This is a genomic window from Mucilaginibacter rigui (assembly GCF_014773275.1).
GTDB lineage: Bacteria > Bacteroidota > Bacteroidia > Sphingobacteriales > Sphingobacteriaceae > Mucilaginibacter > Mucilaginibacter rigui_A.
Map to the genome: position 1 here is coordinate 1 of NZ_JACWMW010000008.1, position 57,671 is coordinate 57,671.

Sequence of the window (57,671 nt, forward strand, 5' to 3'; positions counted from 1 at the left end):
TTGGGAAAGGCCACATCAGGGAATCAACGGTAAAAAACCTATCGATATGGTCTCCCTTACAACAAATAAAAATACCTAATTCTGTTACCGAATTACTAAACCCTTACAGCAATGACGGTATGGCTTTATTTCCGTAGCTCCGCGACAAGCAAAACAGCTTCGGGCGAAAGCGGGCCAATGTTTATAGTGATACCTTAAACATTAGACATGCCTGTTATCCGTTGGCTAAAGCCAACGGCAATGAATTTGCCTATCCGCTTCATTGCCGCCCCATTTATGGGGCGGATAACCAGCAATGAATTTGCCTATCCGCTTCGTTGCCGTCCCATTTATGGGGCGGATAACCAGCAATGAATTTGCCTATCCGCTCATTGCCGTCCCGCTTATGGGGCGGATAACCAGCAATGAATTTGCCTATCCGCTTCATTGCCGTCCCATTTATGGGGCGGATAACCAGTAATGAATTTGCCTATCCGCCTCATTGCCGTCCCATTTATGGGGCGGATAACCAGCAATGAATTTGCCTATCCGCTCATTGCCGTCCCATTTATGGAGCGGATAACCAGCAATGAATTTGCCTATCCGCTCATTGCCGTCCCATTTATGGGGCGGATAACCAGCCTGGTGCTTTTTGGCTTTAGCCACAATCTTATTTGTCCGCCCCGTCCACAACATCCGTACTCCCGGACGGACGGACAAAACATCTCCCTCAAACCAACGTTTAATTTATATGACTACCAACAGCACCACCCGTTTCAGCAACCGTGTAAACGATTACGTAAAATATCGCCCGGGCTACCCTGCCCAGATCATCGGCTACCTGCAACAGCAATACAACCTCACCACTGATAAGCTGATAGGCGATATTGGCGCAGGCACAGGCATCTCTACCCAATTGTTTTTAGAAGCCGGCTACCGCATAATTGCTATTGAACCCAACCAGCCCATGCGCGATAAAGCCATTGAACTGCTGGGCAACTGGCCTGGTTTTAAAGCCCAAAACGGCACCGCCGAAGACACGGGCCTTGCCACCGAAAGCATAGACGCGGTTATTGCCGGGCAGGCCTTCCATTGGTTTGATGCCGGGAAAACAAGAACAGAATTTGATCGAATCCTGAAACCAAACGGGTTAATAGCCCTGATATGGAACGAACGACGTACAGGCTCGGCCTTTGAGCAAGAATACGACGAGCTGATCATCAAGCACGGTAAAGATTATGTACAGGTAGACCATCGCAACATCGATGCCGACCATATCGGCTCGTTTTTTAACCCGCAGCCCTGGCAGCTTAAAACCTTTTATAACGAGCAGATATTTAATTTTGATGGCCTTAAAGGGCGCTTAGCCTCCTCATCTTACATGCCAACAAAAGATGATGAAGGTTATGAAGCCATGATAACTGACTTGCAGGCGTTATTTGATAAATACCAGCAAAACGGCAGTATCACTATCCAGTACGATACCAATGTGTACACCGGCATCGTAAAGCCTGCCTAATTTCTGAATATCCGTATGGCTTTCGGCTTTAAGCATTGTGCTTTTAGCTTTTATATAAGCATATTTACCCCATGAAACGCCTTGTTGCTTTGGTTTTATCGGGGATAGTTGTGCTTACGCTTTGTTCGTCGTGGGGTTTCTTTGCGCATTATCGCATCAACAGGCTGGCGGTTTTTACACTTCCTAAGGGCATGGCAGGTTTTTACAGGGCCAATATCAATTTTATTACAGAACACGCCATAAGCGCCGATAAAAAGCGCTACGTAGATAGTACCGAAGCCCCTCACCATTTTTTCGACGCCGACCATTACGGCAAGCAACCCTTCAGGGATATGCCCCAGCATTGGGTTGATGCAGCAGCTAAATACAGCAGCGATACGCTAAATAAATATGGTACCGTTCCATGGGCCATTACATCAAACTATTACTGGCTGGTAAAGGCCTTTAAGGCGCACGATACCACAAGCATCCTGATAACATCGGCCAACCTTGCGCATTACCTGTCTGATGCCCACACGCCCCTTCACCTCACCCAAAACTACGACGGGCAGTTAACCAACCAGCAAGGCATCCATGCTCTTTGGGAAAGCCGCCTGCCCGAGCTTTTCAGCAACAGCTACAATTATAATGTGGGCAAGGCTAAATACATCAGTAACCCGCTGGCAGAGGCTTTTAAAATATGCCGAAGCTCATTTAAAAGTGTTGATACCGTAATAAGGGTTGAGCGCATGCTGAACAAAACCTTCCCTGCAGTAAACAAGTATGCTGTAGAGCAGCGGGGCAACCGCAAGGTAAAAGTATATTCGGTAGCATATAGCAGGGCCTACCATAAACTGCTGCGGGGTATGGTGCAAAGGCAAATGCGGGCATCTATCCTCAGCGTGGGTAGCTTCTGGTTTTCGGCATGGGTTGATGCCGGCCAACCCGATTTAGACAAACTCATCGCGAAGCCGCTATCTATAGAAGAAAAACAACAACTTAATAAAGAAGAAGCTTTGTATAAAGCAGGTAAAGTGTTAGTTTTAAAATAGCATTAATTGAATGAAAGCACTTCTCATTATACTGTTTTTTGCCTTTGCTGAATTGCTACAGGCAACCGCTCAGCAATCTCATAAAAAAGATGGTGGCCGGGTAGCCTTAGATAAGGTAAGTTCTTTGCCCGAGGTAAGAGATTTTTTGCGGGAATATCAAAACCGTAAAGCCATAGCTATACTTAACGGCTCGCCAGATAAGGATTCTAAATATTATTCGGTAAAGGTAGGCATAAGCGATATGGGCATGTTAAGCACTAACTTCAACTTTTACATTCACCCAAAAACCTATGAGATATTTTACGCTGATTACTTTACAGACCAGGGAGAACAAATTTTAACACTCACTCAGTGGCGCCGTTTCAGAAAACTACCCGTTTGGCAAAAATGGCATTGCTACAACTACAAGGGCAAAAATTTAATAATTTACCCTTGCGAACCTTAACAAGCCCTCCCCTTTATCGGGCAGGCTGACCTTTTTTGCTAACCTTATTTTTGATTATAGCGAATATGGGCGGTATAATAGATACCAATATAATGATGATAGCCACCAGCGAAAAGTTCTTTTCGATAAACGGCACCTTACCAAACCAAAACCCGCAAAACAGGAAGATAAAGATCCATGTTACCCCGCCAATAATATTGTACAGGCTGTAGCGCGCAAATGGCATATGCCCTACCCCTGCCACAAAGGGGGCAACAGTACGTATGATGGGTACATAACGGCTAAATATAACCGCTTTGCCACCGTGCTTATCAAAAAAGGCTTTGGTTTGCAGGTAGTAGCTAAGTTTCAGGATCTTGTTTTCTTCTTTAAATACCCTTGCCCCCAAAAACTTACCTAACAGGTAATTTACCGTATTGCCGCTAATGGCTGCAATGATGAGGATAACCGTAAGCAAATAAATATCCAGCCCCGATTTGCCGCCTGCAATTAGCGCACCCGCAGCAAACAGCAGTGAATCACCTGGCAGGAACGGGGTTACTACAAAACCGGTTTCGGCAAATATGATGATAAACAGTATGAGGTAGGTCCACCCCTGGTATTCGCTGGTTATTTGTACCAGGTGTTTATCAATATGTAAAATAAAATCGATGATGCTGTGTATGAATTCCAAGGCTTTAAAATTTTAGCAAAAATATAAAGATAAAACACATACCCAACCATTAATATGTTGTACCGGGCGGCAAAGAGTTTAAAATGATGTTTGCACCGTAGGCAGCGGTATCTGTTTTGCTGGCCAGGCCATAAAAATACATGGTATACAATTTGCCATCGAGCACAGTAAAGTTGCTTAAACCCGATAAAACTGTAGTGGGTGCGTTTGTAGCTGCAACATTAAGGTTATAACTACCTGCTGTTAGCTCAAGATAGTCGGTTACTTGCTTGTATTTTACATCCTTGAAGGCAACAGTTGCGTTAGCAGTTAAGTCAAGGCCAATTGTGCCGGGCGATGCATTTACAAATCTTATTTTCCCCCTGCCGTTAGCAGGCACGCTGCCGGTATCAACAGTTAATATGGAGGTTAAGGAGCTATCGTTGCGCAAACCGGTAACAAACCATGTATAAGGCACTTTTGGTTGTATTTTCGCCTGTAAGGTTAGCAGGTTTGTGGGGTTTACACCATTTGTTGTTTGCGCCGTCCTGATCTGATAAGGCGTATCAATGGCGTTTATGAGAAAATACCCCGAAGCCAGAGGGTAAGAGTACGCATTTGTACCTTGTTTTATATAAAATGCATACAAATTAAATGGCTGTATATCCGGGCTCAAATTTACTATTTGCATGCGGGCATTTGAATTACTGCCAACACTTACCCCACTTTTACCACATGAAACAAGCATGGGTATAACCATTATACCTATAATAAATACCCACAAATAAAGTAACAGGCGGCTTTTATTGTTATTAGTCATTTACTATTATCTATTAATTATTAAACCGGTACCTGATATGGCAGGTGCATCTGTAGCCATTAACGCACCTTTTGTAAAAAGTGTATAAGCACGGTTTAACTGCAGTACACGCGGTTCGTTTATAAGCACATTCCCGGTTGCTACATCAACAACTTTTATTTGTTTTAAACCCGGTGTTACATGAAGATAATCGGAAACCGATTTAAATTTCGCATTTGCAAATGCGACCGTATCATTCATTAAAATTTTCACTTCACCCATCCTGGGCGATGTATGCACAAAACGTATCATGGTAAGCGTATCAACGCTTTGTAAGGTATCAACTACGGTAAAGGTATTTGCAGACGTATTATCTGTTACGAAAAAAGAATATACTTTTCCGGTATCTACAGGTAGTACCAAATTAAATAAAATGTTTGGGTTACGGTCCTTCTTAACCTCGTAGTTTTGCTCGCCCAGCGGGGTTGTCAGATATCCTGTTGATGCTAATGGATATGAAGCAGCAGTTGTGTTTAGCCGGCTGCCGTTAACATAAAAGTTAATGGTATCTGCACTGGCATTTACAAAGTTAATACTGGTTTTTAAAGGCGTTGCAGGGGCGGCATCATTCCCTTTTTTGCAGGATGCAATAACTATAACACCAATAAAACCGATAAAAACGGACAACTTAAATTTCATCATATAAAAGCAGATGCTATATAACTCAATTATAACAGGTTTTGTTATAAGGCGAACAAAAAAGTCCGGCTTTTTTGCCGGACTTTTTTGGGGTTAGTAGTGAGTAATTTGTTGGTAATTAGTTATATACAAGCGATAACCACTCACCAATAACTATTCACCCCTCACTAATTTATGCGTAGCTGTTAAGCATTACCGGCATTACCAGCATCAGTACATCTTCGTTCTCGTCGCCGCCTTGTGGGAGCAATAAGCCCGCACGGTTAGGGGTCGACATCTCTAAAGATACTTCTTCGCAGCTTAAATTCTTTAACATTTCTATCAGGAAACGGGCGTTGAAGCCTATCTCCATATCCTCACCTTCGTACTGGCAGCTTAAACGCTCGTGCGCTTCATTGGCAAAATCAATATCTTCTGATGATATATTAAGTTCGCTGCCGTTTATTTTTAACCTAACCTGGTGAGTAGTTTTGTTGGCATAGATGGCTACACGGTTAAGTGAACCCAGGAATGCTAAACGATCAATAGATAATTTATTAGGGTTTTCTTTAGGGATAACCGCTTCGTAATCAGGGTAGCGTTCATCTATCAGGCGGCAAACCAAATTGATGTTGCCAAACTTAAAGAAAGCGCTTGTGCTGTTATATTCTACAGATACGTTAACATCATCTGCCGGCAAAGCACTTTTAAGCAATGTTAACGCCTTTTTAGGCAATATGAATGATGTAGTGCTGTCTGCCCTGGCATCCTTACGGCGGTAACGTACCAGTTTGTGGGCATCGGTAGCTACAAAGGTTAGGTGCTGGCTGCTTAACTGGCAAAATACGCCTGTCATGGCGGGGCGTAACTCATCGTTACTAACAGCAAATATGGTTTTATTGATAGCCTCGCCCAGTACAGATGCTGGCAGGTTTACTGACGATGCGTTCTCAACAACGGGTATCTTCGGGAAATCCTCACCGTTTTCGCCGCTAAGTTTGTATTTACCGTCGCCCGCGCTTATTTCAATAGCAAAGGTGCTGTCATCAACAGAGAAAGCCACCGGCTGCTCAGGTAACGATTTAAGGGTATCTAACAAGATACGCGATGGTATAGCAATACGGCCATTTTCTTTAGCCTCAACAGCCAGCGATGTGGTCATGCTGGTTTGCAGGTCGGTAGCAGAAATGGTTAAGTTCCCGTCTTTAATCTCGAACAAAAAGTTTTCCAGTATAGGCAATACGGTGCTGTTGCTTAACGCGCCACTTACCGCCTGTAATTGCTTGAGTAGTGTTGATGTGGAAACAATAAATCTCATGATGTTATTAACGTTTATCTACCAAAAGTATAAAATTTAATGAGCATACTTTCGCTTACGGTTATAATGTTGAAAAATAGCAAATATTAACACTATCCCTATGGGGGCAATATTATTTACCAATTGCCAAAACAGCTTCTCCTGGCGTATGCGGGCACGGTTAAGCAGGCGGATCTGGATCTCTTTACTCCGCAGCGATATCAGGCCCGAATCATCGGCCATGTAATCGGCAATGTTGAGCAGCAGGTTTTTGTTGCCGTAACTTTGCTGGGTATACCTGTCGTACCCCAGCGGGAACGGTGAACCATCTGAGCCTACCTGGTTGCGCAAAATATCGCCATCGCTCAGTACCACCATTTTTGTGGGTTTGCTTTGGGCCAATACGTTTATCTTCTCTGTTAAGCCTTCGGGCAGGGGCCTGTTCCTGAAATCGGATACGAAATCCCCTTCCAGCAACACCCCGGTAATTTTAGGGTTGCTTTGAAAATCCTTTGGCTTGGGCTCGTCCTGCAATGCCTGTAACGACAACATATGCGGGGCAGACAGCTTTTTGTTATACGGCGATGAGGTAAGCAGGATGGTTTTTTCTATGTTTTTTGTTTCCAGCAGGTCAATAGTGCTGGCAAACTGGCTGGTAATACCATCAAGATTTTTTACGATAGGGTGTTTGGACATAGGCAGGTAAACCGGGTAATATAGCCATTGCAGCAACTGGATCTGCGCCTGCCCGCCGACATTGCCCGTGGTAACGGGTATGGCAGAGCAGTTCATATCGGCAATCAGGTCATAGTTAATGCGCACACCGTAACGAAACAACTGGTCATCGAGGTTGAGTTGCTTGTTAAAGGCCAGTTGCTCGCCTCCGTGCCCACGCAGGCTATCCAGTTCGGCGCTTACCTGGTCAATAGCCCAAAGCACACGGCCACCACGCATAATGTACTGGTCGAGCTTAAACTTTTCCAGTTCGGTAAAAGCCTTATCGGGTTTTGGTATTACCAACAGGCTAACTTTGGCCAGGCTATCAAAAGGGATGCTTGTTAAATTAACACGGCCAACTAAATAGCCGTCGCTTAATGATCGCATAGCATCGGCTAATTGCAGGTCGGTTAGTTCATTATGCCCCTCGGTAAAGCCTATGCGCTGTTTGCCGCCGCTGGTCACTTTTTTTATGGCCGATGTAAAGGCGTATTCCAGGTTTTGGATGGAATTATTCAGCACCTCATCGGGCGAAAGGCTCATGCTGCTTTGCGATTGCAGCAGTTTAACGGGGATGCTTTTATTACCATAGGTTACCAGCGCAAACGGGAAGATCACTTTTTGCGAAACACCATCGTCAGTTTTAACACTCAGGTTTTGTGCTTCAATGCCTTTGGCTTCCAGGTCGTCATACACCTGCTTTTGCTGATCTTCGGCAACGCCTTTAAGCGGGTCGGTAAATTTAAATTGCAGTTCGCTATGACTATAGGCCTGTAAATCGGCCAGCATGTCTTTAACCGATGTTTGCAGCCTTTTCATCCCCCCGGGGAAGTTATCGCCCTGCAAATAAACGGTTACATTTACGGTATTTGGCAGGCCGCCCATCACCTTACGGCTAACGGGCGATATAGTGAAGCGTTTCTCTTTTGTAAAATCGAACCGGGTGAAGATCTTATCAGACAGTACGGTTACCGCCGTTAGCGAAAACAGGATCCCCATGGTGCTTAAAAAAGCAGTATTGACAAATTTACGCCCGTTTTGCTTATACAGCACAAAAAGCGTAACCCAGATGAAAAAAGCATCCAGGACCAGGAAGTACATCAAATCGCGGGTATCAAGCACCCCGCGGCTGATAGATTGATAATGCTCTGTAATGCCTAACCCCTGCAGGCCCAGGTTTTGCAGCGACAAGATGGTACTCAGCGAATCGAACCCGCTGTAAAAAAAGAAACTTAAAAAAACAGCTATGGTAAAGGCTATTACCTGGTTTTTACTTACCGACGATGCAAACAAACCAATAGCCGTAAACAACGAACCTAACAGGAACAAACCGATGTACGAGCCTATAACCGCGCCGGTATCAATATTGCCCTGCGGTGTACCCAATGTGTACACGCTGAAATAATATACAAGGGTTGGCAGCAATGCAAAAAGTACAATTATTACGCCGGCAAAATATTTACCCAACACTATTTGCAGGCTTGTTAGGGGGCGTGTAAGTAAAAGCTCGAAAGTACCCTCTCTCCGCTCCTCGGCAAGCGAACGCATGGTAATAGCAGGCACCAAAAACATAAATAAATAAGGCGCGGTGCTAAAAAGGCTGTCTAAGCCTGCATAACCGTATGCCAGTATACTGGTATCGGGGAACACCCACAAAAACAAACCTAAAACAAGCAGGAAAACACCAATGGTAATATAGGCCACCAGCGAACTAAGGTATGTTGTGATCTCTTTTTTGAGGATACTAAGCACAGGATATGTTTATAAAATGCCGAAATTACAATATTAATAAGCTAATATAAAGCAATGCCTTACAAAATTGAAGGCATAAAAAAACCCGGGATACATATCCCGGGTTTTTCCAAAAGATTTTCTCTTTTTATTAGAAGCTATACGCTAAACGTGCTGCCACCTGGCTAACGGTACCGTTTTTAGACCAGGCCTCGTAACGTACGCCAAGGTCTAAACCACCGCCAAATGAATAGCCGATACCCGGTGCATAAGCAAATGCAGTACCGCCGCCACTCTCGGTAGAAAATGCAGCACCTAATTGTGCTTCACCGTAAAAGCTTTCGGCAAGGAAATATTTAATACCTGCCTTTACCGGTACAAAGCCTGTAGAGCCACCGCCATAGGTATCTTTAAACGAAAGGCTTGTATAACCGGCAGAAATTGTAAAAAATGTACTGGTGGCTATCGGCTGATCATATTTTAATGAACCACCAATAAATAATTTGCCGCCTGCATCTTTAATATCACCAACAGGTAAACCTGCTTCAAGGCCGATACTGAATTTACCAGATTCTGATGATGATTGTGCAAATGAACTGAATGCTGCTCCTGATAACAGGACTAACGCAAGTAAGAATTTTTTCATTTTTCTAAAATTTAAGTTGTTTATTTAATAAATAAAGTTGACAAAATTATATATTATAAAAAATATAAGATATCCACATATTAACATATGGTTTAGCCTAATCTGCAATAATATTATAATAATATAACTCTTTTCGGTTTCATAGACGACGTAAATGAACAAATGTTACACCACCATTTCAAAAAATATTTAACTTATTGATAGCCAACAAAAAATATTAGTTGGTAAGTTCAATGAAAATATTTTCGAGGGTATTGCCTTTGTTATTACTACGGAGGTTTGATAAGGAATCATTAGCCACAATGCTTCCCCTGTTGATGATGATCACCTGGCTGCAAACAGCCTCAACCTCCTGCATAATATGGGTGGAAAGGATGATGGTTTTTGTTTTACCCAGATCGGTAATTAACTGCCTTATGCCAACCAGTTGGTTAGGATCCAGGCCCGATGTGGGTTCGTCAAGTATTAACACCTGCGGGTTGTGCAGTATGGCCTGCGCAAGGCCCACCCTTTGGCGGTAGCCTTTTGATAACTGCCCTATTCTTTTATGCTGCTCGGGGCCAAGGCCGGTTTGTTCTATCACTTCGGCAATGCGGTTGGCAGGCTCGTGCAGGCCGTGTATTCCCGCCACAAACGCCAGCGACTCTTTCACATACATATCCGTATAAAGCGGGTTACTCTCGGGCAGGTACCCAATATTACGCTTCACATCCAGCGGGTGTGTATTAATATCAAAACCGCAAACGCTTGCCGTGCCGCTTGTTGGCGGTAAAAAACAAGTGAGCATTTTCATGGTGGTGCTTTTACCCGCGCCGTTTGGACCTAAAAAACCCAATACGCCGGTATCTGCTGTAAATGAAATACCATCAACAGCCTTTTGCTGCCCGTAAACTTTTGTTAATGCCTCTACCCGGATGCTCATGCGGTAAAGTTAGATTTTAGATGTGAGATATTAGATATTAGATTTATAAAAGCCAATAACGAGCATTGAATATAGAACACCCAATACCAAAGTATTATTTCCTTCCTTATTCATCATTCAATATTCGTTGTTCGATATTATCGCTCCCCCTTTAACCTTTCGTCTCTAAAAACTATATTTGCCCCTATTATGAGCAATTCGAACGACGATCTTTTTAAAAATGTAATATCGCACAGTAAGGAATATGGTTTTGTTTTCCAGAGCAGCGAGATCTATGATGGCTTAAGCGCCGTTTACGATTACGGCCAAAACGGCTCGGAGCTAAAGAACAACATTAAAACCTACTGGTGGAAAGCCATGGTGCAGATGCATGATAACATCGTGGGTATCGATTCGGCCATATTTATGCACCCTACCATCTGGAAGGCAAGCGGCCACGTTGACGGCTTCAGCGACCCGATGATCGACAACAAAGATAGCAACAAACGCTATCGCGCCGACCAGTTACTGGAAGACCGAATTGCCAAACTTGACGAAGAAGGTAAAACCAGCGAAGCGGAAGAGCTGCAGATAGAAATGGACAACGCCCTGAAGGCCGAAGACCTGCCCCGCCTGCGCGAGCTGATCATCGAACAAAATATAAAATGCCCTATAAGTGGTACCGCCAACTGGACGGAGGTACGCCAGTTTAACCTGATGTTCAGCACGCAGGTTGGCGCTATTGCCGGTGAATCGGAAACCATATACCTGCGCCCGGAAACTGCACAGGGAATTTTTGTAAACTACCTAAACGTGCAAAAATCTGGCAGGATGAAAATCCCGTTTGGTATTGCGCAGATTGGTAAAGCATTCCGTAACGAGGTTATTGCACGCCAGTTCATCATTCGCATGCGCGAGTTTGAGCAAATGGAGATGCAATACTTTGTACGCCCCGGCACACAAAAAGAATGGTTTGAAAAATGGAAAGAAGCGCGTTTAAAATGGCACCTTGCCCTGGGTACCGATGCTGCTAAATATCGCTATCACGAACATACCAAACTAGCTCATTACGCAGATGCTGCTTATGATATTGAGTTTGATTTCCCGTTTGGCTTTAAAGAGGTGGAAGGCATCCACAGCCGTACCGATTTTGACCTGAGCCAGCATGAGAAATTCTCACGCAAAAAAATGCAGTACTTTGACCCTGAACTGGGCGAAGACGGCAAGCCATACGGTAACTACATCCCTTACGTAATTGAAACTTCGATAGGTTTAGACAGGATGTTTTTGCTTACCATGATCAACGCTTACGAGGAAGAAGACCTGAGCACCGAAGAAAAACAGGATAGCCGCACCGTACTGCGCCTGCACCCTTGCCTTGCTCCTGTTAAAGCCGCTATTTTCCCGCTGACCAAAAAAGATGGCCTGCCGGAGAAAGCCCGCGAAATAATGGACAAGCTAAAGCTCGATTTCAATATCCAGTACGAGGAGAAAGATGCTATTGGCAAACGTTACCGCCGCCAGGATGCTATTGGCACACCTTTCTGTATCACGGTAGATCACCAAACTTTAGAGGATAATACCGTAACCATCCGCCACCGTGATACCATGGCGCAGGAACGCGTACCTGCCGACCAGCTTGATAAAATTATTGGTGATAAGGTAAGCTGGAAAAACTTATTAGGATAATTACTTATTAAGCGATATTAATATTTTAAAGCCTGCAAATTTGCAGGCTTTTTTTATTTATAACAGTTATAAATTTAACAAGATGTGCATTTGTATTAACTTAATATTAATAAACTTTTTACTTTAGTATAAATTACCGATCCGATTGAAACCTTGTTATATATTATTTCTTATTATAAGTCTGATAGTGTTAAACGCATCAGCCGCTGAACATATTAATAATATTGACAGCCTTAAGCAACTTACGTTTACTGCAAATGGTGTTTTAAAAGCTACAGACACTGTAGCTATAAACCGCCTAAATAAAATTGCAGCCGAGTATTATGAATCGGCCCCTGATAGTACAAGGCACTATTCACTCATTGCAATAAACGCAGCAAAAAAAATCAACTACGTAAAAGGTATTGCAAAGGGTTTTGAATTATTGGGCCTTGTTAATTCGTTTAAGAGCGATTATGTTACCGCCAATAATAATTATAACACCAGTTTAAAATTATACACCCAAATTAATAACCCGTTTGGTATTAGCGAGGCTTACATGGGGCTTGGCCGGGTACAAGATTTTTTAGGGAATTATACACGGGCTATAGGCTTTTTTGAGCGGGCATTAGCTATCCGTAAAAAATTACAAAGGCAAATTGATATTGCAGATTGTTATGCTATAATCGGCATTACGTACGATAATAAAGGCGATTTTAGCACAGCACTCGATTATTATTTCAAATCGCTGATAATAGATTTACAACTTAACAATCAGCTTGCAGCAGCCGATAACTACTGTAATATTGGTGTGGTAATGCAACATCTTGAATTATACTCAAAAGCCCTTGCCTACTTTGATAAGGCAAACTCGTTATGGCTAAAATTAAATGACAAACAGGGCATTAGCACCATTTACCAAAATATAGGCGAAGTAAAGCTTGCGCAAAAAAAGTACGATGAAGCCTATAATTACCTAAACCGTGCTTCAATCATGTTTCACGAGCTGGGCGATGAAGAAGGCATCAGCCTGATATATTATGACCTGGGTTTATATCACTATCATACCCTAAAAAAAGATTCGGCGATATATTACTTAAACAAAGCGCTTCAGTCGGCAACAAAAAATAATATAAGATACAACCAGGCGCAAGCCTATGTAGGCCTGGCCTTAATATACAACCTGGAAAAGGACTATAAAAAAGCGCTGCAATATGCTGTATTGGCCCAGCAAATGGCCAACAAACTGCAAAGCCTTAACACACGGGCCGATGCGGCTTTGCAAATGAGCAATGCGTTTGCAGGCCTTAAACAACTTAATAAGGCATACCAGCAGCATGTAATGTATACCAACTTGAAAGACAGCTTAAAAAACGATGAAAGTTTGCAGAAATTAACATCATATAACCTGGCTATTGATTTTGAGAACAACCAAAAAAAGGCAAGTCAGAAAGAAGAAGCACTGGTACAAAAAATTGCCGAGCAAAAACGCACCAATATCATATATGCAATAATAATTGTAATAATTACTGTGATGATGGTATTTTATTACAATGCTAAACGCAACCAGTTAAAAGCAAACGCACTATTGGAAGATAAAAATAAAGAAGTATTAAACCAGGCCGATAAACTTAATGATCTGAATATACTAAAAGACCGCCTTATTGGTGTACTGGCACATGACTTGCGTGCACCGCTAAGTACACTAAGAGGGATATTTTCGTTAATGACTGATAAGGATATTACCCATAATGAATTTATTGAAATGGTACCCGTTGTATTCAGAAAACTGGAATACACCTCAGATTTTTTAGATACACTTTTGTTTTGGATTAACAGCCAGGTAGATAACGTGGAAGACACAACCAAAAGCTTTTGCCTGTGCGATATTGTAAAAATTGAACAGGCCAATATGGAAGATCAGTTCAAGCAAAAAAACATCACACCCATAAATCTGGTAAGCTCGGGCCACATTGTACTGGCCGATCCAAATTCAATACGGATTGTGATACATAATTTTTTAACAAACGCTATCAAATTTTCGCACTTTAACAGCACTATAGAAATTGCAGCACAGATCATTGAAGACAAGGTTATTTTTACCGTTACCGACCATGGCATTGGCATGAGCAAGAAACAATTAGACCGCCTTTTTATGGGTAAAGTAACCAGCAATTTCGGTACCATGAATGAAAGCGGCACCGGCATGGGCCTTATATTTTGCAAAGATCTTATTGAAAAGTACAATGGCCACATCTGGGCTAAAAGCCAGCTTAACAAAGGCACAGAGTTGGGCTTTTCGCTTGCCGCAGATGTAAGCCGTTTAAAGGAACCGGTATAACATATCCAAACAATTCTTCCCTACGCTCCTTTTGTGTTTATATGAAAACACAAGTACATGTCTATAAAAATTAAAGATCAACCCTTTTATATCCAAAGCACAGCAGTGCTGTTTGGCCTTATTTTGCTTGTTTATGTGATGATACAGCTGGCGGATATACTGGTACCGCTGGCATTTGCAGCATTTTTGGCCATTTTGCTAAACCCTCTTGTAAACCGTTTACAACGCCATAAGGTACCTAAAGTATTAGCTATTGCCATTGCCATGCTGGTGATGATAATTGCTGTAGCCATAGTGTTTTATTTCCTGAGCACACAGATAGTACAATTTGGCGACTCGCTGCCCATGTTGCAAAAAAAGTTTGAATCCATCACCGTCGATCTAAAAAGCTGGATTCATGACACCTTTGGTATTGAGATAACCAAACAGGAGCAAATGCTAAAAGACGCCATGAAAAACAGCCAGGCAATGGTTGGCCGCACCGTTAACGGGGTATTTGCCACGCTTGCCATTATATTCCTGCTGCCGGTATACATCTTTTTGATGTTGCTTTACAAAACACTCATCCTTAATTTTTTATATGAAGTATTCTCTGAAGAAAACTCAAAAAAGGTTAGTGATGTACTTAGCGAAACCAAAACCGCCATACAAAGCTATATAGTAGGCTTGTTGATAGAGATGATCATCGTAGCCGCCATGAACTCTGCCGCACTGGTATTGCTTGGGGTAAAATACGGTATCCTGATAGGTTGCATAGGCGCTATACTTAACCTAATACCTTACCTGGGCGGTATTATTGCTATTGCACTGCCTGTGCTTATGGCTACAGTTACTAAGGATGGTTACTCTACACAGTTGGGCGTAATTATAGCATACATAGTTATCCAGTTTATTGATAACAACATCCTGGTGCCGCGTATAGTATCATCCAAAGTACAGATCAATGCGCTTATGTCTATCATTGTGGTGCTGCTGGGCAATGCCTTATGGGGTGTATCGGGCATGTTTTTGTCTATTCCGTTTGTGGCGGTCATTAAAATAGTTTTCGATCGGATTGACGACCTTAAACCCTGGGGCAAACTACTGGGCGACAACATCCCAACCCACCACATGGGCGAAAGATGGCGAAGCCGCCAAAGGCGGAAGGCAGTGTTGCCGAAGAAAGAGGATAGTTGATTGATAGACCATAGTTGCGGCCGGAGGCCTCATAATAATCGTCACTCGCGAGGACGCGAGCGACTGAGATGAAAAAAACGCTACTCGCTAGGCTCAAGCCGAGTGAGTGCTATTACACGGCCTCCGGCCGCACTAAAGCCGGTTAACTTTCATCAACTATAAACGGTGAGTCGGGATTAGCGCTACTGTAAACGTATGTTGTTTCATCATTAATAAGCATTGCCTTTACCGGGTTTTGATGTATATAATTCACTTTCTGATCAAATATTTCGGGTGTGTGTAGTTCAATTGGGAAACTTGTTTTTTGCCAAAACTGATATGCGCTGTTTTGGCTGGAATTGTTCGCAAAAAATTAAACAAGTAAAGTAACCACTCTTTACGGCTTTCCTGAAGGTTGTTGCTAATCCTTTCTATGATACGTTTAGCGGTGTAACTTTTAAGATCGCGAATTACATCGGGTAATTTTCCATCATTATGTGCTGCGATCAAATGTATATGATTACTCATGATGCAGTAAGCGTACACCTTTAACCCTTTATTTTTTCTACAGTATTCTAAATTTCGAATAAATTCGTCACAATAATCATTTCTGGTAAATACATCGATCCAGCCAACAACCGGGAGTGTTAGGAAAAATGGGCGGTCGCTATTGGCTTTTCGTAACTCGGACATTTATCGAATATAATTATTGTTCAATAAAAATAAAAGGAGGAGATGCGGCCGGAGGCCTTATAATAGTAGTCACTCGCGAGGACGCGAGCGACTGTGGTGGTTTTGCGGCCGGAGGCCTTATAATAATCGTCACTCGCGAGGACGCGAGCGACTGAGATGAAAAAAACCCTTACTCGCTCGGCTCCAGCCGAGTGAGTGCTATTACGCGGCCTCCGGCCGCAGTAAGCCGGTTATAAACGGTGAGTTGGGATTAGCGCTACGTCACTTTCCGAGAACGCCAGCCACTGCAATGACGTTATAAAAAAAGGTCTGAAGCTTTACTTCAGACCTTTTGACTATCAACTATCGACTCACTAATGGCTTACCGGGTTATCGGCTTTATTAAGTGTACCGTTTGTAAACAGTATTGGGTTTACCTTTTTAGTATCGCCCTGGTACACCCAAACAATATTACCAATATATTTGCGGAAGGCATCGCTTACCTGCGTTGGTGTTAGTTTTTTAACATCATCGGCAAGGGTTAATGATCGCCTCCAGTTGTTATGCAATACCTCGTTAGATGCAATTGAACCCGCCTGTGCAGTGTTGGTTTCGTTCTTGTAATAAAAACCGGTTAAATAGGTGGTTTTCATATTGGCAACTTCGGCCGCATTAAAACCTTCTTTTTTTATCCTGTCAACCAGTTTATCAAATACAGCTATATATTTATTAGGCTCGGTAGTTGATACTGAAAATTTTGCTACCGAGGTTGAGCCTACACTAAACCAGGATTGCGGCGCGTATGATAAGCCGTTGTTGGTGCGGATATCCAGAAAATGCTTGTCGGCAAATATGCGCATGGCCACATTAAATGCATCAAAATCAGGTGTGCCGGGGGCTGGCCCGCTGGTTACCCCCTCAACATAATTGGTAGCCAGTTGGCGGTTCTCGGCGGAAAAGGTGTTTTTATACACCCTGAAAAATGATTTTTTCAGCTCGAACGGGGCGCCTTGCTTAATGGTGCTCAGCAAACCTTTTACTTTAGCTTCAATATCGGCACGGTCAAGATCGGCAACTACCACTATCAGCAAACGCGATTTGGTTAGTACAGAGTGGTAGTAGTTTTTGGTCTCTTCGGCGGTAAGGGGTTGTATAGTTGCTGCTGTGCCGTTAGGGTCTTTCGCATAATCGCGGCCGTTAAAGGCAATTTTATCGGCATATTTATCAATAGCGTTATCCGGGTCAGAGTCTTCCGCCTTAATTTGGGTTAACTGATCCTGCTTGATACGCGCAAACTCTTTTGCATCAAATTTGGGGATGGTTATGGCCTCAACATATAGCGGCCAGGCAGTTGGCAGGTCGCTTTTTATACAGTTAACCTTTATTACCGAATAGTTTTTAAGGGCAACGCCATAAACGGCTGCGCTAATTTTATCCAATTGGTTTTTAAACGCATTTTTATCGTGCTTTAAAGTACCGCATTCGTTAAGCGCGTTCATGGCCATGGCCTCTATCCCGGCTTTGTTGGCGGGGTAATTTTGTACGCCGCCTTTTATAACGGTTTGTATCTCTACAATATCGTTACCGCTTGGCTGTACAATAACTTTTACGCCATCAACCATCATTTCGTACGCTTTTTGTTGTGCCGAGGCTGTTTTTACGCCCCCGGTTGCTGCAGCAATAAGCAATAGATATATATATTTCTTCATCGTGATTAGTGTTAAATTATTTTGCTACAAAAAACGAAGCCACGTTTAGCTGCTTGCTCAGTTCGGGCGTTAATATAATGCCCGATGCCATCGGCTTGCCTACAATATAAGTATTCAAATATTTGGCAATATCGTTACGGCTAACTTTCTGGTAGTTATCGTTAAGATCGGTATAGTAGTTAAGCGAGGTACTGCACCACTGAAAACTAACCTGTGATGGCAGCGACGATGGCTTCTCCAGTTCGCGGCTGTGGTTACGCAATAGTATTGCTTTAGCATCAGCCAACTGCTCGTCGGTATAATAATCGGCTTTGCCCCACTGCGCCATCTGGTTTTGGATCTCATCGTAGCACTCTTTTATTTTGGTTGGGTTAGGCACTACAAACAACGATATCATGCCTGTATAGTGGCTGGTATTATAGCTTATACCGGCTGATGATGCCAGCCCTTTATCAACAAGAGCCTGTTGAAATTTTGATGAATTAAGGCCTAATATGGTTGAATGTACATCGGCAGCTACGGTTGATGCCGAATCTGTCATATAAGCCGGGCCCTGCCATGCATACATCATCATTGGCGTTTGCGCTATCGACATTTCTTTTACAAATGCTACGCTTTTGTCCATCGGTTTAAAGGCCGGAATAGGGTATTTTTCGTGCGGGTTGAAACCGCTGTTTGCCCAATCGCCAAAAATGTCTTCTGCTTTCTTAAAGCCGTCTTCGTGTTTTACATCGCCGCAAATAATAAGCAGGCTGTTGTTAGGGAAGTAGTATTTGTTTTTGATCACCATCATCTTCTCGGGCGTGGCTGTATTGATCACCTCATGGATACCGATAGGCATTTTGCGGGTTATCAGGTCGCCCCAAAGGTTTTTGCTGATATCATAATATAACTGGAAACCCGGGCTGCTCTCGTTACGCTGAAACTCCCCATCAACAACGGGGCGTTCTTTCTGCATATCCTCTTCCCGGTAAATAGGGAAACGTACCGAAGCATTAATTAGCATAAGGCCCGCGTTAAGGCTGTCCTTACCAATGGTGAAATAATAATTTACACGCTCGTTACCTGTGGTACCATTCCAGATGGCACCAAGTTCCTGCGTGCGTTTCAGAAATTTCTCCTGCGTAGGGTAATCCTTGTTGGCCTTAAAAAACATGTGTTCAAAAAGGTGCGAAAGGCCGCTGTACTCGGGGCCTTCGGTGTAGGCACCGTTCTTTACAGCAATTTCAATAGTGGTTAACGGCACTTTGCTGTTTTCAATAACAACAACTTCCAAACCGTTTGGCAGCTTTTTCCAGAAGTAACCTTCGGGGAGCCTTGGTTGGGCAACAGCGCAAATTGAGCATACCATGCCCAGCGCAGTAAGGGTTAAAAGTTTGGTAAATTTCAGGGTCATGTTTGTTAGATTACGATACCCTAAATATATTACATATTATTAAAATTTTAGTTGTGTGACCGTTCTAAGGGAGACGCGAAGTATCGCCTCTCTACAATAACACCTTACTTAAAGCTTATTACCACTTTTTTGCCAGATACATTCTCCAAAAAAGGTTTAAATATCAGCCCTGCATTCTCGCGGGCTTTGCCAAGCAGGTTCATTTCGGTAGCGGTAGCCAGCATTTTCTTTTCGGCAATTTTGTAAACATCTTCCACCATTTCCTTGCTCTTATCGGCAAACCATACACCCGATACATCGTACACGCGCGATTTTTGATGATCGAGCTTTACGTAACAGATCTCGGGCTGCGGCAGGGCAATGGTTACGGTATCCTTGCTTTGGCTAATGTCTGTCTTTGTTACTTTAGTGAGGTCGATACAGGCGGTTACCTCACCCACCGCCACAAACAGCACCCGCGAATCGGGCAGTATGGTATGCAGTTCCTTCTTTTCTACCACATCCTTCATGCTGTATTTTACCAGTTCAAGCTTGCCCATAGCTATAACTTTTGTTACCATCGCATCCTCGGTAACCTGGGTGCGAGTGGTGTTAAACTCGTGTTTAATATAAAAGAACAGGAAGATCAAAAACCCGGTGATTACCAGGGCGAACAACAGCGTAAGAGAAATGCGCGAACGGGAAGTATTTAACATACGTAATGTATTTTACAAATAGCTACAAACAAAAACAGCGATGGTTTTGGCCATCGCTGTTTCAATTAAAGTTAGTTTTTATTTTAACCACAGAGAGCAGGGAGATTTTCCATTAAGACGCGAAGTATAGCGTCTCTACATGATTGCATATCAACAACGCTTTGTGGTTAATTTGAAGCCTGCTTACGCGTAAGTAACGTTTAAGGTAATTGGCACGCTCAATGCTTTTGATACAATGCAGCCAGATTTTGCACCTTCGGCAACTTCTTTAAATTTAGCCTCGTCAACACCATCAATTAAAGATGCCTTCAGTTCCAGGTGGATGCCTTTAATTTCAAGCGCCTGCATATCCAGGTCAAGAATAGCATCAGTGGTTAAATCTCCGGGAGTAATGCCCGCTTGCGATAAAGCCGCACCAACTGCCATAGTAAAACAGCCCGCGTGCGCTGCAGCTATCAATTCTTCTGGATTAGTACCTACGCCATCGGCAAAACGGGTTTTAAAGGAATATTGTGTTTTGTTAAGAATGGTGCTTTGGGTGGTAATTTCGCCTTTGCCCTCTTGCAGGGTGCCATTCCAGTGTGCATTTGCTGTACGTTTCATAGTTAATGTTGTTTTGGTGAGTTTTTGCTAAAATAGCAATATGTTGGGTTGAATAAAAATATTAGATGTTAAGTAAATGATAAATTGTGGTATTGCATCGCGGCAATTTACTCACCCCGACCTTGCTTCGCTGGCCGCCCCTCCCTGCTTCGCAAAGAGGGTTAAAACCGTCCTATCCTTACCCTCTTTCCGCTTGCGGAGAGAGGGTCGTGCACGTAGTGCCGCGGGGTGAGTTAACTAACAAAGCAGCGTTAACATCGCGGCAATTTGACTCACCCGGTCATTGCTTCGCCCGACCACCCTCTCTGCTTCGCAAAGAGGGCTGAAACCATCCTATCCTTATCCTCTTTCCGCTTGCGGAGAGAGGGTCGTGCACGTAGTGCCGCGGGGTGAGTTAATTACCATTTTGCCCGTTCGTACTGTACCGGCCATTTAACTTCCTGCCCAAGTTGGTGCGCAGCACGCAAGGGGAAATGGGGGTCGCGGAGAAACTCCCTGGCCATAAACACCATATCTGCCTTCCCGGTCTGGATGATGTCATCGGCTTGTTTGGCTTCGGTTATCAGCCCAACCGCGCCTGTAAGTATATCCGTATGTTTTTTAATGGCTTCGGCAAACTCCACCTGGTAGCCCGGTTTAAGCGGTATCTGCGCGCCCGCTACGTTGCCTCCGGTAGAACTGTCTACCAGATCAACGCCCTTATGTTTCAATATTTTTGCTAACGCGATAGAATCATCAATTGTCCAGGCGCCCTCGGTCCATTCGGTGGTTGATAAACGTACAAACAACGGAAGATCTGCCGGCCAAACCTGGTTTACGGCATCAATCACTTCCAGCAGAAAACGGCTCCGGTTTTCGAAAGAGCCTCCGTATTCATCAGTACGGGTATTACTATGCGGAGATAGAAACTCATTGATCAGGTAACCATGTGCGCCATGTAACTCAATCACCTTAAAACCTGCGGCTAATGCCCGTACGGCTGCTGCTTTAAAATCGGCAATTACTTTGGCTATGCCTGCCTTATCAAGCGCAAGCGGGGCGGTTTCGCTGCGGCTAAAAGCCAGGGCGCTTGGCGCCACCGCTTCCCAGCCATTTTCTTCATCGGCTTGTATTTGCTTACCGCCATTCCATGGTTCGGCATGGCTGGCTTTACGCCCGGCGTGTGCTAATTGCACACCGGCAACTGCGCCATGTTGTTCAATAAAGGTGGTTATCTCTTTCAGTTTCGCAATATGCTCATCCTTCCAGATGCCCAGGTCGGCAGGGCTGATACGCCCCTCTGGCGATACTGCTGTAGCTTCGGTTATAATTAGCGCTGCACCGCCTACCGCACGTGCGCCTAAATGCACCAGGTGCCAGTTATTTGCAAAGCCGTCAATGCTTGAATATTCGCACATAGGCGATACTACAATACGGTTCTTAAATTCGATACTTTTTACTTGGAGAGGAGAAAATAAATGCGGCATAGTTTAATTATTTGTTGCACAAATATGGACAAGTAACAGCCATAGCGTTTCATGGTTTTGTCATTTACACTATTTAAAGGTTAAATTACTTAAATATGAACAATTAGGGGCTTTTAGCGTTGATGTGTCTGAAAGTTAAATGTATGTTTACCCTAATAAAAATATAATTTGACTACATACACTACCCTTATTATACTTAGCGGGTTGGTAATATTCAGTTACCTGTTCGATCTGATAGCCGGTAAAACTAAAGTACCGTCGGTAATTCTGCTGCTTTTTTTAGGGATTGGGATCCGTTTAGGGGTTGATTACTTTGGCCTGCTTAAAATAAACTTTACAACCATACTACCTGCATTAGGTACCTTAGGGCTTATCCTTATTGTATTTGAGGGGGCGCTTGAACTGAAGTACAGCAAAGATAAAAATGCGGTTATCCGTAAATCATTTCTTTCGGCATTATCTATCCTGCTGCTTACCTCCTGCCTTATTACTTACGCGTTTTACTACATCAGCGGCGAAAGTATTTATAAGTGCTTTATAAACGCTATTCCCTATTGTGTAGTAAGCTCGGCCATTGCTATACCGTCGGCATCGGGAATCAGTAAGGAGAAAAAAGAATTTATCATCTATGAATCGTCGTTCTCAGACATCCTCACGGTTGTGCTGTTCAACTTCATGATCAGTAACAATCGTATCAATGTCTCTGCCTTCGCCAAGTTAGGTGCCGAACTTGGTATAATATTGCTTGTGGCCATTGGGTCATGCCTGCTGCTGCTTTATTTAATAGGCAGGTTAACCCACCATATTAAATCGTTCCTTATCATAGCTATCCTGATACTGGTTTACAGTATTGGGCAGTCGTTCCATTTATCATCGCTTATTATCGTTTTGTCGCTTGGCCTGTTCCTTAACAATGCCGGGCAGATCAGGCTTGGCTGGTTCCGTAAGTATTTTATTTACCCTACTTTGGGTTACGATATTAAACAGCTTTTTCAGCTATCTGCCGAGAGCGCTTTTATTATGCGTACCTTTTTCTTTATTATTTTTGGTTACACTATGGATGTTTACCAATTGCAAAACTGGGCCGTAATTATAAACGGCGGACTGGTTTTACTGCTTATATACCTGGTGAGATTTTTGTATCTGAAACTGGTTCTAAAAAGTGGGCTGATGCCCGAGCTGGTTATCGTGCCACGGGGGTTAATAAGCGTGTTGCTTTTTTACAACATCCCGGCAAACATTAAAATACCGATGCTCGGCACCGGTCTTTTATTTGTGGTGATACTGGGTACCAGTATAATTATGAGCCTTGGGCTATTAGGTACTAAAAAACAATCAACCCAGGAGTTTGAAGACCTTTAAAAGGCGTTTAAAGGCCGTTAAAGTCCGTTTGAGGGGCGTTTAAATCCGCTGCGGTTCCTCGCTGAATTTACCGGTTTCTTTTTTGCTTTTCACAAGCAGCACCTCATCATTATCAAGCGGCAGGTAGCCATATTCGTAACAGAAAAAGTAACGCGCACCGGCCTGTGTTTTAAAACTACTGGTAAAATACTCAAAATCAAACCCTTTTTGGAGCATCTTTTCGCGGTTTACTTTTGTTTTGCCGGCGGGGTTTAGTTCTTCTATAATACGGCGGTTACGGCGCAGTATATTATTGATATTGCGTACCAGGTTATAGCTGTTACTGTTAAGCTGGTTATTGAAGTTATTGCGGCACAGGTCGTTACAAAATTTTTTATCGGCACGGCCGTGTAATAAGGTACCGCAATCCAGGCATTTTCTTTCCGCTGTCATACGCTAAAGATAAGCAATAAGTTATCCGTTTGCAAACGCTTGCAAACGGATACAACCGTTTATAACTGCTTACTAACCGACTAAGTTATATGCCCCACGCCATCTTTGTGCTGTTCATAATTATCTAATATTAAACACAATACAAAATGGCAACTATTAAAAACAGCGTAAGATTAATTGGCAACATAGGCATGGACCCTGATGTACGGACATTTGATAACAACCGCAAAATGGTGCGCTTATCTATCGCTACCAACGATAGCTATAAGAACGACAAAGGCGAAAAAGTTACCGATACCCAATGGCACAACATTGTGCTTTGGGGAGCACAGGCAAGCATGGCCGAAACTTACCTAAAAAAAGGCGATTCTGTGCTCATTGAAGGCAAACTGGCATCGCGCAGTTACAGTGATAAAGATGGCGTAAAACGCTATGTAACAGAGGTTGTAGTGAATGAGTTTATAAAGATGAGCGGTAAGGAATAATTAGGTTCAGTTGGCTAAAGCCAACTGCAATGAAGCTGTTAAAGTTACCGGACACTTAACGAGCGACAGCTTCATTGCCGTCTCATTTATGGGACGGATAGCTAAGAAGCAATTCCGGCTTTAGCCGAACTATGGAGTTGAAACCGCTACCGGCAAAACTTTTCCATTAAAGAACCGGTGCCCGGTAACCGCAAAATCGGCAATGTATTTACCCATTTCAAAGGCCATAACCGGCGATTCGTAACCAGGGAAGGCTTGTTCCAGCATTTCCGTTTGCGCCGAGCCAAGGGCCAGGCAGTTTACTTTGATGCCCCGTTCAACAAACTCCTGTGCCAGGCATTCGGTAAGTGTATGCAGCGCGGCCTTACTTGCCGAATATGCCGACAAACCGTTAAACTTAGCGCTACCCTGGAAGCCGCCCATACTGCCTATATTAAGAATGTGCGAGCCATCGCCCATAAATTGCAGCAGGCTTTGTATAATGCGTACATGGCCTATGTAGTTGCTTTGCAGCATTTCTACAAAGTCCATTTCTTTTAGGTCTGTAAAGGGTTTGTTAATAAGCACTCCTGCGTTGTTTATCAGCACATCTACTTTTCCGTCAAAATTGGCGGTGATGAATTGCTGCAGGCCGGCATAATCATCATGTACAATATCAAAAGCAATAGCAAATATCTCACAATCAGGATTTAAGCCTTTGGCAATTTCAAGCAAGCGGGTAAGTTTATCCTGCGAGCGCGCCAGGGCCATTACTTTATGTTTGCCAGATAATATCAGTTCTAATACAGCTTCAAATCCTACGCCGCTGCTGGCACCTGTTATAATAATGTTCATAGTACGCTCTATAGATGTGTTACTGCAAATTTAGTATTGTTGGTTAAACTATCAACTTCTCCTCTACAGGGTGTTTAATGAGGTACAATCCATCGCTTATCAGTTTTTTATATTCGGGCTCATTAATGGCTTTCTGCTCCAGAAACTGCCTTATATCGGCGGCCAAAGCGGGTTCAGCCTCTTCGTGATCTAATAGTTCCAATATCTCTAATGCGCACAACCAGTCATCATGATGGAATTTTTGCAGCATCATCCACACATTACCTAAAAAGCCAAGATCGCCGCCTGTATGCCTGCGGTTACGTACCTGCTGGTAAAGCTTATGCAGTTCTTTAGTATTATGGTCGTATTCTGCATGATGGGTACCCGTGTTCGATTTGTAAGCTATCTCTAAAAAGGCATCTTTATCTGCCGCGCCGCAAAATACCGAGGTTATTTTTTCACCAACCGCCATGTCATAAACACCCCACGAAGGGTTGAATAAGACACGCCCTTTTTCGTCCAAAACGGTACATTTTTCGACCTTCAAAAGGATAATTTTGCCATTTTCAGTACTAATACCTTCCAATTTGCCCGAAACAGTTATTCCGCTCTCAAAAGCAAGGGAAATTTCGTTGCCCGTTTCTATTCCGGCAATTTTAAGGTCATCGGCAGTAAAATCTTCCAGCGGTTTTTCATAACCCTTAAGCTTACCAACCGGCGAGCTAAAGCCATCTTTATGGTAGTTTTTACCGTGGCCTTTCAACTGTTTGTTGCCAATGGCCAGCGCGGTCGGCCCCGTAGTTTTGATAAAGGTTGGCTCACCATTCTCACCTGCCTTATACTCCTTAAACGTACCCGACACCTGCAAGCCTGAGCTATAAACCGCAGTACATGTATTTTTACTGTCGATAGCTTTTTGCAGGCCATAAGCCCCGCCACGGCGGAACGACATGGTATCGGCAAATTGCTCCAACACATCTATCAGATTTTGAAACGTAGGCGTTACAAAAAGCTGTGGCTGCGTTTTGGTGATATCGTAACTGTAATTAACCGCATCGATAGTATAGGAAAGCTTTTTAACCTCGTCCATCATACAACTGGCGCTTTCGCCAATTGAGGAGAGCAGGCCTGCGCCGTAGATCTTCGGATCTTGCAGCGTACCTATCAGTCCGTATTCAACCGTCCACCAGTGCAGGCGGCTTAGCAAGGCCATTTCAGATGGTTCACCCATATTGTCCTGTTGCCAGGCAACCAGTTCATCAGCTTTTTTTATTTCTTCGGGATCGGCATCGGGCATTTCCTTTAGTATGGATAGGGCACGGATAGCCTCGTACAACTCAAAATCCTGCGCACTGAACATAGCCTTAGCCCCTATCGAACCAAAATAACTCAGGTATTCGTGGTAATCCTTATCGGCAATAATAGGTGCGTGCCCGGCCGATTCATGGATAATATCAGGCGCGGGGGTATATTCAATATGCTTTAACTGGCGGATATCGGCAGCAATAACCAGCACCCGGTAGGCCTGGTATTCCATAAAGGCAGCGGGCGGGATAAAGCCATCAACCGTTACAGCGCCCCAGCCAATTTTGGCCAGCGCGTTGTTCATATCCTGCAGGTCGGGAATCTTCTCAATGGTGAGCCCCGCTTTTTGCAGCCCGGGGATATAGGGGTAATAGGCTACATCTTTAAGATAGCTATAGTTTTGGCGCATTACATAACGCCACACGGCATGATCTACCGGGGTATAATGCTCATAATGTTGACTAACAATAAATTGCTTTAAATGGCGGGGTAATGCCGCAACCTGCGGGTTATTAAAATCATTAAAATCGCTCATTCCGTATCTTCAGGTTTATAATAGTAGAAACGCGAAATTAGGAATTATGGTTTAGGAAAATAAAGATTGCATCAGCAAAATTGCATAATTATTACCTTTTATTACGAGGGGGAAAACATGAAAAGAATTAAATATCAAAAAACTATTTAATTTCCAAATTATCTTCCGTTTTAGGCAAGCCCTCTTCCAACCGGCTTGGGCGAAGCACATAATAAACGCCCGACAAAGCCACAATAATAGAGATAAGGTAAAAAGAGATGGGCAGGAAAACTGCCAGATCAATATCCATAGGAAAAACCCTTGATAACTGCTGAAAAACAGTTTCGCGAATGCCCGCGCCGCCCACACTTATAGGGATAATAGTGGCCAATGCCGAAATAAGGAACGACAACAAGTAAGGTGAGAACTTGCCGGTAAAATCCTGGCCGAAAAGGATAAATACAATAGCAGTTACCTGTAACGCTTGTACTGCTACTGCCTTTAAATGCGCCTGCCAAAAATAATGGGTGTAATCCCTAAAAAACTTGTAAGCCACAAAATAGTAGATGGCTGATGCGGTTATAAAAATACCCAGTGGGATACCGATATGCACATCTATCTGCGGGATCAAAAATATCAGCATTACCGTTATAAGCCCGATAGCCCAAAGGCCGCTTAGCCTATCAAACATAATGGCCCAGAACACTTTTTTAGCGGGCAGTTTATAGTTTTTATTCAGCAGGTAAATTTTATATCCATCGCCGCCAATGCCACCCGGAAGCAGGAAATTATAGAATAAGCCCAACAGGTATAAACGAAAGTTAAAACGTGGGTCGAGCTTTAGTTTGATAGATTTAAAGAAGCTTGATAACCGCCACGACGACATAACAATAGAAGCGAAAAAGCAAACTAATGCAGCAAACATCCACCAGTAATTGGCATGCATCAGCCTTAATTTTACCTTTTGCAAAGGCACTTTGCTAAATACATAGTACAACAATGCTACTGTAACCGCGAATTTAAGTACCACCTTTGTAATACTCCATAAACGTTGTTTCCAGGTTTTAGGGGCAACCAGTTCCTGCGCTTCGTCTTCCTCGGCTTGTGCTAAGTCTTTCATTCGGGTGCAAAGGTAATAAATTAGTGATTAGTTGATTTGCGGGTGCTATTTAGTTAACAAATCTTAACAGTTGTTTTACAAAGCTTATTTAATTATAGGGTAAAAAAGTTTACAATTGTATGAGTGGCTGAACTTAACTAACCTTCAATCGCTATTCTGTAATCTCTAAAAAAAGGGTAAATTTGCGCAAAATTTGTATCAAATGGGTAAGGTAAATGTTGGTATAGTGCAAATGACCTGCACGGCAAATAAACAGGAAAACCTGGACAAGGCTATTGTTAAAGTACGCGAAGCTGCCGCTAAAGGCGCGCAGATAGTTTGCTTACAGGAACTTTTTACATCGTTGTATTTTTGCGATGTAGAAGATTACGATAACTTTAAACTGGCCGAAGCTATCCCCGGCCCATCAACCGATGCTTTGCAAAAAGTAGCGGGCGAACTGGGTGTGGTGATCATAGCCTCATTATTTGAGAAACGCGCGCAAGGCGTTTACCACAATACCACAGCCGTTTTAGATGCCGATGGCAGCTACCTGGGCAAATACCGCAAAATGCATATCCCTGATGACCCGGGCTTTTACGAGAAATTTTACTTCACCCCCGGTGATTTGGGTTACAAGGTTTTCAAAACCAAATTTGCTACCATAGGTGTGCTCATCTGCTGGGACCAATGGTACCCTGAGGCAGCCCGTATCACCGCTTTAATGGGTGCCGAGATCTTATTTTATCCAACCGCTATTGGCTGGGCAACCACGCAGGACGAAGCCACCAACGTTAAACAATACAATGCATGGCAAACCATACAGCGCAGCCACGCTGTTGCCAATGGCGTACACGTGGTAAGCGTTAACCGTGTTGGCGAAGAAGCCGGCGTTAAATTTTGGGGGGGCTCGTTCTTTGCCGATCCGTTTGGCGAGGTTTTGCACCAAACCACGGTTGAGCAGGAAGAGGTGATTGTTAAGGAGCTTGACCTGGATCAGTCTGATTACTACCGCAGCCACTGGCCATTTTTACGTGACCGCCGCATAGATTCATATCAACCGATAACAAAACGTTTATTAGATAACGATTAAATAACCGACATCACTCCCACGCGTCATTGCGAGGCACGAAGCAATCTCTTTAAGCATGCCCTTCATGCAAGGTGTACAAATATCCTAAAGAGATTGCTTCGTACCTCGCAATGACGGTTTTATTATAGATAACACCACCATGAGCCAACAATCAAACCTACCTACCGGGTTCCACTTCCCTGCCGAATGGGCCAAGCACACCGCTACATGGCTAAGCTGGCCGCATAAGGAGGCTTCGTGGCCGGGTAAACTGGGCATGATATACGGCAAGTACGCCGAGTTCATCAAAGTGCTTACCGAAGGCGAGATCGTGCGTATCAACGTGGTTGATGAGCAGATGGCGGCCTTTGCCAAACAGCAGCTACAAGCTGTTGGTGCCGACCTGAGCAAGGTTGAGTTTTTTGAGTTCGGTACAAATGACGCCTGGTGTCGTGATCATGGTCCTGCGTTTTTAGTGAATTATGAAACTAAGGAAAAAGTAATTGTTGACTGGGGCTACAACGCCTGGGGCGACAAATACCCTCCGTACGACCTGGATGATATTATCCCTACAAAAATTGGCAAACAATTTAACCTGCCGGTGTATCACCCCGGTATTGTAATGGAAGGTGGATCAGTTGATTTTAACGGCGCGGGCACTTTGCTAACCACTACAGCCTGTCTGCTCAATAAAAACCGCAACCCACATTTAAACCAGCAACAAATTGAAGAATACCTGCAAAACTACTACGGTGTGGAGCAGATATTGTGGCTGGGCGATGGCATTGTTGGCGATGATACCGATGGCCACATTGATGATATTACCCGTTTTGTAAATACCGATACCGTGGTTACCGTGGTTGAGCACAACAAAAACGACGAGAACTACCACCTGCTGCAGGAGAACCTGCAAACCCTGAAAACCATGCGCCTGCTAAATGGCAAGCAACTCAATATTGTTGAACTGCCCATGCCCGAGCCGGTGATATATGATGATCAGCGCCTGCCTGCCTCATACGCCAACTTTTATATTGGCAATGCCGCTGTAGTAGTGCCTACCTTCCGCTCGCATCATGATGATAAAGCATTGGATATTATACAAGGCTGCTTCCCCGACAGGAAGGTTGTAGGTATCGATTCAACAGATATTATCTGGGGTTTGGGGAGTTTCCATTGCCTTAGTCAGCAGGAACCGGCGGTGTAAGGTTAATATCGTAGAGACGCGATACTTCGCGTCTCCTTTAGGACGATGCCGAACCATTCATTACACAATATTCAATCGTAGAGACGCGATACTTCGCGTCTCCTTTAGGACGATAATAAATAATGCATTAAAGCATATTCATTAAAGACGCGAAGTATCGCGTCTCTACAGCAAAAAATGGATCATATTGCGTCCATATCGCAAAATGGAAGATAAATACAAAGATAAATACCGGGTACCGCCAGCCAGGCTAAAGGGCTGGGACTACGGTTCTCATGCTTTATATTTTGTACCCATTTGTACAAAAGATCGCGTCACATATTTTGGGGAAATTGAAACAGATCTGCAAGGCATCACATCATTACAAAAGACACATATTGCCGATATAGCTTACGCTAATTGGTTGAAAATCCCTGAATTTCATCCATATGTAGAATTAGATGAATTTATAATTATGCCCGATCATATCCATGGGATATTATTCATCAATAAGCCAGATAAAATAACCTGGGAAGTAAATAAGGCCGGGGCTCAATCAAAAAATTTAGCTTCTATAATCAGAGGGTACAAATCGTCGGTAAAACAATATGCGATGCTTAATAATATTGATTTTACCTGGCAACCCCGTTACTACGATAGGGTTATCAGAGATCACAAAGAATATTTAAATATACAAGAGTATACCTATAATAACCCCGATAAATGGGAACGGGATGGCAGAAGCTTTGAAAACTTTTACAAACCGTAGAGACGCGATACTTCGCGTCTTAATAAACATTTCAGGCAGATAGCGTATGCATTACCGTCCTCATGGAGACGCGAAGTATCGCGTCTCTACAAATGCTACATTCCCCCAACCTAATTTTTCACCGACAATTTACACCCCCTTACCGACTTGTTTAACGCTATTGCCAATAATACATTTGCATATCTGTAATCTTACGTTAGTTTTGGTTAAGATTTAAATAGAAGAATACCATGTCTAATCATATAAACGATATAAACCGCACCCCAAAAAACAAGGTTTTAGCCGGGGTAATCCTATTGGCAGTAGGCGGTGTACTGCTCCTTAAACAATTCAACCTGTTCTTTTTCCCACACTGGTTGTTCAGCTGGCCAATCCTGCTCATCATTTGGGGCATGTATTATGGCGCCAAATATAACTTCCGTAAGCCATTCTGGTTTATACTGGTCATCATAGGTTTAGGCAACTTACTTGACGATGCCATCCCCAATTTTGACGTTAGCGACATCATTTGGCCGGTAATGCTTATTGCCTTTGGTGTATGGATCATCCTGAGAAAAAGGAATGAACCCACTGTACAAAACGCCGATTACTGGGACAAAAAATACAAGGCCAACCCCTACAGCGGCGAAAAGCCATTAGCAAACTTTGATACCGAAGGCACAGAGGCGAATACAGCTGAGCCTATAGGCAGCATGCCTCCCCCACCATCACAAGATGATTACCTGAACGCCACTGCCGTATTTGGCGGGGTTAATAAAACCATCCTGTCAAAAAACTTCCAGGGGGGCGATATCACTAACGTATTTGGCGGCACCGAGCTTGATTTTACACAGGCCGACATACACGGACGTGTGGTTATTGATATTACCCAGATGTTTGGCGGCACTAAACTTATTGTACCTGCCAACTGGCACGTAATACCTGATCTGGCTGCCGTATTTGCCGGGGTTGACGATAAACGTATAAAAACTACACTGGCAAATACTACCGATAAGGTACTGGTACTAAAAGGTGTATCGATGTTTGCGGGGGTTGATATCCGCAGCTATTAATAACAACATCCATTTCAATTACTATCAATATAATTTAAAAGGAGACACAAGTTATGAACTGGTACGTAGCAAAATTAGTGTTCAGGGTAATAAGCGGCAGCGGCGACCACAACGCACAGTTTGATGAGCAGTTGCGCCTTATACATGCCGAAACCGAGATACAGGCATACGAAAAAGCAAGCACCATTGGCCACGCCAACCAGGACAGCTTTTTAAACGTACAAAAGCAAACCGTTAAATGGCAATTTATTGATGTTGCCGAGCTTAACGTATTAAGCGGCCTAACCGATGGCACCGAATTATATTACAATATACATGAAGCTGAGAACCCGGACCTTTACATAGCCTGGGCACATCATAAAAGCGCCCTGCTGGGTGCAAAAAACTAAACATCACCTTAAATAAAAAGCTTTGGCTGCATCACAATTATCACATTCAAAATTAATTGGGGCTTTCCTGGTCTGCGGGCTGGTTTGGGCCTGCCTGCAAGCCTATATCATACATAGTTTTGGCTTTGTATGGTCTACGGCTGTTACAGACAGCGCCATGAGCGCCGTACTGCTATCGGGCGCATGCTGGCTCATTAACAATAACCTGCGCTATTACCAACCCGATAAAGAAAGCTACGTTTACCTGCTGATATGGTGCGCCGCACTTGCCGCCGCCTGTATTGCCGGTTGCCGGTATATTTTGCCTTTGTTTAATATGGGGCAGGTGTATTTTAACTTCCTGCAGCAATCATTAGTTATCCGCTTTTTCACGCTGTTCCTGGCCATTGGCTGGATGGCCATGATCAGTGCTTTATGGTATACTCAACTGGATCATAAACGTACCGAAGAACGTAAAACAGAAGCCGAGAAACTGGCCCGCGATGCCGAACTGTATAACCTGCGCCAGCAGCTTCAACCCCACTTTTTGTTTAATAGCTTAAACTCTATAAACGCGCTGATAGGCTTTAAGCCCGATGAAGCCAGGAGGATGATACACCAACTGTCGGACTTTTTGCGCGGCACCTTAAAAAAGGACGACCAGCTTTTGGTGCCATTAACAGATGAGCTTACACACCTTAATTTATACCTGGATATAGAAAAAGTACGTTTTGGCCACCGCCTGCAAACCGAAATTAGCTGCGACGACAAATGCGGCGAATCTATGCTGCCTTCTCTTTTATTACAACCCCTGGTAGAGAACGCCATAAAATTTGGGTTATATGATACTACTGAGGATGTTACCATAAGCGTGCGTGCTGAAACTGAGGACCAGTACCTCATTATTATGATACAAAACCCTTACGACCCCAAAACCAGCCGCCGCAGCAAAGGCACCGGTTTTGGCTTAAGCGGAGTACAACGCAGGCTTTATTTGATATTTGCGCGTAATGATTTGATGGAAACTCACGCAAATGATAATATATTTACAACCATAATAAAAATACCGCAGTTATGATCAGCGCTTTAATTATTGACGACGAGCCCTTGGCCCGTATGGTTGTACAAGAATATTTGCAGGCATTCCCCCTGATAGAGGTTTTGCAGGAGTGCGGGGATGGTTTTGAAGGCCTTAAAGCCATACAGCAACACCAGCCCGACCTGATATTCCTTGACGTGCAAATGCCAAAAATAAACGGCTTTGAAATGCTGGAACTGGTAGATAACCCGCCCGCGGTAATATTTGCCACCGCGTTTGATGAGTACGCCATTAAAGCCTTTGAAGCCCACGCGGTTGATTACCTTTTAAAACCCTTCAGTAAAGAACGCTTTAATAAAGCCATAGAAAAACTGCTGGCCCAGGCACCCGCCGGCCCTACCCCGGTTACCAAAACTAACCCGTTGCTTGAGGCTGCCGCGCAATCGCCGGCACAAAACGAACGGATTGTGGTTAAAACGGGTACTAAAGTAAAAATTATTGCCGTGCAGGATGTTGAATACCTGCAAGCCGATGATGATTATGTAAGCGTAATTACCGCCGAGGGCGCTTTCCTGAAAAATAAAACGATGGCCTTTTTCGAGAAAACGCTCGATCCAAGGTATTTTGTGCGCGTGCACCGCTCATACATTATAGCCATACAGCAAATAACCCGTTTAGACCCATACGAGAAAGACAGCCACCTGGCCATCCTGAAATCAGGCGCCAAGATCCCGGTAAGTAAAACAGGTTATGTAAAGTTGAAACAGGTATTGGGGATATAATCAATTCCAATGTAGAGACGCAATATTTTTGCGTCTCCCCTCCGGCATTTAAACCTATCTAAAGGAAACATGAAGTATCGCGTCGAAAGAATACTTTATTAATTATTCTTTCAAACTAATTTTTTAGGTATATTTATCTAAACTAATTTTTAGATAGATGCCTAAGCTGTTTTTCATACTGCTGTTATCCTTACTGGCAACAATAAACACAATTGATCTGCCTGATAGCAAACGCGCGAGCGATGCCCGTAAGGCTATCTGGCCAAAGCTTCAGAAAGAACTAACGGAACAAAAATTCGATAGCAGGTACCGAATATATATCCGCATCATCAAACAGCTTGATCTGATAGAAGTATGGGCAAAAAAAGGCAGCAAATATGAGCTGTTTAAGCGATACAGCATCTGCTATTACTCGGGCGGCTTAGGCACTAAGATAAGCCGGGGTGATGGCAAAAGCCCCGAAGGCTTTTATACTGTTGGCGCCAAACAGCTAAACCCGGTAAGTAATTATCACCTGGCTATAAATATTGGCTACCCAAACAAATTCGAAAGGTTAAAGGGCTATACCGGAGATGCCATCATGATCCACGGCAACTGCGCGTCCATCGGCTGCTACGCCATGACGAACCCCACCATTGAAGAAATATACACGCTTGCATACAAAGCGCTTGAGGCAGGGCAACCCAGTATCAATGTAGATATTTTTCCGTTCAGGATGACGGCTGAACACATGAAAGAGTTTGAAAAATCGCCTTACATCGGGTTTTGGAAAACCATGAAACCCGGGTACGATCTGTTTGAAAAGAACCACCTGCCGCCGGTGGTGAGCGTTGTAAATAAACAGTATGCGTTTGGGAAATAATATAATGCAGAGACGCAATACTTTGCGTCTCCCGCGAAGTATCGCGTCTCTAAGATAACACTGTCAGTCTGAGCCTGTCGAAGACCTAAACACTCAGACCAACTCGCTAATGGTTTGACAATCTCACCATGACATATCCTAAATTACTCCGCCAGCAACACCATCCATGCCTCTTCTACCCTGCCTTCATCAAGCAGTTGTTTGGCTTTTAAATGCAGCTGCAGTTCGCGGGTTTGGCTATCGCCGATGGTAGCATCGAAGATCTCTTTCAATTCGTAGCTTTGCGCGTAGGTCTCAATGGCCTCATCGGCAGGTAATTCTTCCACATTACCCAACTGGCCCAGGTTGTTCCCGGTAAGCACTTTTGAATTGCGGATGGCATGAGGGATGGAATCAACCCCGATACCAATGGTACGCACCGGCTTTGCTACTTTAAACAGGTTATCGGCGGTAACGCGGCAGTACCAGTCGCCGCCAAGTCGCCCCACCTGGTCTGTTTTAAACTGATCAATAGCGCCGTCTTCATCCAATATATTCTCGCTGATATGGATAACCTTTATTTCGGCTATCACCAAATTACCGGCACCGGGTGTATCGCCCAGGCTGATGATCTCTTTCACCACGCATTCCAATTGTATAGGCGATTCAACCACACGGGGTGGTTTCACCTGCTCGGACGGCAGTTCGGTCAATCCCGCTTTAATGAACTCGTTTATGCCCGCCGGGTATTCCACACTTGACAGCGACACCTGCTGCACCATATCGTAATTTACAATATTGATTACACACTCGGGTACTTGCTGCAGGTTCTCCAGCGTATGCTTGGTTGTATTATCCCTCACCCTGCGCGATGGCGAAAACACGCACACCGGCGGGTTAACGCTAAACAGGTTAAAAAAACTAAACGGACTAAGATTTACATTACCCTCCGCATCTACAGTTGATGCCAGGCAAATAGGCCTTGGCGCCACCGCATGGTTCAGGTACGCCTGGATCTGTAAGGGAGTAAGGTTTTTTGTTTCGAGGGATAGCATGTTGGTGTAGTATACAAACCATGTAATTGCGAACAATAACGCGGCAATCTCTCAGGGCATTCGGATATGCTGAGGTTGCCACGTCGTTACGATCCTCGCAATGACATGGTTATTATGACGGTACTTTATTTATTTTTTCAATCCTAAAATTGAAAAATCATCATTACTCTTTTTAATAATATTACCCAGCATACCTAAGCCGGTTATTTCCATTTCAACCAAATCATTAGGTTGCAGCCATTGGGGCTGATAGTTGGGATCGTTAAGCAAGCCGGTGCCATTCAGTTCCAAAAAGCAGCCGGTACCTACCGTGCCCGACCCTATCACATCGCCAGGCAAAACATCGCAGCCATAGGCACAGCGTTCTATGATCTCGGCGAAGGTCCAGTCCATGTCAGCCATATTGCCGCTGCTAACTTGCTTGCCGTTTACCACGCATTTCATTTCCAGGTTATAGGTAACCCCTACGTGCCCTTCTTTTGGCGTGGTTTTGTATTGCTCCAATTCATCAGGCGTAACCAGCCATGGGCCAATCACGGTCGAAAAATCTTTGCCTTTGGCCGGGCCAAGGTTCAGCAGCATTTCTTCCATTTGCAGGGTGCGGGCGCTCATATCGTTCATTATCATATACCCTGCAATAAAGCTATCAGCTTCGGCAGCGCGTATGTTGCGGCCTTTTTTGTTCAGCACAACAGCTACCTCCAGTTCAAAATCAAGCTTCTGGAAATGGTCGGGCATACACTCAATTTCGCCGGGGCCTTGTATGGCGTTATGGTTGGTAAAGTAAAAAATCGGGTACTGGTCAAACTCGGCAATCATATCTACCTTGCGGTTGCGGCGGGCAGCAGCAACATGCTGCCTGAAAGCGTACCCATCGCGGCATGATGTTGGGTGTGGCACGGGGGCTATTAACTCATAAAACAGTTCCTCTTTAGCTTCTATTTTACCGCTTTTAATATCAGCGTTAACCTTTTTGGCATGATCCATCAACTCCTCGCCACCCCATAAAAATTCATTCATGTTATCGGGTATCAGTTTATCGCACGAGTTTAGATTATAGATATGGCCGTTTATATAGATGCCTAAATGCTCCCGGTCTTCGGTTTTGTAGGATACTAATTTCATAAGTCGGAATTGGTTTTAGATGATTTGAATAGCTTCATTAATATGATGTTCAACAATACAATAAACACGAATGCAATAAATAGATCAGATGCTAACTTAACAAGGTCACCCTCAAAACGAAAGCCGGTAGATATAGCTGATTTACTGGTAAATATGGTTAAAAAGTAAAAGGGGAATCCTATTACATAAACACCATTTGATGCAGCGTTAAGTTGTGAAAATATTAGAGTAATGATAATCCATATCAATACACCCAAAAAGGTAGCTTTAGTTTTATTCACAATTGGCTTATTGGTCTGTCAAAACTAAACATTTTTGCATTTGTTGTATCAACTATTATGCTTGCATATTAAATTTATTACACTTAATTTTGATACCAATGATGAGCATTAAAAAACAGTTTTACTTTTCCCTTGGGCTTACTTCTATGAGTAACTCCTCTTCTTTCAGGGATGCTGTGCTCTCCAAGATCGCGTTGGCGCAATTCTAATTTCATTCCGTTTTTTATAAGTAATTGGTGGTATCGTACTATTTCGATACGCAACCCGGTATCCTATAATTTAAACTTTTTGAACGCTTAAAACGTTCTTAATAAACCAATTAATTAAATCATGCCTGTTTACCACACTTTAGGGACCATCCCGCATAAGCGGCATACGCAGTTCCGTAAGCCCGACGGCACTTTATATGCCGAAGAACTGGTTTCAACCGAAGGGTTTTCCAGTCTTTATTCGCTGGTTTACCACGCTTACCCGCCTACCATCGTAAAAGAACTGGGCGAACCATATTCGGTTGAGCCCAAAATAGCGCGCGAAAAGCATCTTAAACATACCAGCCTGATAGGGTTTAATATAAAGCCCGAAGATGACTATTTAAAGAGCCGTAAACCGGTGCTGGTGAACAGCGACCTGCATATATCATTGGCTGCCCCGCGCAAAAGCATGACCGATTATTTTTACAAGAACAGCCAGGCCGACGAGGTGATCTTCATCCACGTTGGTTCGGGTACTTTAAAAACCGGTTTCGGGAAAATCAAGTTTGAATATGGCGATTACCTGGTCATCCCCCGTGGCACCATTTACCAGCTGGAATTTGACAATGAGGACAACCGCCTGTTCATCGTAGAAAGCTTTAGCCCTATCCGTGCGCCAAAACGCTACCGGAACGAATATGGCCAATTGATGGAACACTCGCCTTATTGCGAGCGCGATATTAAACGCCCCACCGACCTGGAAACCATCGACCAAAAAGGCGATTTTAAGATCCTGATCAAAAAACAGGGGCTTATATACCCGTACACTTATGGCACCCATCCGTTCGATTTTGTAGGCTGGGATGGTTTCCATTATCCATGGGCATTTTCTATCCATGATTTTGAACCGATAACAGGCCGTGTGCATCAACCACCACCTGTACATCAAACATTTGAGGGCCACAACTTTGTGATCTGCTCATTTGTACCGCGGAAGTTCGATTACCACCCATTATCAATCCCTGCACCATACAACCACAGCAATGTAGATAGCGACGAGGTTTTATATTATGTAGACGGCGACTTTATGAGCCGCAAAAGCGTAGTAAAAGGCCAGATAACCCTGCACCCGGGTGGCATACCACACGGCCCTGCACCAGGTTCGGTCGAAAAATCTATCGGCAAGGAATTTACAGATGAACTGGCTGTGATGATTGACCCCTTCCGCCCGCTGATGCTCACTGAGGACGCCGTAAATATTGAGGACGGTAATTATTATAAAAGCTGGGTGATTTAAGAGAATTAAGACAGTAAGACACAAGAATCAAGACATAGGATTTGGGGACGGCAATCACTAATTCGCTAACTCACTAAATCACTAATTAAATAAACAATGGAAACATTAACATTAGATACAAAACCAACTACCACAGATTTTTTGCCGCTCAACGGTACCGATTATGTTGAATTTTATGTGGGTAACGCCAAACAGGCCGCCCATTACTATAAAACCGCTTTCGGCTTTCAGGATTTGGCTTATTCGGGCCCTGAAACTGGTGTGCGCGACCGTGCATCGTACGTTTTGCAACAGGGAAAGATCCGTTTGGTATTAACCACCCCGCTTCACTCTGACCATCCTATTGCTGAGCACATTAAAAAACATGGCGACGGTGTAAAGGTATTAGCCCTTTGGGTTGATGATGCTTACGATGCTTTTGAGCAAACTACTAAGCGTGGTGCCGAGCCATACCAGCAGCCGCAAACCATTAAAGATGAGCATGGCGAAGTACGTACAAGCGGTATAAAATTATACGGTGAAACCGTTCACCTGTTCATCGAACGTAAAAACTACAGCGGGCCGTTCCTGCCGGGTTATAAAGCCATGCAAACCACCTACCAGCCGCCTGTTGCAGGGTTACTGTATGTAGACCATTGCGTAGGTAACGTGGGTTGGCATAAAATGAACCAGTGGGTTAACTTTTATGAGGATATTATGGGTTTCCGCAACATCCTTACGTTCGATGATAAGATGATCTCGACCGAGTACTCGGCCCTGATGAGCAAGGTAATGAGCAACGGCAACGGTTACGTAAAATTCCCGATAAATGAACCTGCCGAGGGTAAAAAGAAAAGCCAGATTGAAGAATACCTGGAGTTTTATGAGGGCGAAGGCGTGCAGCATTTGGCATTGGCCACTGCCGATATTGTAAAAACCGTTACCGACCTGCAAAGCCGCGGTGTTGAATTTTTAACCGTGCCTACAACTTATTACGACGAGCTTACCGCCCGTGTGGGTAAAATTGATGAAGACCTGGAGCCACTAAAAAAGCTGGGCATACTGGTTGACCGCGACGATGAGGGTTACCTGTTACAGATATTCACCAAACCGGTTGAAGACCGCCCCACCTTGTTTTTCGAGATCATACAGCGTAAAGGTGCAAAATCCTTCGGTGCGGGTAACTTTAAGGCCCTGTTTGAAGCCATTGAGCGCGAACAGGAACTGAGAGGCAACCTGTAAGAATAGATTTGAGATAAAAAGCCAGACATTTTTGTCTGGCTTTTTTGTGTACCTTTATAAAACATCATATCTAAAACATTTTAGTATAAATAGTTTTATAACAGATTATGAGAAGCAATTTACCCAGCAATAAATTTCAACCGTTAGCATTTACCATAAGCCTTTTAATTACATTGACTATTGGCGTAGTGGCATCTATTTTTACCCGGCCCGAAATTAAAACGTGGTATATTACTTTAAATAAACCATCCTTTACCCCGCCTAACTGGCTTTTCCCCGTAGCATGGACTACGCTTTACATTCTTATAGCCGTTTCGGCATACCTAATCTGGAAACTTAGGGATGGGTCATCAACCTATAAAACGGCTGCTATAATTTACGTTATACAACTGGCGCTTAATTTTTCATGGTCAATAGTGTTTTTTGGCATGCACCAAATCATGGGCGGGCTTTTTATTATTGTTGCCCTGCTGGTTACCATTATCCTTAATATATCCTGGTTTAACCGGTTTAGTAAAACTGCTGCCTGGTTACTGGTTCCTTACCTTTTGTGGGTTAGCTATGCTACTTTGTTAAACATTAGTATTAGTGTGCTTAACAAATAAGAAAAACACTATTTTTATTGCACGTTTACGTGCCCAAAATGAAAAGAATATTCTTTACCTGCTTACTGCTTATAGCCGCTACCGCTTTTAGCTTTGCGGATACCATTTCCATCAATCACTTTGTAGTAAAAGAAAACCCTTTTGCTAAAGACGAGATAGCTATTGTAGCGGTAGATACCGCCAAAAACATCCAGGAGAATGTAAACGGTAGTTTCGCTTTTAGTATAAACGGCTTTACCGAACAGTTAACGTTTGATAAAGGTACCGCTTTTTACAGGCATAAGCTGGACAAATCGATGTTTGTGTACGCCCGCCACGAAAATGATAATGGCACGCACTCTATGCTATATTATGTTTACAGGCACGATAGCAAGCTTACCCCGGTTAAAATAAGCTGGATATTGCTTATATCAATCCCGTTAGGGTTGATACTATTGGGGTATCTGTTTAAACGCTTTATTATTATCGCGCTCATCATCTTCTGCATATTCCTGTACTTTAACCATAGTAATGGCCTAAGCATACCAACATTCTTCCAGAGTATTATAGACGGGTTGAAAGGATTATTTGCGAGTTAGAGGGTTTAGCTGTTGCTTGTGTTCGGAAATAATCAAACCCCTAATTTTGGCTAAAACCTTATCAATTTTTGCTTATAATCCGTTGAGCTAAAGCCAACGGCAATGATTAATGCAAGATAATTCTGATGATTTTACATTCTATCCGTCCCATTTATGGGACGGATAAAAAACCGGAAAGGGGGCTTTAGCCCCAACTCTATTCTTCCGAACACCGATGGTGACAATACAATAAGGGCAAAAAAACCGCGTGAATGAACTATTACGTGTGTTAAATCACTAATTAAAACGGCAACCCTATACCAAAGTTAAGCTGCATAAAGCTGTAGCCATCGCCCACTACTTTACCGCTTGCATCAATACCTGTTTTGTTATTCCTGAGGTAAGCCTCTTTAAAGCTGCCGTTACCAAATACTTCGCCAAAGTGCTTAATGAACACCCACTGGTCTGCTCCGCTAAACTGCGGGTCTTTAAATTTAAAGGCAGCATCCAGTCTGAAAATAAAGAAGCCCAGATCGAACCTTAAACCCGTACCTATACCTATTGCAGTAGATTGCAGTATGTTATTGAACTTAAACTCACCGTTGGGGTTATCAGCCGTTTTATGCAAACGCCAAACATTACCGGCGTCAATAAACATTGCCCCTTTTAGTTTAGCTCCAAAGAAATTATCAACAAGCTTATACCGATACTCGAGGTTGGCCACCATTTTTATCTCGCCAAACTGATCGAGGTATTTTAAGCGGGCACGGGTGGTATCGGCCCTGCCATCAGTACCATAACTGGCACGGTTAAACTGCCCGGGGCCAAGGGTACGCGGCAACCATGCACGGATATCATTAGCGCCACCGGTATAAAAATTCTTCTCAAATATTAGCTGGTCGCTATTACCGTAAGGGATACCTATACCCGGGTTAAAGCGAAATATGAGTTGTTTTTCGCCGCCAAGGCTGCGGTACCAGCGGTAATCGATCTCAGTTTTTACGTATTGCGAAAAGGCGAAACCAAACAAGGTGCGCTGGCCAAGGGTATCTTTTGGAGCATTAAATGCTTTACTTAACAGGCTAAGTATGCCGCCGCCAAGGTCTAATCCGCCTCTAAAATAAATGAAGTTTTTGTAGGAGTTTAACTCATTAGCATTGTATTGAAACGTATATTGGCTACCTAATGTAAAAGTTTTGCGCCCAATTAAGTACACGTACGAATAACGGTTTTGCCTTAACAATTCCTCCCGGGCAACAGGGTCAATACTACCGCTGGAGAATTCGATATTAATGGGTGTGACAGAATGTTGTTTACGGGCCGTTTCAAAAAAGTCGTACGTAATGGAGTTAATAAAGCTTTTACGCTCCACTAACCCTTTTTGATAAAATAGCTGATAGTTGGTTGAAAACGTGGTGTGTGGCACCCCAAATTTGGCCAGGTTAGGGAATTTAAAGGGCAATAACAACCTTGGGTAGATAAGGCTCACCCCGGCCCTGAAATCCTGGTTCTGTATCCCGTCGTTTACTGCCGAGTTGCCGTTATCGAACAAGATGCTCCAGTTAAGTTTAACCTGTAAAATAGCGGCCTGTTTAAAAATATTGCGGTTGGTAAATGTGTTGCCCAGGTTATAACCAAAGCGACCCTGGTTAAACAAAAATTCAGCCTCAACGCGGTCTGTCATCCGTTTAAGAGGCACTATATCTATTTTTGTATTCAGGCGGTTGGTACTGTCAGATAATTTCTCATATGTAGGGTTGGGCACATTTCTGAACACATTCAACTCAGACAATCGCGTGGTTGTCAGGGTTTGCTTATCAAGGTCATACAGTTCACCTTTACGCTGAAAAACGTAGTCGGTAGCTGTACGGGGTTTAAACCTGCCAGAAAAATCAACAAATCTGAATTGCGTATCTACCTGTATGGTGTCGGCCTTGCCAGTGGTGCGGCCGTTACTACGGGCAATAGTAATTAAGGTGTTGTTGATGGTATAAATTGGATGTTCTTTTTTTCCTTCCGGGTTATCAATGGTCATTACCACATCAACAACACTTTTGTTAAAGCTCGAATCGGGCAGGTAGTTAATATACTGGCGGTAAAAATCAAAATAACCGTTACGCTTCATCACCTGGTAAAACTGGTCGCGGTCATAAGCAAGGCTATCTGTATCAAAACGGCTGCCTTTGTTTAGATGTGTATATTGCTTACGCGTACTGCGGTATAACTCCTGCACTTTAGGGTCAGCAATGCTATCCCTAAAATTGCGCACTTTAAAAAGCGGGCCTTCGTTTGCTGTAAATATGAGTTGAGCTTTTCTCTTTTTAACAATTATGGAGTCGGCTACTTTAGCTTTCAAAAAACCTTTGTTAACCAGGTACTTTTGTATTTGCAGGCGCGAAAACTCAACAAGGTTACTATCCAGCAGGGCGGGTGCCTCGCCTATTTTACGCTTTCCTTTTTGGCTAAACAGGTAATAAAATTGCAGGTTAAGCCAGTTGTTGGGCTGTTGCTCTTTATCAATATAATTGAGGGATTCTTCTGCAAATTCTTTATCAACGCCTTTAATAGTAACTTTGCGCACAATGGCCTGGTTATCTTTTAGCCCGCGCGTAACACTACAGCCGGCACCAATAATAACCACTAAAATACTTAATATTGCAAGACGTAAATGCCCGGGTATATTATATGCTTTCAAAATCACAGATCAGTTTACTAACGTCCTTACAACATAAAAAGTTTCGCAGGGAACATGATTTATTTATGGTAGAAGGATACAAATCGATAACTGAATTTATTGATTCTGATTATCAAATCCATACCATATATCACACGCCTGACATTGCCCCAAAATTGCTTAAATTATCCCGAAAAATAAACTTTCAGGAGATTTCTTTAAACGACCTGAAAAAGGTGAGCGCTTTAAAAACCCCTGCTGATGCTATTGCAACCGTTAATATACCGCAATGGGGCGATCTAAACCACATAACACTAAAAAATAAGTTTAGTTTGGTGCTCGATGGTGTGCAGGATCCCGGCAACCTGGGCACCATTATCCGCACGGCCGATTGGTTTGGCATCACCAATATCATTTGCTCTGAAGATACGGTTGATGCCTATAACCCAAAAGTTGTACAGGCAACCATGGGTTCGTTGGCGCGGGTAAACATTACGTATACCAACCTGGCGGGGCTAATATCGGCCGCAAAACTGCCTGTTTTTGGTACTTTATTAAATGGCGATAACATTTATTCAACAAATTTTGGCACCGAAGGGCTGCTGGTAATGGGCAACGAAGGTAACGGCATACGCCCTGATATTCAGCAATTAGTGACCAAAGCCATCACCATTCCGCGCATTGGAAAGGCCGAATCATTGAACGTGGCGATAGCTACCGCTATATGTTGTTCAGAACTTACTGCAAAAAGCTACAAATAAAATTGATTGCCAATAAATAATTACTATTTTTGCAATCCTTTAAAAATGGTCGGGTGGCCGAGTGGCTAGGCAGAGGTCTGCAAAACCTCCTACAGCGGTTCGAATCCGCTCCCGACCTCAAGGTTAAAAACATTTAAAATAAAAAGTCATGGGCGTTACTCGTTTAAAAAGAAAAGATAGAAGAAACAAAACCACTTCACGTTTAGAAGTTCAGTTTTTGAAATTAGCTACTAACATTGAGTTAGGCAGCCGTTCTGCAGAGAAAAAAGATAGCCAGATAGCAAAAAACAATGCTGTTTTAGCTATTGCTGCTTCAGGCAAATAATTCTTCTTTTTTAAAAAGAATTTTAAAGGCGTACCGATAGGTGCGCTTTTTTTGTGGGGTTATTTATTGTAGAGACTATTTTAAGGAGGCTCCTATGGAGCCAAGAAGACTTATGCAAGTTCTATAAACAGAATGCCCCGCTGGGGCAATTGAATATTGCGACAAGCGAATGCCTTTAACATGTACTGATTATCCTCAACAATCAGATGATTTAAGAGGTAAATGTATCCTAATAACTAACGTAGTTCGGCTCCAGCGGAGCCTCGTGTTTATAGAAAACACGGAATTTGACAATGGCTCCATAGGAGCCTCCTATCCAAACAACACATATTCGAAAGATTCAAATAGATTATAACGCGAGTCATCTACCATGTAACTCACCCTTGATCCGTCTCCAGCGGATCCATGTGTTTATAGAAAATGAAGCATTAAGGTTGGCACCACAGGAGCCCCCTATCTCCAATTTAAAAGCCCCTTACACAATTTAAACGAAAAACTCAAATAGATATTTATCCTCAAAGGGTACTTCAAACTTCTGCAACAATTCTAAATATTCCTGCTTAAAAGTTTTCTTTTGATGGTGTGTTTCTTGGTTAAGCACATACTTTACAACCGTATCAATATGCGAATGCGAATAAGAGAACACACCATAACCTTCTTGCCAGCTAAATTTCCCTTTCACCCAACCTTTGCTATTTATAAATTCATTACTCTCCACCTTAACTTCTTTAACAAAATCAGAAATTAATACAGTTGGTTTAAAACCTACAAACAGATGAACGTGATCAGGCATGCAATTTATCGCCAGCATCTTTGCATTTCTGTTTTGTACAAGGGCGGTGATGTATTTATGCAATTCTTCCTTATGTTCTTTAGTAATGAGGCACAATCGATTTTGTACCGAAAACACAAATTGTAAATAAATCTGGGAAAAGGTGTTTGCCATATTACAATGATTGCAATATCCTCTTATTTATCCTCCCTATTAACCCCGGACCTTCGTAAATAAAACCGGTGTATAATTGCAGCAATGATGCGCCGGCCGCCAATTTCTCCATCGCGTCTTCTGCCGAATGGATGCCACCCACGCCTATTATAGGGAATGCCCCGCCCGATGCTTTGTGCAAATAAGCAATAACTTCTGTTGATCGCCTGGTTAAAGGCTTGCCGCTTAACCCGCCGGCCTCCTCTTTATGGGCCGATGTAAGGCCATCCCTGCTAATGGTTGTATTTGTGGCGATGATGCCCGCTATGCCGGTTTGTTTAACAATATCGGCAATATCATCTAATTGCTCATTGGTAAGGTCTGGTGCTATTTTTAACAGAATAGGCCTGCTTATCCCGTTCTTGCTATTTCGTTGCTGTAAAGTGTTTAAAAGGTTCATTAGCGGCTCTTTTTCCTGCAGTTCGCGCAAACCTGGCGTGTTGGGCGAGCTTACGTTCACCACAAAATAATCAACCACATCAAAAAGTCTGTCGAAACATTTAATATAATCGCTTACGGCATCCTCATTAGGCGTAACCTTATTTTTACCAATGTTGCCCCCTACTATTAATGCCTGCTGCCCAGGTTTAAGGCTTTTACGATAAGCAGCAATGCGCTCGGCGGCTACATCAACCCCCAAATTATTAAAGCCCATGCGGTTTATCAGCGCGGCATCTGCCGGCAGGCGAAACATCCTTGGCTTGGGGTTGCCCGGCTGTGGTAGCGGGGTTACTGTACCTACTTCAACAAAGCCGAAACCCAGGTTGCCCATTTCGCTTATCAGTTCGGCGTTTTTATCAAAACCGGCGGCAAGGCCAACCGGGTTTTTAAATTTAAGGCCAAAAACTTCGCGTTCCAGCCGTTTATCATCTGTGCCCCAAATAGCTTTACTTAATGATGCACCGCCGGGGAAACGGTTAAACCGTTTAAGGTTACGGGTTACAAAATAATGTACGTTCTCCGGGTCGAACTGAAACAACAGGGGTTTGAGCAATTGATACATAGCGCGAATTTACCGTTTTTAACAATTACGCATCAACTTTTAACAATTAAGCATTGGCATAATTTACATTTTGTACTTTAGGCACAGGTAATAATTTGCACCCGCTATAAGTAATATTAACATGACTAATAATAACTCCCGTCGTAATTTTATAAGAACCACCGCTGTGAGCGCTGCGGCGGCTATCAGCATCCCGCAGATCGTATCAGCTTCGGCTAACAGCTATAGCAGTAAAAGGGTGCAACTGAAAGATAATGATGTGATCCTTTTCCAGGGCGATTCTATTACCGACTGGGGCCGCGATCATAACAAAACCACGCCTAATGATAACAGTGCGCTGGGCAACAGCTATGTTTTGCTAACTGCTGCAGAGTTACTTGAAAAATACGCGCCGAAAAACCTGCAGATCTACAACAAGGGGGTGGGCGGCAATAAGGTATATCAACTGGCCGACAGGTGGGACACGGATACACTTGCCCTGAAGCCAACCGTACTAAGCATCCATATTGGTGTAAACGATTTTTGGCATACCCTTGGCGGCGGTTATACCGGCACTATTGAAACCTATATAACCGACTACAAAAAACTTTTAGACCGCACCAAAGCCGCCCTGCCGGGTATAAAGATCATTATTGGCGAACCCTTTGCCATGATAGGCACCAAATCTGTCGACGGGAAGTGGTACCCAACATTTGACCTTTTCCGTAAAGCAGCCCGCGATATTGCAGCGGAGTATGATCTGCCGTTTATCCCTTATCAAACCATATTTAACAACGCGCTAAAATTCGCCCCCGCTACCTACTGGACGCTTGATGGCGTACACCCAAGCCTCGCCGGTGCAAAACTGATGGCACAAGGCTGGATGGAAGTGATTAAGGGTTAGTACTTAGTTAATTAGCATATTAACGTCACAAACGCTGATCCCTGATGGCTAAACGGTAATCTCACTTTTGAGGCGTCGCCCCAAAAACGTATCTTTGCGGCCAAATGATAGCTATAAATAACCTTACGTTCGAGATTGGTGCGCGCGCCTTATATGATGAAGCCAACTGGCATATTAAACCCGGCGAAAAAATTGGTTTGATTGGCGCTAACGGCACAGGTAAAACCACGCTGTTAAAAATTATTGTAGGCGATTACAAACCTACATCGGGCACCATATCAATGGCTAAGGACCTTACCATGGGTTACCTTAACCAGGACTTGCTATCTTACTCATCAGATAAAAACATTGTGCATGTTGCCATGGAGGCCTTTGAGCGCCAAAACCAACTACACGATGAGATAGAGGTGCTTCTTAAAAAACTGGAAACAGACTACACTGAAGACCTGCTGCATAAACTAAGCGACAAACAGCACGAGTTTGAACTGCTGGATGGTTACAATATTGAATATAAAGCACACGAAATTTTAGCCGGCCTTGGTTTTAGCGAGGCTGATTGCCAGCGTAAACTAAGTACTTTTTCGGGAGGATGGCGTATGCGCGTGATGCTTGCCAAGATCCTTCTACAGGCACCTGACATCCTTTTGCTGGATGAGCCTACCAACCACTTAGACTTACCGTCTATTCAATGGCTGGAAGATTATTTGAAGGCCTTTACCGGCGCTATCATCATTGTATCGCACGACAGATGGTTCCTTGATAAAGTTATTAACCGTACGGTTGAATCGCGTAAGGGAAAACTGAATGTGTATGCCGGTAACTACACTTTTTACCTGGAAGAAAAAGCACTGCGTGCCGAAATTCAGCGTGGCGAATTTAAGAACCAGCAATCAAAAATAAAACAGGAAGAGCGCTTAATTGAGCGTTTCCGTGCAAAGGCATCAAAAGCAAAGATGGCGCAATCGCGTATCAAGATGCTTGATAAGCTTGAGCGTGTTGATGATGTGGATGATGAGAACCCTGAAGTTAACTTCAGCTTTCGTTTCAGCAAGCAATCGGGCCGCCATGTATGTACCCTGGAGCATATCACCAAAAAATATCCTGCAATTGATATTTTAGATGATGCCGAAGCGATCATAGAAAAAGGCGATAAAATTGCCCTGATAGGCGCCAACGGTAAAGGTAAATCAACCCTGCTGCGTATTGTAGCCGGTGCCGATAAAGAATTTGAAGGTACTGCCGTTACCGGCCATAACGTAACCCAAACGTTCTTTGCACAGCACCAGTTAGAAAGCCTGCATTTAGAGCACCAGATATTACAGGAGCTGCAATCATTCGCCCCAAAACATACCGATACAGAGCTGCGCACTATATTAGGTTCGTTTTTGTTTACCGGTGATGATGTGTTCAAAAAGATCAAGGTATTATCGGGTGGCGAAAAATCGCGCGTGGCGCTTGCAAAAGCGTTAACAGCAGATGCCAACTTCCTGGTACTGGATGAGCCTACCAACCACCTGGACATGGCTTCGGTGAATATACTGATCCAGGCGCTGCAACAATACGAAGGTACGGTTATCGTGGTATCGCACGACAGGTACTTCCTTGATAATGTAGCCAACAAGATCTGGTTTATCGAAAACCAAAAAATTAAACAATACCCGGGTACTTACGCCGAGTATGATGAGTGGAACGCCAAACGCAAGTTAGACCCCAAAGTAGAAACACCGGCCCCTCAACCTAAAAAAGAAGAGAAAAAGACTGAGCCGGTTAAACAGCCACATGGCGAAAACAAAACCCAGCAGCTAAAAAAACTTAACCAGGATTTAGCCAAGATGGAAGAGCATATATCGGCTTTAGAAAAAGATGTAAAACAATTGGAAACCCAATTAGCCGACGATAGCATTTACAACCAGGCCGAAAAGCTACAGCAATTAACCGACGGCTACCAGTTAAAAAAATTGGAGCTGAGAGAAAACCAGGCACGCTGGGAAGCACTCGCCGAACAGATAATGGAACTGGAAGGATAAAAAACTTTAAATAACCAGGGCAGTTGCTTAGCAACTGCCTTTTTTGTTGCCGCAAATATGAAAATACATGTTATGGGTGCCTCTTGCGCCGGCTCAACCACATTGGGCAGGGCGTTGGCGCAACATCTTAATTACACCTATTTTGATACCGACGAATACTTCTGGCTGCCATCTGCCGTGCCTTATACCATAAAAAGAGAAACCGCTGATAGAATAGCAATGCTTAAAACCGATTTACTGGGTAAAACGGATGCTATAGTGGGCGGCTCGCTGGTAAGCTGGGGGAATGAATGGCTTACGATGTTTGACCTGGTTGTATTTTTATATACCCCACATGATATAAGAATGGAGCGGCTGCACACCCGCGAGGTTGAACGCTATGGCGACCAGATATTTACCGATCCATTCAGGGCCGATCAGTATAAAAAATTTACCGATTGGGCCAAAGGTTATGATGATAATACAACCAATGGCAGGAACCTTGCTGTGCATCAGCTTTGGTTAAGCAAAGTAAATTGCCCGGTTCTTAAAATTGAAGGCGATACCACAGTTGCTGAAAGGATAGATCTGATCATGGATAAGCTGCAAAGCATTAAATAGTTGCTGCCGCAAACTTTCAACTCGTGGAGTAGCGTGGCTTCAGCTTTCAGTTGAAAAAAAACGTAATATTAAAACAAACCAGCGTTGCTGCTAAAACAGCTGTATTTTTTTATTTAATTTTAGTGTGTAACCCGCCATAAATGAAACATATTGCCTTATTGTGCTGCTTATTATCCGCCTGTACTTTTACCCGCTCACAATCAATCTCATTAAACCAGGGAGGACCCGCAACAAGTAAATACTACACCCAACTACCTTATGAAATGGTTAATGGTAAAATGTTTGTGCAGGTTGAAATTAAGGGCAAACTACATAAGTTTTTGTTTGATACCGGGGCGCCTGTTGCACTAAGTAAAAAACTGATAACCGAGTTACAGTTAACCGAAATTCACCAGGGCCACTTAACAGATGTAAACGGCACGGTTAGCAACGCTGCTACAGTACAGATAGACAGTATAAAACTTGGCGATGTAACCTTTACCGGCATCCCGGCCATTACACTGTTCCCCGACTGGTACAACTGTTGGAATATTGACGGTGTTATTGGCAGTAACATACTGCGCCAGTCGGTAGTGAAACTAATGAGCGACAAGCACCTCATCATTATTACCGACCAGCCCGATAAACTCGCGCTCAACAAAAAACACAGCGTACCGCTCATTACCAATGCCAATAAAAACCAGCAAAGCGACCCGCAAATAAAAATATTGTTAAACAATAAGGTTAGCTTAACCCTTGGTTTTGATACCGGCGACAACGCCTTTTTAAGGTTTACCGACGACCTGATGCAGCAACTGGCTAAATATAATTCTTACGAAATAGTATCAAAAGGGTTTGGCGCTACCACTATTGGCGAAAACGGCTTGCAGCCAGGTGCCGAAAAATATTTGTTAAAAATCCCCTTTATTAATATTGGCAGCGCACGTTTTGATAATTTGGTTACCGAAACTAATAAAGGCGGCATCCCCGGCATTGGCACCAAACTGCTTGATTACGGCGATGTAACGCTCGACTTCATCAACGGAAAGTTTTACTTCGATGCCAAAAACGACGCGAATGCGCCAGATAATAAGCAATGGCCTTTTCAGCCAACTTTTGCTGATGGCAAACTGGTTATTGGTGTGGTTTGGCAAAAAGGCATGGATAAAGTTAAACACGGCGAACAGATCATGGCTGTTGACGGTAAAGACCTATCGAATTTAACGCTTTGCCAACTGATGGATAATGGCCCCATACTTGGCGACAAACAAAGCGCGGTAATAACGCTTAAAGCACCCGACGGACAGGAGCAAAAGCTAAAAATTGATAAAGAGTAGCGCATTATTTTTTAAGTATAATTGTTTATTATCTTGCACAGATGAAAAAATCAGCATGCCTTTTTATTGTTTGTTTTTTAGCTGGTATAACTTGTTTTGCCCAAACCCTGCCGTTTGATAACAGCGTTTACCGGCACGAGATAAAAAGCGTGGAATTTTTTAATTCAAAAAAACAGGCATCTTTCCCCGTAATTGATCTGGGCAGCGGCGAAACGGTAACACTGGGTTTTGACGACCTGAGCGGCGGCAGCCGTACTTTTAATTACACCATTCAGCATTGTGATGCCACCTGGAAGCCATCAAACCTGTCGCCTGCCGAATACCTGGAAAGCTTTACCGACGACCGCATTAACGATTACTATTACTCATCGGCAACGTTCCAAAAATATACGCATTACGAGGTTAAGATCCCTAACCGTAATATCATCCCCAAAATATCAGGCAACTACATCCTGAAGGTTTATGAAGATAGCGACCCTACAAAACTGGTACTAACCCGCAGGCTTTACATAGTTGGCAAGCGGGTATCGGTAAGTGCCAATATCATCACATCAAACAACGTAGCAGCAAGGCGCACCAACCAAAAGGTAAACTTCACTATTGATTATACCGGCCTGCCTGTTCAAAACCCTAATACCGATATCCGTGCTTTTTTGATGCAGAATGCCCGGCCCGAAACCGGCATCATGAACAATAAGCCAACCTACATCCGCGGTACGCAACTGGTGTATAACGATGTAAACATCAACGATTTTGCCGGCCGTAACGAGTTCAGGCATTTTGATACCCGCACACTCAAATTAAACTCTGAGCGAATAGCCAAAATATACAAAGACACTGCCAATACCGTTATGCTGCTTGGCGACCCAAACCGTAACCTGCCCAATTATACTTTGTTGTATGATCTTGATGGTAAGTTTTACATCCTTAACCAGGATGGCAGCGACCCACGCCGTGATGCCGATTACGCGCACATGTATTTTAGCCTGGCATCCAATAAATCTGAAGCGGATGGCACCCCATATATTGTTGGCCAGTTTAATGATTATAAGCTGGATAATAACAGCAGGCTAACTTTTGATAGCCGCGGCCGCTGGTATACCAACCTGCTGCTTAAACAGGGCGTATACGATTACCAGTACATTTGGGTAAGCAACGCCTCCAAACAGCCCGATGATATCATTTTAGAGGGCAATTACTTTGAAACCGAGAACGAATACCAACTGTTGGTTTATTACCGCCAGGTTGGCTCGCGATATGAGCAATTGGTGGGTTACAACCTTTTAAGCTCGGCCAAACAATAATTTGTAACAAGCTAACAGCACCATCATCTAATTGATTTAAAAACATGAGCAGAACAGCAAAAAAAATATCGACAGCAGCTATTATAGCTATTACCTTTTTGGCCTACCAGTTTGGTAAAGATATTATGAAAATTGGTATTAAAGACGGCAAGGCTACAAAAATGGCCATGGCTAAGAAATAGTTTTAGGTCGTAAGGAGGCTCCGCAGGAGCCAACACGTCATTACCTTCCTTTTTATAAACAGGGCATTCCTACGGAATGAACTCTGCATTTATGGGTGGCCAAAACCGCTCCGGAGGAGCATCCTATTTATAGAAAACACGATCCATACTTACCGGCTCCATAGGAGCATCCTACTTCACACGTACAAAACGTTTGTATACAGGCTTTTTGAGGCGATACTTTCCCCTTAAAGTTTATCTTTGCAGCATGAAAGGAAAATCGCCCCAGGAATCATTTACTATTATGAACGAACTGGTATTACCCAATGATACCAATACCCTTAATAATTTAATGGGGGGCCGTTTACTGCACTGGATGGATATTGCAGCCGCGATATCGGCACAAAAGCATTGCAACCGCATTGTGGTAACCGCATCTGTAGATAACGTATCCTTTCAGCACCCTATAAAACTGGGTGATGTAATTACCATCGAAGCCAAAGTATCACGCGCTTTTACTACCTCTGTTGAGGTTAGGCTTGATGTATATGCCCAAAACATACCATCGGGCACCAAGGTAAAAAGCAACGAGGCCTATTACACCTTTGTAGCTTTAGACCAAAACGGACGCACTATCCCCGTGCCCCCAATGCTACCCGAAACCGACCAGGAAATTGAGCTTTATGAAGGTGCATTGCGCCGCCGCCAATTAAGGTTGATACTGGGCGGTAAAATGAAACCCAATGATGCTACCGAACTAAAAGCATTATTTTTTGGCGAAGAGAAATAACTCTTCTTTCAATAAAATTTGAGTTAACCACAGAGTACACAAAGGACGGAAACCACAGAGAGCACAGAAGTTTAAAGCCCTGTGCTCTCTGTGTAAATCTCTGCGTCCTCTGTGATTAACTCACAAACTATTCAGCCGCCAGTTCTAATATCCTGTCAAACTCCTCGCGTTTTAATGCCATTACCGAAAGGCGGCCCTGCCTAACCAGCCCTATATCTTTCAGGCGGTCATCGGCTTTTATTTGCTCAAGGCTTATGGGCTTTTTCAGGCTTTCTACAGGTTCAAGGTCAACCACTACCCAGTTGGGGTCTTCGGTGGTAGGGTCCTGGTAAAATTCTTTTACAACACGGGCTATGCCAACTATTTCTTTACCCTCGTTGCTGTGGTACCACATCACCAGGTCGCCGGTTTTCATCAGCTTTAGGTTATTGCGAGCCTGGTAGTTACGTACGCCATCCCAAAAGGTACGGCCTTCTTTGTTAAATTTTTCCCAGCTATATTTTACAGGCTCTGACTTTACTAACCAATGATTCATAGAATGTATGCTTAAATAGTGCCGCAAATTAGGAATTATCAACGAAATACAGACAAGGCAACAAGAGTTTAAAAATGCGTTTTCCTAAAACGAAAATATCTAATTTATGGCTAATCTTAACATCATATTATATATAATTGTATCATCAACATTTGTACCCGAAAAACAACTTATGCCTTTACATATCAGTAATGATGATGCAAGCTTTATTGTGCTATTTCACAACAACCCCAACCCAATGTGGATTGTTGAAGTGGACACCCTGCAATTTAAAGAAGTAAATGAGGCAGCAATAAAACATTACGGTTACAGCCGCGATGAGTTTCTGAACAAAATAAAGCTCTCCAACATCCGCCCGGTACACGAGCAACAGGAGATGCTTAACCTTATTAAACGGATAAAGCACAGCCAAACCATTAAAAAAGAACTTACTCACATCAAAAAAAATGGCAGGTCTATCCATGTAAATATTACTTCATATAATGTTGTGTTTAATGGCTTCTATTGCCGCATGGTCATCATTCATGATATTACGCAGCAGAAGCAAAAAGATGCTAAGCTTGTTGAAGCCCTTGACAGGATAAACGAAACGCTGGAGAGTATTACGGATGGTTTTATAACACTCGATCGTAAATTGCGGGTAACCTATTGGAATAAAGAGGCGGCGCGGATATTATCTATAAATAAACAAACCATATTGCACAAAAAGCTTTGGGAGCTATACCCCTACTACCGCGAACTAAATGTTTTTAAGCAATTAAAATACGCGTTAGAGCATAAAGAGACTGTAAAATTTGAGGAGCAAATTACCCAGTTAAAAAAATGGGTTTGCTTTACCGTTTACCCGGGCGCCGATGGGCTTGCGGTATATTTTCAGGATATTACCAGCCAAAAACATGGCGAGGAGCAGATTAACCTGAAGAACGAGAGCCTTGACCAAATAGCCTATATCAATTCGCATATTATACGTAAGCCATTGGCTAACATTTTAGGGATCATTAACTCGTTGGACGGTTTACCTTGTGATGCAGAATATTTGGAGCAGCCAATAAAAATGCTGAAACAAAGCGCGACGGAACTGGATAACCGAATACAAGAGATAAATACCCGGGTAGAGAAAACGCTGAGGTAGCATGAAGCAAACTCCTTAATGGAGTATCTTAAACATCAACTCCTTCATCAAACCACCGTGGTCGGTGTTTGACTCTACCCCCTTGCTTTTAAGGTCGTACTCGCGCAGATAACTAATTACCTGGAAGGTTTTTCCTAAATTATAACCACGCGCGGCCTGTTCATAATCCTTTAAAAAATACGGGCTAACGCCAAGCTCTCTCGCCAGGTTTTGCGGGGTTTTGTCTTTCACGTAATGATAGGCAAGCACCTTGCTGAAAAAGTTGTTCAGGTTACCTAAAACAAGCACTATGGGGTTGGCTTTGGGGTTAGCCTCAAAATAATTCACTATCTGATTAACCTTGTATGCATCTTTTTTGGTGATAGCAGCCTGCAGTTCAAAAACATTGTATTCTTTACTGATGCCTATGTTATCCTGTATCAGCTGAAGGGTAATCTCCTGCCCGGCGCTGATGTTTAGCATCAGCTTATCCAGTTCGTTGGCTATTTTTGACAGATCGTTGCCCAGGTACTCAGATAACATTGCGGCAGCCTGCGGGCTTATCTTATATTTTTTATCGGCTACGTACCCTTCTATCCAACCGGGGATCTTGCTATCATACAAAGCCGCCGATTCAAATATCAACCCGTTTTTTTCAATAGCCTTATAAGTTTTTTTGCGTTTATCAAACTTGCCGTATTTATAGCAAAAAACCAGTATGGTACTTTGCAGCGGGTTTTCCAGGTAGCTTAATATGGGGTTGATGTTTTTTTTATCGTCATCATCCCGCCCCCACTTCATATCCTGCGCTTCTTTTACCATTACCACCTGGTAATCGCTCATCATAGGGTAACGTTTTGAGGCGTTTATAGCTGTCATCACATCAGTATCCTTACCGTATAGTATTGTTTGGTTAAACCCTTTCTCGGCGTCAGATAAAAGGTTATGCTCAATGTAATCGCTTATCAGGTCGATATAGTAAGGCTCCTCGCCATGCAGCAGGTATATGGGTTTATACTTGCGGTTCTTAAGATCTTTTATTATATCAGGAGCAGTAGCCATGGGTTAAGCCAAAAGTAAAAAGTAAAAAGTCAAAAACCTTATTTTGTAGAATATAAAGTAATAAACATGCATTGTTGAAAGAGCATTTTTGATTTTTGACTTTTTAATTTTGAATTTAAATTACTTTTGAATTTGCATGGACTTACTACTTCCGCTTAATTTACCGCCATACCCTTTTAAACTGACCGAACAAAACGGACAGCTTACTGTATTTGATGAACTGCGAAAAAAAAACATCATTATTACCCCCGAGGAATGGGTGCGCCAGCATTTTGTGCAATACCTTATTGGCCATAAGCAATACCCAAAAGCATTAATTAAATTAGAAGGGGGGTTGAAGCTGCACGGCATGGCCAAACGTACCGATATAGTGGTGTTCAATTCGGCGGGCCAGCGCATTTTGCTGGTGGAGTGTAAAGCCCCATCTGTTGCCATTACACAAGCTACTTTCGATCAGGCGGCTCGTTACAATATGGTTCATAAGGTGCAGCTAATGGCAGTAAGCAACGGCTTGCAGCATTATTACTGCAGCATAGACCATGCAACAGCGAGTTATAAATTTATAGAGGAATTACCGGGATAC

Annotated in this window: 58 protein-coding genes and 1 tRNA gene (1 of these 59 running past the window's edge); 32 read left to right on the top strand and 27 right to left on the bottom strand. The window is 43.3% G+C overall.

From position 1 onward, the window contains the following. Positions 1 to 438: 438 nt before the first annotated feature. Entirely contained in the window at positions 439 to 645 is a 207-nt protein-coding gene (locus IDJ75_RS20485) for a hypothetical protein (RefSeq protein ID WP_191177530.1), read from the bottom strand. A gap of 85 nt (positions 646 to 730) precedes the next feature. Between IDJ75_RS20485 and IDJ75_RS20490 the strand changes: the two genes are divergently transcribed. The 3 genes from IDJ75_RS20490 (at position 731) to IDJ75_RS20500 (ending at position 2,974) form a co-directional block, all read left to right on the top strand. After that, positions 731 to 1,498: a class I SAM-dependent methyltransferase gene (locus IDJ75_RS20490; protein WP_191177531.1), complete on the top strand. Its 768-nt coding sequence runs from the start codon at positions 731 to 733 to the stop codon at positions 1,496 to 1,498. Positions 1,499 to 1,569: 71 nt separating this feature from the next. Then, positions 1,570 to 2,529, top strand: coding sequence for a zinc dependent phospholipase C family protein (locus IDJ75_RS20495; RefSeq protein WP_191177532.1), 960 nt, complete (start codon positions 1,570 to 1,572; stop codon positions 2,527 to 2,529). A 10-nt stretch (positions 2,530 to 2,539) separates the two neighbouring features. Then, complete coding sequence (locus tag IDJ75_RS20500; protein WP_191177533.1) at positions 2,540 to 2,974, top strand: hypothetical protein; 435 nt, start codon at positions 2,540 to 2,542, stop codon at positions 2,972 to 2,974. 13 nt (positions 2,975 to 2,987) lie between these two features. Here IDJ75_RS20500 and IDJ75_RS20505 read toward each other — a convergent pair whose 3' ends face one another. From IDJ75_RS20505 to IDJ75_RS20535, 7 genes are all read right to left on the bottom strand, one after another. Further along, on the bottom strand, positions 2,988 to 3,647 hold the full coding sequence (locus IDJ75_RS20505; protein WP_191177534.1) for a DedA family protein: 660 nt from the start codon (positions 3,645 to 3,647) through the stop codon (positions 2,988 to 2,990). Between the two features lie 49 nt (positions 3,648 to 3,696). Next, positions 3,697 to 4,446: a DUF4397 domain-containing protein gene (locus IDJ75_RS20510; RefSeq protein ID WP_191177535.1), complete on the bottom strand. Its 750-nt coding sequence runs from the start codon at positions 4,444 to 4,446 to the stop codon at positions 3,697 to 3,699. Between the two features lie 6 nt (positions 4,447 to 4,452). Next, the gene (locus IDJ75_RS20515) at positions 4,453 to 5,127 is read right to left on the bottom strand and encodes a DUF4397 domain-containing protein (protein WP_191177536.1); all 675 of its coding nucleotides are present in this window, start codon (positions 5,125 to 5,127) and stop codon (positions 4,453 to 4,455) included. Positions 5,128 to 5,296: 169 nt separating this feature from the next. Further along, positions 5,297 to 6,421, bottom strand: a complete 1,125-nt coding sequence (gene dnaN / locus IDJ75_RS20520; RefSeq protein ID WP_191177537.1) for a DNA polymerase III subunit beta — start codon at positions 6,419 to 6,421, stop codon at positions 5,297 to 5,299. Positions 6,422 to 6,457: 36 nt separating this feature from the next. Next, entirely contained in the window at positions 6,458 to 8,869 is a 2,412-nt protein-coding gene (gene gldG, locus IDJ75_RS20525) for a gliding motility-associated ABC transporter substrate-binding protein GldG (protein ID WP_191177538.1), read from the bottom strand. Between the two features lie 130 nt (positions 8,870 to 8,999). After that, positions 9,000 to 9,494, bottom strand: a complete 495-nt coding sequence (locus IDJ75_RS20530; RefSeq protein WP_191177539.1) for a hypothetical protein — start codon at positions 9,492 to 9,494, stop codon at positions 9,000 to 9,002. A gap of 217 nt (positions 9,495 to 9,711) precedes the next feature. Beyond that, on the bottom strand, positions 9,712 to 10,416 hold the full coding sequence (locus tag IDJ75_RS20535; protein ID WP_191177540.1) for an ATP-binding cassette domain-containing protein: 705 nt from the start codon (positions 10,414 to 10,416) through the stop codon (positions 9,712 to 9,714). A gap of 189 nt (positions 10,417 to 10,605) precedes the next feature. Here IDJ75_RS20535 and IDJ75_RS20540 point away from each other — a divergent pair, with 189 nt between their 5' ends. The 3 genes from IDJ75_RS20540 (at position 10,606) to IDJ75_RS20550 (ending at position 15,580) form a co-directional block, all read left to right on the top strand. Further along, the gene (locus IDJ75_RS20540; RefSeq protein ID WP_191177541.1) at positions 10,606 to 12,084 is read left to right on the top strand and encodes a glycine--tRNA ligase; all 1,479 of its coding nucleotides are present in this window, start codon (positions 10,606 to 10,608) and stop codon (positions 12,082 to 12,084) included. Between the two features lie 187 nt (positions 12,085 to 12,271). Continuing rightward, on the top strand, positions 12,272 to 14,404 hold the full coding sequence (locus IDJ75_RS20545) for a tetratricopeptide repeat-containing sensor histidine kinase (RefSeq protein ID WP_191177542.1): 2,133 nt from the start codon (positions 12,272 to 12,274) through the stop codon (positions 14,402 to 14,404). 57 nt (positions 14,405 to 14,461) lie between these two features. Then, positions 14,462 to 15,580 (top strand): AI-2E family transporter, encoded by a 1,119-nt coding sequence (locus IDJ75_RS20550; protein WP_191177543.1) that lies wholly within the window; start codon positions 14,462 to 14,464, stop codon positions 15,578 to 15,580. Positions 15,581 to 15,829: 249 nt separating this feature from the next. On the opposite strand, the gene IDJ75_RS21535 is transcribed toward IDJ75_RS20550, so the two are convergent. The 6 genes from IDJ75_RS21535 to namA all read right to left on the bottom strand — a co-directional run bounded on the left by IDJ75_RS21535 (position 15,830) and on the right by namA (position 22,100). Next, a complete protein-coding gene (locus IDJ75_RS21535) occupies positions 15,830 to 16,252 on the bottom strand; it encodes a transposase (protein ID WP_224746697.1) in 423 nt (140 codons plus the stop codon). A gap of 353 nt (positions 16,253 to 16,605) precedes the next feature. After that, on the bottom strand, positions 16,606 to 17,940 hold the full coding sequence (locus tag IDJ75_RS20560) for a M16 family metallopeptidase (RefSeq protein ID WP_191177544.1): 1,335 nt from the start codon (positions 17,938 to 17,940) through the stop codon (positions 16,606 to 16,608). A gap of 16 nt (positions 17,941 to 17,956) precedes the next feature. Beyond that, positions 17,957 to 19,336: a M16 family metallopeptidase gene (locus IDJ75_RS20565; RefSeq protein ID WP_224746698.1), complete on the bottom strand. Its 1,380-nt coding sequence runs from the start codon at positions 19,334 to 19,336 to the stop codon at positions 17,957 to 17,959. Positions 19,337 to 19,440: 104 nt separating this feature from the next. Beyond that, a complete protein-coding gene (locus tag IDJ75_RS20570) occupies positions 19,441 to 20,031 on the bottom strand; it encodes a DUF4230 domain-containing protein (RefSeq protein ID WP_191177545.1) in 591 nt (196 codons plus the stop codon). 183 nt (positions 20,032 to 20,214) lie between these two features. After that, positions 20,215 to 20,634, bottom strand: a complete 420-nt coding sequence (locus IDJ75_RS20575) for an OsmC family protein (RefSeq protein WP_191177546.1) — start codon at positions 20,632 to 20,634, stop codon at positions 20,215 to 20,217. 398 nt (positions 20,635 to 21,032) lie between these two features. After that, entirely contained in the window at positions 21,033 to 22,100 is a 1,068-nt protein-coding gene (gene namA / locus IDJ75_RS20580; RefSeq protein ID WP_191177547.1) for an NADPH dehydrogenase NamA, read from the bottom strand. A 168-nt stretch (positions 22,101 to 22,268) separates the two neighbouring features. On the opposite strand from namA, the gene IDJ75_RS20585 reads away from it, so the two are divergent. After that, entirely contained in the window at positions 22,269 to 23,462 is a 1,194-nt protein-coding gene (locus IDJ75_RS20585; protein WP_191177548.1) for a cation:proton antiporter domain-containing protein, read from the top strand. 39 nt (positions 23,463 to 23,501) lie between these two features. Here IDJ75_RS20585 and IDJ75_RS20590 read toward each other — a convergent pair whose 3' ends face one another. Beyond that, entirely contained in the window at positions 23,502 to 23,894 is a 393-nt protein-coding gene (locus IDJ75_RS20590) for a hypothetical protein (protein ID WP_191177549.1), read from the bottom strand. 146 nt (positions 23,895 to 24,040) lie between these two features. Here IDJ75_RS20590 and IDJ75_RS20595 point away from each other — a divergent pair, with 146 nt between their 5' ends. After that, positions 24,041 to 24,379, top strand: a complete 339-nt coding sequence (locus IDJ75_RS20595) for a single-stranded DNA-binding protein (RefSeq protein ID WP_191177550.1) — start codon at positions 24,041 to 24,043, stop codon at positions 24,377 to 24,379. Between the two features lie 129 nt (positions 24,380 to 24,508). On the opposite strand, the gene IDJ75_RS20600 is transcribed toward IDJ75_RS20595, so the two are convergent. From IDJ75_RS20600 to IDJ75_RS20610, 3 genes are all read right to left on the bottom strand, one after another. Next, positions 24,509 to 25,213, bottom strand: coding sequence for an SDR family NAD(P)-dependent oxidoreductase (locus IDJ75_RS20600; protein WP_191177551.1), 705 nt, complete (start codon positions 25,211 to 25,213; stop codon positions 24,509 to 24,511). Between the two features lie 43 nt (positions 25,214 to 25,256). Further along, positions 25,257 to 27,035, bottom strand: coding sequence for an aromatic amino acid hydroxylase (locus IDJ75_RS20605; RefSeq protein ID WP_191177552.1), 1,779 nt, complete (start codon positions 27,033 to 27,035; stop codon positions 25,257 to 25,259). A 142-nt stretch (positions 27,036 to 27,177) separates the two neighbouring features. Then, on the bottom strand, positions 27,178 to 28,134 hold the full coding sequence (locus IDJ75_RS20610; protein WP_191177553.1) for a lysylphosphatidylglycerol synthase transmembrane domain-containing protein: 957 nt from the start codon (positions 28,132 to 28,134) through the stop codon (positions 27,178 to 27,180). Positions 28,135 to 28,336: 202 nt separating this feature from the next. Between IDJ75_RS20610 and IDJ75_RS20615 the strand changes: the two genes are divergently transcribed. The 8 genes from IDJ75_RS20615 to IDJ75_RS20650 all read left to right on the top strand — a co-directional run bounded on the left by IDJ75_RS20615 (position 28,337) and on the right by IDJ75_RS20650 (position 35,240). Continuing rightward, positions 28,337 to 29,206 (top strand): carbon-nitrogen hydrolase, encoded by an 870-nt coding sequence (locus tag IDJ75_RS20615; protein WP_191177554.1) that lies wholly within the window; start codon positions 28,337 to 28,339, stop codon positions 29,204 to 29,206. 139 nt (positions 29,207 to 29,345) lie between these two features. Next, positions 29,346 to 30,389 (top strand): agmatine deiminase family protein, encoded by a 1,044-nt coding sequence (locus IDJ75_RS20620; protein WP_191177555.1) that lies wholly within the window; start codon positions 29,346 to 29,348, stop codon positions 30,387 to 30,389. Positions 30,390 to 30,594: 205 nt separating this feature from the next. Then, positions 30,595 to 31,137, top strand: coding sequence for a transposase (locus IDJ75_RS20625; RefSeq protein WP_191177556.1), 543 nt, complete (start codon positions 30,595 to 30,597; stop codon positions 31,135 to 31,137). Between the two features lie 230 nt (positions 31,138 to 31,367). After that, complete coding sequence (locus IDJ75_RS20630) at positions 31,368 to 32,189, top strand: LiaF transmembrane domain-containing protein (RefSeq protein WP_191177557.1); 822 nt, start codon at positions 31,368 to 31,370, stop codon at positions 32,187 to 32,189. A gap of 53 nt (positions 32,190 to 32,242) precedes the next feature. After that, entirely contained in the window at positions 32,243 to 32,578 is a 336-nt protein-coding gene (locus tag IDJ75_RS20635; RefSeq protein WP_191177558.1) for a DUF4288 domain-containing protein, read from the top strand. Between the two features lie 22 nt (positions 32,579 to 32,600). Beyond that, positions 32,601 to 33,635 carry a sensor histidine kinase gene (locus IDJ75_RS20640; protein WP_224746699.1) on the top strand — a complete coding sequence of 345 codons (1,035 nt, stop codon included), beginning with the start codon at positions 32,601 to 32,603 and terminating at the stop codon, positions 33,633 to 33,635. Then, positions 33,632 to 34,378: a LytR/AlgR family response regulator transcription factor gene (locus IDJ75_RS20645; protein ID WP_191177559.1), complete on the top strand. Its 747-nt coding sequence runs from the start codon at positions 33,632 to 33,634 to the stop codon at positions 34,376 to 34,378. The genes IDJ75_RS20640 and IDJ75_RS20645 overlap by 4 nt, the downstream gene beginning before the upstream one ends. Before the next feature lie 157 nt (positions 34,379 to 34,535). Continuing rightward, positions 34,536 to 35,240, top strand: coding sequence for a L,D-transpeptidase family protein (locus IDJ75_RS20650; RefSeq protein WP_191177560.1), 705 nt, complete (start codon positions 34,536 to 34,538; stop codon positions 35,238 to 35,240). Between the two features lie 143 nt (positions 35,241 to 35,383). On the opposite strand, the gene IDJ75_RS20655 is transcribed toward IDJ75_RS20650, so the two are convergent. From IDJ75_RS20655 to IDJ75_RS21355, 4 genes are all read right to left on the bottom strand, one after another. Beyond that, positions 35,384 to 36,274: a flavin reductase family protein gene (locus tag IDJ75_RS20655; protein WP_191177561.1), complete on the bottom strand. Its 891-nt coding sequence runs from the start codon at positions 36,272 to 36,274 to the stop codon at positions 35,384 to 35,386. Positions 36,275 to 36,403: 129 nt separating this feature from the next. Further along, positions 36,404 to 37,399 carry a fumarylacetoacetate hydrolase family protein gene (locus tag IDJ75_RS20660; RefSeq protein WP_191177562.1) on the bottom strand — a complete coding sequence of 332 codons (996 nt, stop codon included), beginning with the start codon at positions 37,397 to 37,399 and terminating at the stop codon, positions 36,404 to 36,406. Beyond that, positions 37,396 to 37,680, bottom strand: coding sequence for a hypothetical protein (locus tag IDJ75_RS20665; protein ID WP_191177563.1), 285 nt, complete (start codon positions 37,678 to 37,680; stop codon positions 37,396 to 37,398). The genes IDJ75_RS20660 and IDJ75_RS20665 overlap by 4 nt, the downstream gene beginning before the upstream one ends. 83 nt (positions 37,681 to 37,763) lie before the next feature. Next, positions 37,764 to 37,895 (bottom strand): hypothetical protein, encoded by a 132-nt coding sequence (locus tag IDJ75_RS21355; RefSeq protein ID WP_262892115.1) that lies wholly within the window; start codon positions 37,893 to 37,895, stop codon positions 37,764 to 37,766. Positions 37,896 to 38,010: 115 nt separating this feature from the next. On the opposite strand from IDJ75_RS21355, the gene IDJ75_RS20670 reads away from it, so the two are divergent. The 4 genes from IDJ75_RS20670 to IDJ75_RS20685 all read left to right on the top strand — a co-directional run bounded on the left by IDJ75_RS20670 (position 38,011) and on the right by IDJ75_RS20685 (position 41,572). Further along, the gene (locus tag IDJ75_RS20670; protein WP_191177564.1) at positions 38,011 to 39,168 is read left to right on the top strand and encodes a homogentisate 1,2-dioxygenase; all 1,158 of its coding nucleotides are present in this window, start codon (positions 38,011 to 38,013) and stop codon (positions 39,166 to 39,168) included. A gap of 96 nt (positions 39,169 to 39,264) precedes the next feature. Further along, a complete protein-coding gene (gene hppD, locus IDJ75_RS20675) occupies positions 39,265 to 40,389 on the top strand; it encodes a 4-hydroxyphenylpyruvate dioxygenase (protein ID WP_191177565.1) in 1,125 nt (374 codons plus the stop codon). Positions 40,390 to 40,496: 107 nt separating this feature from the next. Continuing rightward, positions 40,497 to 40,994, top strand: a complete 498-nt coding sequence (locus IDJ75_RS20680) for a TspO/MBR family protein (RefSeq protein ID WP_191177566.1) — start codon at positions 40,497 to 40,499, stop codon at positions 40,992 to 40,994. A gap of 38 nt (positions 40,995 to 41,032) precedes the next feature. Next, positions 41,033 to 41,572: a hypothetical protein gene (locus IDJ75_RS20685; RefSeq protein ID WP_191177567.1), complete on the top strand. Its 540-nt coding sequence runs from the start codon at positions 41,033 to 41,035 to the stop codon at positions 41,570 to 41,572. A gap of 280 nt (positions 41,573 to 41,852) precedes the next feature. Here IDJ75_RS20685 and tamL read toward each other — a convergent pair whose 3' ends face one another. Further along, a complete protein-coding gene (gene tamL, locus IDJ75_RS20690; protein ID WP_191177568.1) occupies positions 41,853 to 44,246 on the bottom strand; it encodes a translocation and assembly module lipoprotein TamL in 2,394 nt (797 codons plus the stop codon). Here tamL and IDJ75_RS20695 point away from each other — a divergent pair. From IDJ75_RS20695 to IDJ75_RS20705, 3 genes are all read left to right on the top strand, one after another. Then, positions 44,237 to 44,986, top strand: coding sequence for a TrmH family RNA methyltransferase (locus IDJ75_RS20695; protein ID WP_191177569.1), 750 nt, complete (start codon positions 44,237 to 44,239; stop codon positions 44,984 to 44,986). The genes tamL and IDJ75_RS20695 overlap by 10 nt on opposite strands. Before the next feature lie 47 nt (positions 44,987 to 45,033). After that, positions 45,034 to 45,104 (top strand) — tRNA-Cys (locus IDJ75_RS20700). Positions 45,105 to 45,134: 30 nt separating this feature from the next. Further along, positions 45,135 to 45,311: a spore protein gene (locus IDJ75_RS20705; protein ID WP_067058092.1), complete on the top strand. Its 177-nt coding sequence runs from the start codon at positions 45,135 to 45,137 to the stop codon at positions 45,309 to 45,311. Positions 45,312 to 45,795: 484 nt separating this feature from the next. Here IDJ75_RS20705 and tnpA read toward each other — a convergent pair whose 3' ends face one another. Further along, positions 45,796 to 46,257 carry an IS200/IS605 family transposase gene (gene tnpA / locus IDJ75_RS20710; protein WP_191177570.1) on the bottom strand — a complete coding sequence of 154 codons (462 nt, stop codon included), beginning with the start codon at positions 46,255 to 46,257 and terminating at the stop codon, positions 45,796 to 45,798. A 1-nt stretch (position 46,258) separates the two neighbouring features. Further along, complete coding sequence (locus IDJ75_RS20715) at positions 46,259 to 47,299, bottom strand: quinone-dependent dihydroorotate dehydrogenase (protein WP_191177571.1); 1,041 nt, start codon at positions 47,297 to 47,299, stop codon at positions 46,259 to 46,261. Between the two features lie 121 nt (positions 47,300 to 47,420). On the opposite strand from IDJ75_RS20715, the gene IDJ75_RS20720 reads away from it, so the two are divergent. The 7 genes from IDJ75_RS20720 to IDJ75_RS20750 all read left to right on the top strand — a co-directional run bounded on the left by IDJ75_RS20720 (position 47,421) and on the right by IDJ75_RS20750 (position 54,380). Next, entirely contained in the window at positions 47,421 to 48,182 is a 762-nt protein-coding gene (locus IDJ75_RS20720; RefSeq protein ID WP_191177572.1) for an SGNH/GDSL hydrolase family protein, read from the top strand. 104 nt (positions 48,183 to 48,286) lie between these two features. Further along, complete coding sequence (locus IDJ75_RS20725; protein WP_191177573.1) at positions 48,287 to 50,209, top strand: ABC-F family ATP-binding cassette domain-containing protein; 1,923 nt, start codon at positions 48,287 to 48,289, stop codon at positions 50,207 to 50,209. A gap of 57 nt (positions 50,210 to 50,266) precedes the next feature. Continuing rightward, positions 50,267 to 50,809 carry an AAA family ATPase gene (locus IDJ75_RS20730; protein ID WP_191177574.1) on the top strand — a complete coding sequence of 181 codons (543 nt, stop codon included), beginning with the start codon at positions 50,267 to 50,269 and terminating at the stop codon, positions 50,807 to 50,809. Between the two features lie 140 nt (positions 50,810 to 50,949). After that, positions 50,950 to 52,125: a retropepsin-like aspartic protease gene (locus IDJ75_RS20735; RefSeq protein ID WP_191177575.1), complete on the top strand. Its 1,176-nt coding sequence runs from the start codon at positions 50,950 to 50,952 to the stop codon at positions 52,123 to 52,125. A gap of 41 nt (positions 52,126 to 52,166) precedes the next feature. After that, positions 52,167 to 53,429, top strand: coding sequence for a type IX secretion system plug protein (locus tag IDJ75_RS20740; RefSeq protein ID WP_191177576.1), 1,263 nt, complete (start codon positions 52,167 to 52,169; stop codon positions 53,427 to 53,429). A gap of 44 nt (positions 53,430 to 53,473) precedes the next feature. Continuing rightward, the gene (locus IDJ75_RS20745; RefSeq protein WP_191177577.1) at positions 53,474 to 53,611 is read left to right on the top strand and encodes a hypothetical protein; all 138 of its coding nucleotides are present in this window, start codon (positions 53,474 to 53,476) and stop codon (positions 53,609 to 53,611) included. 247 nt (positions 53,612 to 53,858) lie between these two features. After that, positions 53,859 to 54,380 (top strand): acyl-CoA thioesterase, encoded by a 522-nt coding sequence (locus IDJ75_RS20750; RefSeq protein ID WP_191177578.1) that lies wholly within the window; start codon positions 53,859 to 53,861, stop codon positions 54,378 to 54,380. A 127-nt stretch (positions 54,381 to 54,507) separates the two neighbouring features. On the opposite strand, the gene IDJ75_RS20755 is transcribed toward IDJ75_RS20750, so the two are convergent. Beyond that, positions 54,508 to 54,915 carry an EVE domain-containing protein gene (locus tag IDJ75_RS20755; protein ID WP_191177579.1) on the bottom strand — a complete coding sequence of 136 codons (408 nt, stop codon included), beginning with the start codon at positions 54,913 to 54,915 and terminating at the stop codon, positions 54,508 to 54,510. A 106-nt stretch (positions 54,916 to 55,021) separates the two neighbouring features. Here IDJ75_RS20755 and IDJ75_RS20760 point away from each other — a divergent pair, with 106 nt between their 5' ends. Continuing rightward, positions 55,022 to 56,047: a PAS domain-containing protein gene (locus tag IDJ75_RS20760; protein ID WP_191177580.1), complete on the top strand. Its 1,026-nt coding sequence runs from the start codon at positions 55,022 to 55,024 to the stop codon at positions 56,045 to 56,047. A 15-nt stretch (positions 56,048 to 56,062) separates the two neighbouring features. On the opposite strand, the gene holA is transcribed toward IDJ75_RS20760, so the two are convergent. After that, positions 56,063 to 57,088: a DNA polymerase III subunit delta gene (gene holA, locus IDJ75_RS20765; RefSeq protein ID WP_191177581.1), complete on the bottom strand. Its 1,026-nt coding sequence runs from the start codon at positions 57,086 to 57,088 to the stop codon at positions 56,063 to 56,065. A 136-nt stretch (positions 57,089 to 57,224) separates the two neighbouring features. Here holA and IDJ75_RS20770 point away from each other — a divergent pair, with 136 nt between their 5' ends. Next, positions 57,225 to 57,671 carry the 5' portion of a type I restriction enzyme HsdR N-terminal domain-containing protein gene (locus tag IDJ75_RS20770; protein ID WP_191177582.1) on the top strand. 12 nt of this gene lie beyond the right edge of the window, so only the first 447 of its 459 coding nucleotides appear in the window; it begins with the start codon at positions 57,225 to 57,227; the stop codon falls past the right edge of the window.

Bases quoted from the DNA above. Each gene is read 5' to 3' on its own strand.
- IDJ75_RS20490 (WP_191177531.1), top strand. From the start codon at position 731: ATGACTACCAACAGCACCACCCGTTTCAGCAACCGTGTAAACGATTAC.
- IDJ75_RS20495 (WP_191177532.1), top strand. From the start codon at position 1,570: ATGAAACGCCTTGTTGCTTTGGTTTTATCGGGGATAGTTGTGCTTACG.
- IDJ75_RS20500 (WP_191177533.1), top strand. From the start codon at position 2,540: ATGAAAGCACTTCTCATTATACTGTTTTTTGCCTTTGCTGAATTGCTA.
- IDJ75_RS20510 (WP_191177535.1), bottom strand. From the start codon at position 4,446: ATGACTAATAACAATAAAAGCCGCCTGTTACTTTATTTGTGGGTATTT.
- IDJ75_RS20515 (WP_191177536.1), bottom strand. From the start codon at position 5,127: ATGATGAAATTTAAGTTGTCCGTTTTTATCGGTTTTATTGGTGTTATA.
- dnaN (WP_191177537.1), bottom strand. From the start codon at position 6,421: ATGAGATTTATTGTTTCCACATCAACACTACTCAAGCAATTACAGGCG.
- IDJ75_RS20530 (WP_191177539.1), bottom strand. From the start codon at position 9,494: ATGAAAAAATTCTTACTTGCGTTAGTCCTGTTATCAGGAGCAGCATTC.
- IDJ75_RS20535 (WP_191177540.1), bottom strand. From the start codon at position 10,416: ATGAGCATCCGGGTAGAGGCATTAACAAAAGTTTACGGGCAGCAAAAG.
- IDJ75_RS20540 (WP_191177541.1), top strand. From the start codon at position 10,606: ATGAGCAATTCGAACGACGATCTTTTTAAAAATGTAATATCGCACAGT.
- IDJ75_RS20550 (WP_191177543.1), top strand. From the start codon at position 14,462: ATGTCTATAAAAATTAAAGATCAACCCTTTTATATCCAAAGCACAGCA.
- IDJ75_RS21535 (WP_224746697.1), bottom strand. From the start codon at position 16,252: ATGTCCGAGTTACGAAAAGCCAATAGCGACCGCCCATTTTTCCTAACA.
- IDJ75_RS20560 (WP_191177544.1), bottom strand. From the start codon at position 17,940: ATGAAGAAATATATATATCTATTGCTTATTGCTGCAGCAACCGGGGGC.
- IDJ75_RS20565 (WP_224746698.1), bottom strand. From the start codon at position 19,336: ATGACCCTGAAATTTACCAAACTTTTAACCCTTACTGCGCTGGGCATG.
- IDJ75_RS20570 (WP_191177545.1), bottom strand. From the start codon at position 20,031: ATGTTAAATACTTCCCGTTCGCGCATTTCTCTTACGCTGTTGTTCGCC.
- IDJ75_RS20575 (WP_191177546.1), bottom strand. From the start codon at position 20,634: ATGAAACGTACAGCAAATGCACACTGGAATGGCACCCTGCAAGAGGGC.
- namA (WP_191177547.1), bottom strand. From the start codon at position 22,100: ATGCCGCATTTATTTTCTCCTCTCCAAGTAAAAAGTATCGAATTTAAG.
- IDJ75_RS20590 (WP_191177549.1), bottom strand. From the start codon at position 23,894: ATGACAGCGGAAAGAAAATGCCTGGATTGCGGTACCTTATTACACGGC.
- IDJ75_RS20595 (WP_191177550.1), top strand. From the start codon at position 24,041: ATGGCAACTATTAAAAACAGCGTAAGATTAATTGGCAACATAGGCATG.
- IDJ75_RS20600 (WP_191177551.1), bottom strand. From the start codon at position 25,213: ATGAACATTATTATAACAGGTGCCAGCAGCGGCGTAGGATTTGAAGCT.
- IDJ75_RS20605 (WP_191177552.1), bottom strand. From the start codon at position 27,035: ATGAGCGATTTTAATGATTTTAATAACCCGCAGGTTGCGGCATTACCC.
- IDJ75_RS20610 (WP_191177553.1), bottom strand. From the start codon at position 28,134: ATGAAAGACTTAGCACAAGCCGAGGAAGACGAAGCGCAGGAACTGGTT.
- IDJ75_RS20615 (WP_191177554.1), top strand. From the start codon at position 28,337: ATGGGTAAGGTAAATGTTGGTATAGTGCAAATGACCTGCACGGCAAAT.
- IDJ75_RS20620 (WP_191177555.1), top strand. From the start codon at position 29,346: ATGAGCCAACAATCAAACCTACCTACCGGGTTCCACTTCCCTGCCGAA.
- IDJ75_RS20625 (WP_191177556.1), top strand. From the start codon at position 30,595: ATGGAAGATAAATACAAAGATAAATACCGGGTACCGCCAGCCAGGCTA.
- IDJ75_RS20630 (WP_191177557.1), top strand. From the start codon at position 31,368: ATGTCTAATCATATAAACGATATAAACCGCACCCCAAAAAACAAGGTT.
- IDJ75_RS20635 (WP_191177558.1), top strand. From the start codon at position 32,243: ATGAACTGGTACGTAGCAAAATTAGTGTTCAGGGTAATAAGCGGCAGC.
- IDJ75_RS20645 (WP_191177559.1), top strand. From the start codon at position 33,632: ATGATCAGCGCTTTAATTATTGACGACGAGCCCTTGGCCCGTATGGTT.
- IDJ75_RS20650 (WP_191177560.1), top strand. From the start codon at position 34,536: ATGCCTAAGCTGTTTTTCATACTGCTGTTATCCTTACTGGCAACAATA.
- IDJ75_RS20655 (WP_191177561.1), bottom strand. From the start codon at position 36,274: ATGCTATCCCTCGAAACAAAAAACCTTACTCCCTTACAGATCCAGGCG.
- IDJ75_RS20660 (WP_191177562.1), bottom strand. From the start codon at position 37,399: ATGAAATTAGTATCCTACAAAACCGAAGACCGGGAGCATTTAGGCATC.
- IDJ75_RS21355 (WP_262892115.1), bottom strand. From the start codon at position 37,895: ATGAAATTAGAATTGCGCCAACGCGATCTTGGAGAGCACAGCATCCCT.
- IDJ75_RS20670 (WP_191177564.1), top strand. From the start codon at position 38,011: ATGCCTGTTTACCACACTTTAGGGACCATCCCGCATAAGCGGCATACG.
- hppD (WP_191177565.1), top strand. From the start codon at position 39,265: ATGGAAACATTAACATTAGATACAAAACCAACTACCACAGATTTTTTG.
- IDJ75_RS20680 (WP_191177566.1), top strand. From the start codon at position 40,497: ATGAGAAGCAATTTACCCAGCAATAAATTTCAACCGTTAGCATTTACC.
- IDJ75_RS20685 (WP_191177567.1), top strand. From the start codon at position 41,033: ATGAAAAGAATATTCTTTACCTGCTTACTGCTTATAGCCGCTACCGCT.
- IDJ75_RS20695 (WP_191177569.1), top strand. From the start codon at position 44,237: ATGCTTTCAAAATCACAGATCAGTTTACTAACGTCCTTACAACATAAA.
- IDJ75_RS20705 (WP_067058092.1), top strand. From the start codon at position 45,135: ATGGGCGTTACTCGTTTAAAAAGAAAAGATAGAAGAAACAAAACCACT.
- tnpA (WP_191177570.1), bottom strand. From the start codon at position 46,257: ATGGCAAACACCTTTTCCCAGATTTATTTACAATTTGTGTTTTCGGTA.
- IDJ75_RS20715 (WP_191177571.1), bottom strand. From the start codon at position 47,299: ATGTATCAATTGCTCAAACCCCTGTTGTTTCAGTTCGACCCGGAGAAC.
- IDJ75_RS20720 (WP_191177572.1), top strand. From the start codon at position 47,421: ATGACTAATAATAACTCCCGTCGTAATTTTATAAGAACCACCGCTGTG.
- IDJ75_RS20725 (WP_191177573.1), top strand. From the start codon at position 48,287: ATGATAGCTATAAATAACCTTACGTTCGAGATTGGTGCGCGCGCCTTA.
- IDJ75_RS20730 (WP_191177574.1), top strand. From the start codon at position 50,267: ATGAAAATACATGTTATGGGTGCCTCTTGCGCCGGCTCAACCACATTG.
- IDJ75_RS20735 (WP_191177575.1), top strand. From the start codon at position 50,950: ATGAAACATATTGCCTTATTGTGCTGCTTATTATCCGCCTGTACTTTT.
- IDJ75_RS20740 (WP_191177576.1), top strand. From the start codon at position 52,167: ATGAAAAAATCAGCATGCCTTTTTATTGTTTGTTTTTTAGCTGGTATA.
- IDJ75_RS20745 (WP_191177577.1), top strand. From the start codon at position 53,474: ATGAGCAGAACAGCAAAAAAAATATCGACAGCAGCTATTATAGCTATT.
- IDJ75_RS20750 (WP_191177578.1), top strand. From the start codon at position 53,859: ATGAAAGGAAAATCGCCCCAGGAATCATTTACTATTATGAACGAACTG.
- IDJ75_RS20755 (WP_191177579.1), bottom strand. From the start codon at position 54,915: ATGAATCATTGGTTAGTAAAGTCAGAGCCTGTAAAATATAGCTGGGAA.
- IDJ75_RS20760 (WP_191177580.1), top strand. From the start codon at position 55,022: ATGGCTAATCTTAACATCATATTATATATAATTGTATCATCAACATTT.
- holA (WP_191177581.1), bottom strand. From the start codon at position 57,088: ATGGCTACTGCTCCTGATATAATAAAAGATCTTAAGAACCGCAAGTAT.